55 protein-coding genes (1 of these 55 only partly in view) are annotated in these 55,869 nt (G+C 66.9%); 23 read left to right on the top strand and 32 right to left on the bottom strand.

Annotated features, from left to right (window positions below; all coding sequences use genetic code 11):
- The 3 genes from BMX57_RS11190 to BMX57_RS11180 all read right to left on the bottom strand — a co-directional run.
- On the bottom strand, positions 1-518 hold the 5' end (the start) of the coding sequence (locus tag BMX57_RS11190; protein ID WP_229724236.1) for an MATE family efflux transporter. The gene continues 889 nt to the left of window position 1, outside the view; 518 of the gene's 1,407 nt are visible here — the first part of the coding sequence; it begins with the start codon at positions 516-518; its stop codon lies beyond the left edge, outside the window.
- Between the two features lie 6 nt (positions 519-524).
- Positions 525-1,757 carry an MFS transporter gene (locus BMX57_RS11185; RefSeq protein WP_092367198.1) on the bottom strand — a complete coding sequence of 411 codons (1,233 nt, stop codon included), beginning with the start codon at positions 1,755-1,757 and terminating at the stop codon, positions 525-527.
- Between the two features lie 83 nt (positions 1,758-1,840).
- A complete protein-coding gene (locus BMX57_RS11180; protein WP_092366665.1) occupies positions 1,841-4,036 on the bottom strand; it encodes a primosomal protein N' in 2,196 nt (731 codons plus the stop codon).
- 127 nt (positions 4,037-4,163) lie between these two features.
- Between BMX57_RS11180 and fsa the strand changes: the two genes are divergently transcribed.
- From fsa to BMX57_RS11160, 4 genes are all read left to right on the top strand, one after another.
- Positions 4,164-4,817, top strand: a complete 654-nt coding sequence (fsa, locus tag BMX57_RS11175) for a fructose-6-phosphate aldolase (RefSeq protein WP_092366662.1) — start codon at positions 4,164-4,166, stop codon at positions 4,815-4,817.
- A 401-nt stretch (positions 4,818-5,218) separates the two neighbouring features.
- A complete protein-coding gene (locus BMX57_RS11170; protein ID WP_092366659.1) occupies positions 5,219-5,926 on the top strand; it encodes a DUF484 family protein in 708 nt (235 codons plus the stop codon).
- Entirely contained in the window at positions 5,923-6,843 is a 921-nt protein-coding gene (locus BMX57_RS11165; RefSeq protein WP_092366656.1) for a tyrosine recombinase XerC, read from the top strand. Before BMX57_RS11170 ends, BMX57_RS11165 begins: the two co-directional genes overlap by 4 nt.
- Before the next feature lie 56 nt (positions 6,844-6,899).
- Positions 6,900-7,601 (top strand): CDP-alcohol phosphatidyltransferase family protein, encoded by a 702-nt coding sequence (locus tag BMX57_RS11160; RefSeq protein WP_092367195.1) that lies wholly within the window; start codon positions 6,900-6,902, stop codon positions 7,599-7,601.
- A gap of 11 nt (positions 7,602-7,612) precedes the next feature.
- Here BMX57_RS11160 and BMX57_RS11155 read toward each other — a convergent pair whose 3' ends face one another.
- The 3 genes from BMX57_RS11155 to BMX57_RS11145 are packed head-to-tail and all read right to left on the bottom strand — an operon-like array spanning position 7,613 to position 9,154.
- Positions 7,613-8,491, bottom strand: a complete 879-nt coding sequence (locus tag BMX57_RS11155) for a PhzF family phenazine biosynthesis protein (RefSeq protein WP_092366653.1) — start codon at positions 8,489-8,491, stop codon at positions 7,613-7,615.
- 21 nt (positions 8,492-8,512) lie between these two features.
- On the bottom strand, positions 8,513-8,737 hold the full coding sequence (locus BMX57_RS11150; protein WP_092366650.1) for a DUF1150 family protein: 225 nt from the start codon (positions 8,735-8,737) through the stop codon (positions 8,513-8,515).
- A gap of 3 nt (positions 8,738-8,740) precedes the next feature.
- A complete protein-coding gene (locus BMX57_RS11145) occupies positions 8,741-9,154 on the bottom strand; it encodes an Hsp20 family protein (RefSeq protein WP_092367192.1) in 414 nt (137 codons plus the stop codon).
- 160 nt (positions 9,155-9,314) lie between these two features.
- Between BMX57_RS11145 and BMX57_RS11140 the strand changes: the two genes are divergently transcribed.
- The 4 genes from BMX57_RS11140 to BMX57_RS11125 all read left to right on the top strand — a co-directional run bounded on the left by BMX57_RS11140 (position 9,315) and on the right by BMX57_RS11125 (position 12,213).
- Positions 9,315-9,539: a YdcH family protein gene (locus tag BMX57_RS11140; protein ID WP_092366648.1), complete on the top strand. Its 225-nt coding sequence runs from the start codon at positions 9,315-9,317 to the stop codon at positions 9,537-9,539.
- 358 nt (positions 9,540-9,897) lie between these two features.
- On the top strand, positions 9,898-10,383 hold the full coding sequence (gene purE, locus BMX57_RS11135; RefSeq protein WP_092366645.1) for a 5-(carboxyamino)imidazole ribonucleotide mutase: 486 nt from the start codon (positions 9,898-9,900) through the stop codon (positions 10,381-10,383).
- Positions 10,380-11,135 (top strand): NAD(P)-binding domain-containing protein, encoded by a 756-nt coding sequence (locus BMX57_RS11130; protein ID WP_092366642.1) that lies wholly within the window; start codon positions 10,380-10,382, stop codon positions 11,133-11,135. Before purE ends, BMX57_RS11130 begins: the two co-directional genes overlap by 4 nt.
- A 4-nt stretch (positions 11,136-11,139) precedes the next feature.
- The gene (locus tag BMX57_RS11125) at positions 11,140-12,213 is read left to right on the top strand and encodes a 5-(carboxyamino)imidazole ribonucleotide synthase (protein WP_092366639.1); all 1,074 of its coding nucleotides are present in this window, start codon (positions 11,140-11,142) and stop codon (positions 12,211-12,213) included.
- Positions 12,214-12,229: 16 nt separating this feature from the next.
- On the opposite strand, the gene BMX57_RS11120 is transcribed toward BMX57_RS11125, so the two are convergent.
- The 3 genes from BMX57_RS11120 to BMX57_RS11110 are packed head-to-tail and all read right to left on the bottom strand — an operon-like array spanning position 12,230 to position 15,043.
- Complete coding sequence (locus tag BMX57_RS11120; RefSeq protein ID WP_092366636.1) at positions 12,230-13,378, bottom strand: alpha-D-ribose 1-methylphosphonate 5-triphosphate diphosphatase; 1,149 nt, start codon at positions 13,376-13,378, stop codon at positions 12,230-12,232.
- Positions 13,375-14,148 (bottom strand): esterase/lipase family protein, encoded by a 774-nt coding sequence (locus BMX57_RS11115; protein ID WP_092367189.1) that lies wholly within the window; start codon positions 14,146-14,148, stop codon positions 13,375-13,377. Before BMX57_RS11115 ends, BMX57_RS11120 begins: the two co-directional genes overlap by 4 nt.
- Positions 14,149-14,200: 52 nt before the next feature.
- Positions 14,201-15,043: a DMT family transporter gene (locus BMX57_RS11110; RefSeq protein WP_092366633.1), complete on the bottom strand. Its 843-nt coding sequence runs from the start codon at positions 15,041-15,043 to the stop codon at positions 14,201-14,203.
- A gap of 102 nt (positions 15,044-15,145) precedes the next feature.
- On the opposite strand from BMX57_RS11110, the gene BMX57_RS11105 reads away from it, so the two are divergent.
- The 4 genes from BMX57_RS11105 (at position 15,146) to rsgA (ending at position 18,934) form a co-directional block, all read left to right on the top strand.
- Entirely contained in the window at positions 15,146-16,078 is a 933-nt protein-coding gene (locus tag BMX57_RS11105; protein WP_092367186.1) for a bifunctional riboflavin kinase/FAD synthetase, read from the top strand.
- On the top strand, positions 16,075-16,545 hold the full coding sequence (locus BMX57_RS11100) for a YcgN family cysteine cluster protein (protein ID WP_092366630.1): 471 nt from the start codon (positions 16,075-16,077) through the stop codon (positions 16,543-16,545). The genes BMX57_RS11105 and BMX57_RS11100 overlap by 4 nt, the downstream gene beginning before the upstream one ends.
- The gene (locus BMX57_RS11095; protein WP_092366627.1) at positions 16,545-17,585 is read left to right on the top strand and encodes a threonine aldolase family protein; all 1,041 of its coding nucleotides are present in this window, start codon (positions 16,545-16,547) and stop codon (positions 17,583-17,585) included. Before BMX57_RS11100 ends, BMX57_RS11095 begins: the two co-directional genes overlap by 1 nt.
- Positions 17,586-17,875: 290 nt before the next feature.
- Entirely contained in the window at positions 17,876-18,934 is a 1,059-nt protein-coding gene (rsgA, locus tag BMX57_RS11090; protein ID WP_092366624.1) for a ribosome small subunit-dependent GTPase A, read from the top strand.
- A gap of 19 nt (positions 18,935-18,953) precedes the next feature.
- Here the strand turns inward: rsgA and BMX57_RS11085 are convergent, their stop codons facing one another.
- The gene (locus tag BMX57_RS11085) at positions 18,954-19,766 is read right to left on the bottom strand and encodes an alpha/beta fold hydrolase (RefSeq protein WP_229724235.1); all 813 of its coding nucleotides are present in this window, start codon (positions 19,764-19,766) and stop codon (positions 18,954-18,956) included.
- Positions 19,763-20,365, bottom strand: coding sequence for a 2-hydroxychromene-2-carboxylate isomerase (locus BMX57_RS11080; protein ID WP_092366621.1), 603 nt, complete (start codon positions 20,363-20,365; stop codon positions 19,763-19,765). Before BMX57_RS11080 ends, BMX57_RS11085 begins: the two co-directional genes overlap by 4 nt.
- A gap of 108 nt (positions 20,366-20,473) precedes the next feature.
- Here BMX57_RS11080 and BMX57_RS11075 point away from each other — a divergent pair, with 108 nt between their 5' ends.
- Both BMX57_RS11075 and BMX57_RS11070 read left to right on the top strand, forming a co-directional pair.
- The gene (locus BMX57_RS11075) at positions 20,474-21,493 is read left to right on the top strand and encodes a ribose-phosphate pyrophosphokinase (RefSeq protein ID WP_092366618.1); all 1,020 of its coding nucleotides are present in this window, start codon (positions 20,474-20,476) and stop codon (positions 21,491-21,493) included.
- A 78-nt stretch (positions 21,494-21,571) separates the two neighbouring features.
- A complete protein-coding gene (locus BMX57_RS11070) occupies positions 21,572-22,750 on the top strand; it encodes a WD40/YVTN/BNR-like repeat-containing protein (RefSeq protein WP_092366615.1) in 1,179 nt (392 codons plus the stop codon).
- On the opposite strand, the gene BMX57_RS11065 is transcribed toward BMX57_RS11070, so the two are convergent.
- Positions 22,744-23,094 (bottom strand): H-type lectin domain-containing protein, encoded by a 351-nt coding sequence (locus BMX57_RS11065; protein WP_092366612.1) that lies wholly within the window; start codon positions 23,092-23,094, stop codon positions 22,744-22,746. The genes BMX57_RS11070 and BMX57_RS11065 overlap by 7 nt on opposite strands.
- 244 nt (positions 23,095-23,338) lie before the next feature.
- Between BMX57_RS11065 and BMX57_RS11060 the strand changes: the two genes are divergently transcribed.
- Positions 23,339-23,845 carry an alpha/beta hydrolase family protein gene (locus tag BMX57_RS11060; RefSeq protein ID WP_092366609.1) on the top strand — a complete coding sequence of 169 codons (507 nt, stop codon included), beginning with the start codon at positions 23,339-23,341 and terminating at the stop codon, positions 23,843-23,845.
- 75 nt (positions 23,846-23,920) lie between these two features.
- Here the strand turns inward: BMX57_RS11060 and BMX57_RS11055 are convergent, their stop codons facing one another.
- The 7 genes from BMX57_RS11055 to BMX57_RS11025 all read right to left on the bottom strand — a co-directional run bounded on the left by BMX57_RS11055 (position 23,921) and on the right by BMX57_RS11025 (position 30,370).
- Positions 23,921-24,331 carry a F0F1 ATP synthase subunit epsilon gene (locus BMX57_RS11055; RefSeq protein WP_092366605.1) on the bottom strand — a complete coding sequence of 137 codons (411 nt, stop codon included), beginning with the start codon at positions 24,329-24,331 and terminating at the stop codon, positions 23,921-23,923.
- An 11-nt stretch (positions 24,332-24,342) separates the two neighbouring features.
- Positions 24,343-25,770 carry a F0F1 ATP synthase subunit beta gene (atpD, locus tag BMX57_RS11050; RefSeq protein WP_092366602.1) on the bottom strand — a complete coding sequence of 476 codons (1,428 nt, stop codon included), beginning with the start codon at positions 25,768-25,770 and terminating at the stop codon, positions 24,343-24,345.
- A gap of 16 nt (positions 25,771-25,786) precedes the next feature.
- On the bottom strand, positions 25,787-26,335 hold the full coding sequence (locus BMX57_RS11045) for a DUF2939 domain-containing protein (protein WP_092366599.1): 549 nt from the start codon (positions 26,333-26,335) through the stop codon (positions 25,787-25,789).
- Entirely contained in the window at positions 26,335-27,216 is an 882-nt protein-coding gene (locus BMX57_RS11040) for a F0F1 ATP synthase subunit gamma (RefSeq protein WP_092366596.1), read from the bottom strand. Before BMX57_RS11040 ends, BMX57_RS11045 begins: the two co-directional genes overlap by 1 nt.
- A 15-nt stretch (positions 27,217-27,231) precedes the next feature.
- On the bottom strand, positions 27,232-28,770 hold the full coding sequence (gene atpA / locus BMX57_RS11035) for a F0F1 ATP synthase subunit alpha (RefSeq protein WP_092366592.1): 1,539 nt from the start codon (positions 28,768-28,770) through the stop codon (positions 27,232-27,234).
- Positions 28,771-29,331, bottom strand: a complete 561-nt coding sequence (locus tag BMX57_RS11030) for a F0F1 ATP synthase subunit delta (protein WP_092367180.1) — start codon at positions 29,329-29,331, stop codon at positions 28,771-28,773.
- Positions 29,332-29,635: 304 nt separating this feature from the next.
- Positions 29,636-30,370 (bottom strand): methyltransferase domain-containing protein, encoded by a 735-nt coding sequence (locus BMX57_RS11025; protein ID WP_092366589.1) that lies wholly within the window; start codon positions 30,368-30,370, stop codon positions 29,636-29,638.
- Positions 30,371-30,431: 61 nt separating this feature from the next.
- Between BMX57_RS11025 and gloB the strand changes: the two genes are divergently transcribed.
- From gloB to BMX57_RS11010, 3 genes are all read left to right on the top strand, one after another.
- Entirely contained in the window at positions 30,432-31,199 is a 768-nt protein-coding gene (gene gloB, locus BMX57_RS11020) for a hydroxyacylglutathione hydrolase (protein ID WP_092366586.1), read from the top strand.
- A 175-nt stretch (positions 31,200-31,374) separates the two neighbouring features.
- Complete coding sequence (gene clpA, locus BMX57_RS11015) at positions 31,375-33,699, top strand: ATP-dependent Clp protease ATP-binding subunit ClpA (protein WP_092366584.1); 2,325 nt, start codon at positions 31,375-31,377, stop codon at positions 33,697-33,699.
- Positions 33,699-34,661, top strand: a complete 963-nt coding sequence (locus tag BMX57_RS11010; RefSeq protein WP_092366582.1) for a M23 family metallopeptidase — start codon at positions 33,699-33,701, stop codon at positions 34,659-34,661. Before clpA ends, BMX57_RS11010 begins: the two co-directional genes overlap by 1 nt.
- 12 nt (positions 34,662-34,673) lie before the next feature.
- On the opposite strand, the gene BMX57_RS11005 is transcribed toward BMX57_RS11010, so the two are convergent.
- The 3 genes from BMX57_RS11005 to BMX57_RS10995 all read right to left on the bottom strand — a co-directional run bounded on the left by BMX57_RS11005 (position 34,674) and on the right by BMX57_RS10995 (position 38,452).
- Positions 34,674-36,683 (bottom strand): peptidoglycan -binding protein, encoded by a 2,010-nt coding sequence (locus BMX57_RS11005; RefSeq protein WP_092366580.1) that lies wholly within the window; start codon positions 36,681-36,683, stop codon positions 34,674-34,676.
- Positions 36,684-36,686: 3 nt separating this feature from the next.
- Positions 36,687-37,856 (bottom strand): biopolymer transporter ExbB, encoded by a 1,170-nt coding sequence (locus BMX57_RS11000; protein ID WP_092366576.1) that lies wholly within the window; start codon positions 37,854-37,856, stop codon positions 36,687-36,689.
- A gap of 65 nt (positions 37,857-37,921) precedes the next feature.
- Entirely contained in the window at positions 37,922-38,452 is a 531-nt protein-coding gene (locus BMX57_RS10995; RefSeq protein WP_092366573.1) for a gamma-glutamylcyclotransferase, read from the bottom strand.
- Positions 38,453-38,521: 69 nt separating this feature from the next.
- On the opposite strand from BMX57_RS10995, the gene BMX57_RS10990 reads away from it, so the two are divergent.
- Positions 38,522-39,523, top strand: a complete 1,002-nt coding sequence (locus BMX57_RS10990; RefSeq protein ID WP_092366571.1) for a DUF2125 domain-containing protein — start codon at positions 38,522-38,524, stop codon at positions 39,521-39,523.
- 9 nt (positions 39,524-39,532) lie between these two features.
- On the opposite strand, the gene BMX57_RS10985 is transcribed toward BMX57_RS10990, so the two are convergent.
- From BMX57_RS10985 to BMX57_RS10965, 5 genes are all read right to left on the bottom strand, one after another.
- A complete protein-coding gene (locus BMX57_RS10985) occupies positions 39,533-40,366 on the bottom strand; it encodes an extensin-like domain-containing protein (RefSeq protein ID WP_092366568.1) in 834 nt (277 codons plus the stop codon).
- Positions 40,363-41,283 carry a prephenate/arogenate dehydrogenase family protein gene (locus BMX57_RS10980; protein WP_092366565.1) on the bottom strand — a complete coding sequence of 307 codons (921 nt, stop codon included), beginning with the start codon at positions 41,281-41,283 and terminating at the stop codon, positions 40,363-40,365. The genes BMX57_RS10985 and BMX57_RS10980 overlap by 4 nt, the downstream gene beginning before the upstream one ends.
- The gene (hisC, locus tag BMX57_RS10975) at positions 41,280-42,365 is read right to left on the bottom strand and encodes a histidinol-phosphate transaminase (protein ID WP_092366562.1); all 1,086 of its coding nucleotides are present in this window, start codon (positions 42,363-42,365) and stop codon (positions 41,280-41,282) included. Before hisC ends, BMX57_RS10980 begins: the two co-directional genes overlap by 4 nt.
- An 87-nt stretch (positions 42,366-42,452) precedes the next feature.
- Positions 42,453-44,096, bottom strand: coding sequence for a peptidoglycan-binding domain-containing protein (locus BMX57_RS10970; RefSeq protein ID WP_092366559.1), 1,644 nt, complete (start codon positions 44,094-44,096; stop codon positions 42,453-42,455).
- An 80-nt stretch (positions 44,097-44,176) separates the two neighbouring features.
- Positions 44,177-45,598: an aminotransferase class V-fold PLP-dependent enzyme gene (locus tag BMX57_RS10965; protein ID WP_092366556.1), complete on the bottom strand. Its 1,422-nt coding sequence runs from the start codon at positions 45,596-45,598 to the stop codon at positions 44,177-44,179.
- Positions 45,599-45,705: 107 nt separating this feature from the next.
- On the opposite strand from BMX57_RS10965, the gene BMX57_RS10960 reads away from it, so the two are divergent.
- Entirely contained in the window at positions 45,706-46,164 is a 459-nt protein-coding gene (locus tag BMX57_RS10960) for an Lrp/AsnC family transcriptional regulator (protein WP_092367176.1), read from the top strand.
- A gap of 10 nt (positions 46,165-46,174) precedes the next feature.
- Here the strand turns inward: BMX57_RS10960 and BMX57_RS10955 are convergent, their stop codons facing one another.
- The 5 genes from BMX57_RS10955 to BMX57_RS10935 all read right to left on the bottom strand — a co-directional run bounded on the left by BMX57_RS10955 (position 46,175) and on the right by BMX57_RS10935 (position 50,504).
- Entirely contained in the window at positions 46,175-46,672 is a 498-nt protein-coding gene (locus BMX57_RS10955; RefSeq protein ID WP_092366552.1) for a toxin-activating lysine-acyltransferase, read from the bottom strand.
- On the bottom strand, positions 46,669-47,622 hold the full coding sequence (locus BMX57_RS10950; RefSeq protein ID WP_092366549.1) for a Hint domain-containing protein: 954 nt from the start codon (positions 47,620-47,622) through the stop codon (positions 46,669-46,671). Before BMX57_RS10950 ends, BMX57_RS10955 begins: the two co-directional genes overlap by 4 nt.
- Positions 47,623-47,761: 139 nt before the next feature.
- Positions 47,762-48,382, bottom strand: a complete 621-nt coding sequence (rpsD, locus tag BMX57_RS10945) for a 30S ribosomal protein S4 (RefSeq protein ID WP_092366546.1) — start codon at positions 48,380-48,382, stop codon at positions 47,762-47,764.
- 157 nt (positions 48,383-48,539) lie between these two features.
- The gene (locus tag BMX57_RS10940) at positions 48,540-49,595 is read right to left on the bottom strand and encodes a Hint domain-containing protein (protein WP_092366543.1); all 1,056 of its coding nucleotides are present in this window, start codon (positions 49,593-49,595) and stop codon (positions 48,540-48,542) included.
- A gap of 123 nt (positions 49,596-49,718) precedes the next feature.
- On the bottom strand, positions 49,719-50,504 hold the full coding sequence (locus tag BMX57_RS10935) for a FadR/GntR family transcriptional regulator (protein ID WP_092366540.1): 786 nt from the start codon (positions 50,502-50,504) through the stop codon (positions 49,719-49,721).
- Between the two features lie 339 nt (positions 50,505-50,843).
- Here BMX57_RS10935 and BMX57_RS10930 point away from each other — a divergent pair, with 339 nt between their 5' ends.
- The 3 genes from BMX57_RS10930 to dld all read left to right on the top strand — a co-directional run bounded on the left by BMX57_RS10930 (position 50,844) and on the right by dld (position 55,775).
- Positions 50,844-51,896, top strand: coding sequence for a TRAP transporter substrate-binding protein (locus tag BMX57_RS10930; RefSeq protein WP_092366537.1), 1,053 nt, complete (start codon positions 50,844-50,846; stop codon positions 51,894-51,896).
- Between the two features lie 119 nt (positions 51,897-52,015).
- Positions 52,016-54,082: a TRAP transporter large permease subunit gene (locus BMX57_RS10925; RefSeq protein ID WP_092366534.1), complete on the top strand. Its 2,067-nt coding sequence runs from the start codon at positions 52,016-52,018 to the stop codon at positions 54,080-54,082.
- A 13-nt stretch (positions 54,083-54,095) separates the two neighbouring features.
- On the top strand, positions 54,096-55,775 hold the full coding sequence (gene dld, locus BMX57_RS10920) for a D-lactate dehydrogenase (RefSeq protein ID WP_092366531.1): 1,680 nt from the start codon (positions 54,096-54,098) through the stop codon (positions 55,773-55,775).
- Positions 55,776-55,869: the final 94 nt, after the last annotated feature.

Raw genomic sequence — 55,869 nt, 5'->3', positions numbered from 1 at the left:
ACCTGCATGGACCTGCGCCCGTCGCCCTCGGCCCGCAGTGCGCCATTGGCGATCAGGCCCACGGCCATGATCCCCAGCGATGGCAGCGTGACCGCAAGGTAGCGCGCGGCCAGCGCGGCGGTGTCCCCCGTCGCGCCGGACAGGCGCAGGATCTCGTGGCGAAAGAGGACGATCAGGCCGGCGATGGTGAACTGCGCAGCCGCCGCGATCAGCGCCGCCGCCGTGGCCTGCTGCCGCGCACTCGCCCGGTCGCCCGCGCCGATGCTGCGCGAGATCAGCGCGGTCGAGGCGATCATCAGCCCGACGCCCGAGGAGACCGAGAAGAACTGGATCGCAAAGGCGAAGCCCAGGGCCGCCATCAGCTGCGGGTCCCCCAGAAGTCCGATCCAGAACAGGTTGGCGGCATCGACCACGAAGACGAAGGTGATCCCCATCGCCCCGGTCATCGTCATGCGCACGACATGGCCCATCGTGGACCCGTCGAGGAACCGCCCCCGGATCTGCGCCGCGTCAGCCATGCCGCTTCACTCGGCCGGCGCGGGCATCACGCGCGTCAGGATGGTCTCGTGACCCGGTTCGGGATGGCGCGGGATCAGCAGCGCAAGCGCCAGCGAGATCAGCGCCATGCCGGCGGCCAGTGCAAAGACCGCGGCGGGCGAGATGACCCAGAGCAGACCCAGCAGCACCGGCAGGAAGACCGCCGCGATATGGTTGATGGTAAACGCCACGGCCGCGGTCGGGGCGATGTCGGCGGGGTCGGCGATCTTCTGGAAATAGGTCTTCAACGCCAGGGCCAGCGCGAACAGGATATGGTCGATGACATAAAGTGTCGCCGCCAGCGCCACGCCCCAGCCGAACGTATAGATCCCGCCATAGGCGGCGAACACGACGGCCAGCCCGATATACTCGAAGATCAACGTCCGCCGCTCGCCGAACCGGCCCACGGCCGCGCCCAGCATCGGCGCGACGGTCATGTTGATCACCAGGTTGATGAGGTAGAGGCCGGTAAGCTGGTGCACGTCGAAGCCGAATTTCTCGACCATCATGAAGCCCGCGAAGACGATGAAGATCTGCCGCCGCGCACCGGCCATGAATTGCAGCGCATAGTAGAGCCAGTATCGGCGGCGCAGGATCAGCCGCTTGGTCTGCGGTGTTGGCGCCTCGAATTGCGGATAGGCCAGCAGGCAGAATAGCGCCAGCGCCGCCGCGATGCCGCCCGAGGCCAGGAAGACTGTGTTGTAGCTGAGCTCGAACCGGTCCCAGGTCAGCACGATCAGCCCGTAGACCACCAGCGTCGCGGCCGAGCCGGTGGCCACCAGCCAGCCCAGGATCTGCGGCGCGCGCAGCTTGGGCAGCCATTGCAGCTGCAGCGACTGGTTGACGGTCTCGTAGTAGTGAAAACCCACCGAGCTGAAGAACGTGACCATCAGCAGCCCGCCCAGGCTGGGGAACCAGGCCGTCACGGCGGTGGATACCCCCAGCAGCATGAGCGAGATCATCGCCAGCACCTGCTCGCGCACGATCAGGATCACCGCGATCACGCCGACCGCCAGAAAGCCGGGGATCTCGCGCACGGTGTGCAGCAAGCCGATATCGGCGCCGTCGAAATCCGCCACCTCGATGACGAAGTTGTTGAGAAGCGCGCTCCAGGCATTGAAGGCGATGGGCATGGTCATCGCCATCACGAACAAGAGCGTGATGGGTCTGCGCCAGAACGGCAGGTTCCGCGCCTCACCTATGGGAAACGGTTTCCGCATGGTCATCCCTTACGCCGATTGCCACGCATTGGCGAGGGCCAAGATGCCCGTGCACAGCGGCTCTGCGCCGGTGCAGGGAACGCTCAGAAAAAGCTCTGCGGGTCGATGTCCACGTTCAGGCGCAGGTCACCCTTGAGGCGCAGCGGCGCGATCCACTGGGCCAGCGCCTCCTGCAGGGCCGCCCCCTTGGGCGCCTTGACCAGAAGGCGCACCCGGTGCCGCCCGCGGATCCGCGCGATGGGCGCGGGCGCCGGGCCGAAGACCTGGGCGTTCACGCGGCGCAGGGGCGCGTCGTTGCGCGCCAGCATGTTGCCGAGATCAAAGACCGGACCCGCCTCGGGCCCCGACAGGATGATGCCCGCCATCCGGCCATAGGGCGGCATGCCGGCGGCCTGCCGGCCGGCCGCCTCGGCCTTCCAGAACCCCTCCTCGTCGCCCGACAGGATGGCGCGGATCACCGGGTGTTCGGGCTGAAATGTCTGCAGCAGCGCCTGCCCGGCCTTGGCGGCCCGCCCGGCCCGGCCCGCGACCTGGCGCATCAGCTGGAACGTCCGCTCGGCGGCGCGCAGGTCCGAGCCCTGAAGGCCGAGATCGGCGTCGATCACCCCGACCAGTGTGAGGTTGGGAAAATTGTGCCCCTTGGCGACCAGCTGCGTGCCGATCACGATATCGGCCCCGCCCTCGGCGATCTCGGCGATCCGCTCTTTCAGCGCGCGGGCCGAGCCGAAGAGGTCGGAACTGAGCGCGGCGATGCGCGCGTCGGGAAAGGCCGCCGCCGCTTCTTCGGCCAGCCGCTCGATGCCCGGGCCGACCGGGGCCAGCCGGTCCTCGGCCCCGCAGGAGGGGCAGGTGTCGGGGATCGGCCGTGTCTCGCCGCATTGGTGGCACATCAGCCGTTTCAGGAAGCGGTGCTCGACCATGCGCGCGTCGCAATGCTCGCAGCCGATCTGCTGGCCGCAGGCGCGGCAGAGCGTGACAGGGGCGTATCCCCGGCGGTTGATGAACAAAAGCGCCTGTTCGCCCTTGCCCAGCCGTGCCTGGACCGCGCGGCGCAGGCTGGGCGAGATCCAGCTGCCCGACTGCATCGCCTCGGCCCGCATGTCGATGGTGCGCATCTCGGGCAGCACCGCGTCGCCGAAGCGTGCGACCAGGTCCAGACGCTCGTATTTGCCGGCCTCGGCATTGGCCCAGGTTTCCAGCGACGGCGTGGCGCTGGCCAGCACCACCCGCGCCCCGCAGGTCGCCGCGCGCAGCACCGCCATGTCGCGGGCATTGTAGAGCACGCCATCTTCCTGCTTGTAGGAGGTGTCGTGTTCCTCGTCGACAATGACCAGCCCGAGATCGCGGAACGGCAGGAACAGGGCCGAGCGTGCGCCGACGACCAGCTGCGCCTCGCCCTGCCCGACCATCCGCCAGATGCGGCGGCGCTCGGTCATGGTGGCGCCCGAGTGCCATTCGGCGGGGCGCGCGCCGAACCGCGCCTCGACGCGGGTCAGGAACTCGGCGGTCAGCGCGATCTCGGGCAGCAGCACCAGAGCCTGCCGGCCCAGGCGCAGGGCCTCGACCACCGCCTCCAGGTAGACCTCGGTCTTGCCCGATCCGGTCACGCCCTTGAGCAGTGTGGTGCCATAGCCGCCACCGCGCAGCCCGTCGCGCAGCCGGGCGGCGGCCGCGGCCTGATCCTCGGTCAGCGCCTTGCCGGGGCGGTCGGGGTCAAGCCGCGGGAAGGGAAGATCGCGCGGGCTGTCCTCCTCGCGCACCGCGCCCTGCTTGACCAGCCCCTTGATCACCGACGAAGTGACCCCCGCCATCTCGGCCAGTTCCTTGAGCGTGAAGGCCAGCCCGCCATAGTCGCGCAGCACCCCCAGCACCCGGGTGCGCGCGTCGGTCATCCTGTCGGGCACCCCGTCGCCCAGCCGGTAGATCTTGCGCATCGAGGGCGGATCGCCCAGGCCGGGCGCGCGGGTGGCCAGCCGCAGCATCGCGGGCATCGGCGTCAGCGTGTAGTCGGCGGCGCGGGCCAGGAAGCTGCGCATCTCCTCGCGCATGGGCGCCACGTCCAGGACCCGGATCACCGAGCGGAGCTTGGCCGCGTCGAAATCGCCCTGCCCCGGCGCCCAGACGACACCCAGCACCTTGCGCGGACCCAGCGGCACCTCGACAAAGGCTCCCTCGAAACATCCGCCCTCGGGCGCGCGGTAGTCGAGAAGACGATCCAGCGGCTGCGTCGTCAACACGCCGACCCGGGATCCCTCTTCGAAAAAGCCGCTTTCGCTCACGTTTCGAACCTCGGAATGTGGCTGCTTCTGTTTGCGCTAACGAAATCCCTGCCTCGGGGCTTTATGCGCGGGCCTCTATGGGGTAAACGCAAGCGCAACAGAGGCCAACCCATCAAAGGACGCACCGATGAAATTCTTCGTAGACACCGCCGAGATCGACGCCATCGCCGAGTTGAACGACCTGGGCATGGTGGACGGAGTGACCACGAACCCCTCGCTGATCCTCAAGTCCGGGCGCGACATCCTGGACGTGACCAAGGAGATCTGCGACCTGGTAGAGGGCCCGGTCTCGGCCGAGGTGGTGGCAACCGAGGCCGACGACATGATCGCCGAAGGGCGCAAGCTGGCCGAAATCGCGCCCAATATCGCGGTCAAGGTGCCGCTGACCTGGGCCGGGCTCAAGACCTGCAAGACGCTCACCGACGAGGGGCGGATGGTGAATGTCACCCTGTGCTTCTCCGCGAACCAGGCGCTGCTGGCGGCCAAGGCGGGCGCGACCTTCATATCGCCCTTCATCGGGCGGTTGGACGACATCCATCTCGACGGCATGGACCTGATCGCCGATATCCGCACCATCTATGACAATTTCGGGTTCGAGACGCAGATCCTGGCGGCGTCGATCCGCAGCGTGAACCACGTGAGCGATTGCGCGCGGATCGGGGCAGACGTAATCACCGCGCCGCCGGGCGTCATCAAGAAGCTGGCCGATCACCCGCTGACCGACAAGGGGCTCGAGGCGTTCCTGTCGGATTGGGCCAAGACCGGCCAGAAGATCCTGTAGGATCGGGATCGGGCGTGCCCCCCGGCCACGCCCGATCCACTCCGTCCCCCGGAGTTACGGGGCGGTTGCTTCAGGAGACCCGCCCCGGGTTGCCGTTGGCGCCCGCGTTGGGCGGTCCGGCAATTGCTTCTGTCTGAACGGCCGGCACTCGATTCCCCGGCCCTTGCGATCCACCCGTGTTGAGCGGATGCACATGGCTATCACGCTCGCGCGGCGGCTTCAGTGAACTGCATCACTCAAGCGCGAACCGGACCGGAGCCTTGGCCCGCTCGCGAGACGCCATCGCGCCCAAGTGCCTGATTCCCAACAGCTCCGGGGATTTTTTGACGGGGCCGAGGATTTTCCCGAGGCATCGGCTGGATCACATGATATAAGCGCCTCCAACACAAAAAGAGGCCCTCATGAGCAGCAGCCCGAAACTGGATGACAGCCTGCGCCAGACGATTCTCAAGCGTCCGGACGTGATTCTGGACGACACCGACGTGATGAACGCGCTGGTCGCCGCGAACGAACAGGCGCTGGGCGCCAATGTGATCGACCTGCGCGGCATTGCGATGGAACGGCTCGAGGCGCGGCTGGACCGGCTCGAGGACACGCATCGCTCGGTCATTGCCGCCGCCTACGAGAACCTGGCCGGAACCAACCAGGTGCACCGCGCCATCCTGCGCATGCTGGACCCCACCGAGTTCGAGGGGTTTCTGCGCAACCTCGGCAGCGAAGTGGCCGAGATCCTGCGCGTGGACGCGATCACCCTGCTTCTGGAAACCGTCCAGAACGAAGACGACCCCGCCGTGAAGCGGATGAGCGACGTTCTGACCCTGGCCGAGCCCGGATTCATCTCCGCCCATCTGGGCCAGTCCCCCGAGGCCACGCCCCGGCCGGTTACCCTGCGCCAGCTGCGGCGCGGTGCGCGGCGGATCTATGGCGACCGGGCGGAGTGGATCCGGTCCGAGGCCTGCTTGCGGCTCGATCTCGGGAACGGCCGCCTGCCCGGGATGCTGGCGCTGGGGTCCGAGGATCCGCACCAGTTCTCGCCCCAGCAGGGCACCGACCTTCTGACATTCTTCACCGGCGTCTTCGAACGAGCGATGCGCCACTGGCTCAGATGAGCCTGGTCTCGCCCGCCTGCCGCGATGCGCTTCAGCACTGGCTGCAGGCGCAAAAGGCGCTGGACGGGCATGCCGAGAACACCATCGAGGCCTATCGCGGCGACGTCACCGAGTTCCTGTCCTTCATGACCCTGCATCACGGCCAGAGCCAGGGCCTGAAGGCGCTGGAGCGGATTTCCGTGTCGGAAATGCGCGCCTGGATGGCGCAGTTGCGCGGCGGCGGCGTCGGAGCGCGGTCGCTGGCGCGCAAGCTGTCGGCGGTCAAGAGCTTCTACCGCTGGCTGGCCGAACGCGAAGGGTTCGAGCCGACGGCGGTGCTGTCCACCCGCGCGCCCAAGTTCCAGAAGAAGCTGCCGCGCCCGCTGGCCGAAGATGCCGCCCGCGCGATGATCGACACGGTCGAGATGCAGGCGCGCGAGGGCTGGGTCGCGGCGCGCGACGTGGCCGTGGTCACGCTGCTTTATGGTTGCGGGCTGCGGATTTCCGAGGCGCTGGGGCTGACCGGATCAGACGCGCCGCTGCCCGCCACGTTGCGCATTCTCGGCAAGGGCGGCAAGGAGCGGGTCGTGCCGGTGATCGCGCCGGCCCGCGATGCGGTCGCGACCTATCTGCGCCTGTGCCCCTACCCGTCCGAACCGGCGGCGCCGCTGTTCCGCGGCGTCCGCGGCGGGGCGTTGAACCCGCGGGCGATACAGGGCGTGATGGCCCGAGCCCGGATGCAGCTTGGATTGCCCTCTTCGGCCACACCGCACGCCATGCGCCACAGCTTTGCCACGCATCTGCTGGCCGCCGGTGGCGATCTGCGCGCGATCCAGGAACTTCTCGGCCACGCCTCGCTGTCGACGACCCAGGCCTATACCGCCGTCGACGCCGCGCGCCTGATGGAGGTCTACAACCGCGCCCATCCAAAGGCCTGATGCCCATGCAAGACCAACAGATTGCAGACAGAGACGAATTCGTCCATGACAAGCCGATGACCCCTCATGCCCGCGCCATCGCCGTCCATCTGTTCACCGCCACCGGCGCGGTCTTTGCCATGCTGTCCATGCTGGCCGCGGCCGAGGAAAACTGGAGCCTGATGTTCGTCTGGCTGGTGGTCGCCTTCATCGTCGACGGGTTCGATGGCCCGCTGGCGCGGCGCTACCACGTCAAGACCCAGGCGCCGGAATTCGACGGTGTGCTGCTCGACCTGATCATCGACTACCTGACCTATGTGTTCATTCCCGCCTTCGCACTGTTCCAGTCCGGGCTGATGGACGGCTGGACGGGCTGGTTCGCGATCATCGTCATCACCTTCGGCAGCGCGATGTATTTCGCCGACACGCGGATGAAGTCGAAGGACAACTCCTTTTCCGGTTTTCCGGGGTGCTGGAACATGCTGGTGCTGGTGATCTTCGCGCTGCAGCCGAATTTCTGGGTCAGCCTTGCATTGGTCACGGCGCTGGCCGTGGCGATGTTCCTGCCACTCAAGTTCATCCATCCCGTGCGCACCGAACGCTGGCGGCCGCTGAACCTGACCATGGCGATTGCCTGGACGTTCTTCGCCGGCTGGGCCGCCTGGGTCGATTTCGATCCCGAAAGCTGGGCGCATTGGGGGCTGGTCGTGACCAGCCTCTACCTGGTATTCGCCGGCATCGCCCAGCAGGTCATCCCCGAAAAGAACGGCGGCGCCTGACCTGGGCGCGGTCAGCCCGGCAGGTCGACCTGGCCGCGCATCAGCAGACGGCCCTGCCCCGCGACGCGGATGCCGGTCATGGCCTCGGGCGGGCCGACACGGGTGACCCGTGCCTGGCCGGGTCGCCCCATCCAGTGGCCCTGCTCGGCGGTGAAACGGTCGCCCCTCATCAGCCCCCTGCGCCACAGATACGCGGCCATCGCCCCGGTGGCCGAGCCGGTGAACGGATCTTCGGGCGGGCTGGGCGGGGCCAGCAGCAGGCGCGAGAACGTGTGGCCTTCGCCGGTCGCGCCCCGAAGCGTGACCAGGAAAGGCTCGACCACATCTGTGCCGGAATATCCCTGTTCCGCGGTCAGCCGCCGCAGCGCCTCGACATCCAGCCGCGCGGCCCGCAACGCCGCGTGGTCACGCAGCACGGTGATGCAGAAGGGCAGGCCGGTGGACACACGCTGCGGCGAATGCGCGATCGCGTCGGGCGGCAGGCTGATCGCTGCCGCCACTAGCGCGACCGGCAGTTCGGGTCCGAAGACCGGCGCGACCTGGCGCATCTCGATCCGCTCGCCGTCGATCCGGACCGGCACGATCCCCGCGCCGGTCTCGAGCGTCAGGCTGTCACCCTGCACAAGCCCCCGCGCCCTGAGCGCGGCGACGGTTGCAAGCGTGGGATGTCCGGCAAAGGGGATTTCCCGGCTGGCCAGGAAATAGCGCACGCGGATATCGGCGGTCTCCGAAGGGCCGGTGAACGTGCATTCGACCAACGAGGTCTCCCGCACGAAATCCATGCAGGTCCGATCCGGCAGCGTGGCCCCGCCATGAACCACGGCGCAGCCGTTGCCACCGAAGGCGCGGGCCGAGAAGGCGTCGACCCAGTCGAACTCGAACCACGCCAATCGCCCGAACCCTGATCTTGCCTAGTGAACCGTCACCGGCTCGTAGTCGTGCTGGCGCGCCAGCACGAAGGCCAGCTTGCGGTCCGCCACAAGCGCCAGTTGCTGGCCCGCGGCGTCATGCACGGCATAGAGCTGCTCGACATCGCCCACCTGCTGGCGCACGGCATCCGGCAGGTCCGAGACCTCAACCGCCTTGACATAGACGATCCGGCTGCCCTCATCCTGGAATTCAAACGGCGTATGCATCGCTTACCCCTTCTTGATGTTGATCGTCTGCACCACGGTCTCGGGCCGGGCGCGGGTCAGGTCCACATGCAGCAGACCGTTTTCCATGATCGCCTCGCCGACCTCGACTCCGTCCGCCAATACGAACATGCGTTGGAATTGCCGCGCGGCAATGCCCCGGTGCAAAAAGACGCGCCCCTCGCTGTCGTCGCGCTGGCGCCCGCGGATCACCAGCTGGCGATCCTCGACGGTGATCGACAGATCGTCCTCGGCAAACCCGGCCACGGCCAGCGTGATCCGATAGGAATGATCCGAGGTCTGTTCGATGTTGTAGGGGGGATAGCCCTCGTTACCGGACTTGGCCGAGCGTTCGAGAAGCCGTTCCAGTTGCTCGAATCCCAGCAGATGCGGGTAAGAGCCCAATGTGAGTTTCGACACGTTCATTCGTCCTTTTTTGCCAAAGCGACGGGTCGCACGGCCCCTTTTTCGGCAACCGCACAGGGCGAATATGGGGAGAAAAGGCGCCGGCCACAAGGTCTAGGCGGAATCACCGGAAAGTCGTATCATTGCGCCAAAGCAACAAAAGAAGAGACCCGCCATGAATGCGCCAACCGATCTGTCCATGAAGACCGACGACGTGCTGAAGGTGGAGCTTGAGGTGTTCAAACGTCAACACCGCGACCTGGACGAGGCGATCCAGGCGCTGCAGGAGAAAGGCACGTCCGACCAGTTGACGATCAAGCGCCTGAAACAGCGGAAACTGCGGCTCAAGGACCTGATCGCGCTGATCGAGGACCGGCTGACGCCCGACATCATCGCCTGACACGGCCGGTCAGAAGCTCTGGCCGTCCGAGTTACCGACAGCGAGGGTTTTCGGTTGTAGCGAAGTGATCGCCTGCGCGGGTGCGAGGAGTTCGCGCTCCAAAACAGGCTTCGCGACGTTTCCGACCGTCGCGACCTCGTGTTTCTCGGCAAGGCTTCATCGGCGCCGATCCAGGTGGCGCGAATTTCACGCGATTTCGACGCCCGCTGCCGCAGATGGCTGCCGTTCCGCCTGCGTATTTCGCGATTCCGACGACGAGGGGACGCCTGCTGCAAACAGCGGACCGGACGAGGCCTGAGGTCATTGCCAGCAGGTGCGATTTGGCTATAGTTCGCGCTCTTTCACGGCGAGGGGCAGCATGGCCGAGACACGGGTTGGGATCATCATGGGCAGTCAGTCTGACTGGCCGACCATGCAGGGCGCGGCAGAGAGCCTGGACACGCTGGGTGTGGGATACGAGACGCGCATCGTCTCGGCCCACCGTACACCGGACCGGTTGTGGGACTATGGCATGACGGCGGCGGAGCGCGGGTTGCAGGTGATCATCGCCGGCGCCGGCGGTGCGGCGCATCTGCCCGGCATGATGGCCTCGAAGACGCGCCTGCCGGTGATCGGCGTGCCGGTGCAGACCAAGGCGCTGTCGGGTGTCGATTCGCTTTATTCCATCGTGCAGATGCCCAGGGGCTATCCCGTCGCCACCATGGCGATCGGAGCGGCGGGCGCGGTGAATGCCGGGCTGATGGCGGCCGGGATCCTGGCGCTGGGCGATGCGGCCCTGGCCGAGCGGCTGGAGCGGTGGCGCGCCGCACTGTCCGCCTCGATTCCCGAGACCCCCGAAGCATGAGCCGGATCGGCTTTATCGGAACCGGCCACATCGCGGCCCCCATGGTCCGCCATCTTGCGGGCAAAGGCCACGAGATCGCGGTGACCGAACGCAACCGGGAGGTCTCGGTGGCGCTGGCGGCCGAGCTTGGGGTGCACGTTGGCGAACCGCAGGACGTCCTCGACCATGCCGAGATCGTGTTTCTGTGCCTGCGTCCGGACGTGGCCGCATCCGTGCTGGAACCGCTGGCATTCCGCGCCGATCACCAGGTGGTTTCAGTTATGGCCGGGGTGCCGGCCGTCCGGCTGGATGCGCTCTGCGCCACGGCGACGGACCGGGTTCAGACCATTCCGCTGGGATATCTGGAACAGGGGGGCTGCCCGCTGGCCGCGTTCGGCAATGACCGGCTCCTGTCACGGCTTTTCGCGCCCGAGAACCCGGTCGTGAAGGTCGAGAGCGAGGCCGCGCTCAACGCGCATTTCGCCATCTGCGCGATGGTGCCGGGCCTGCTGGACCTGATGCAGAGCGGCGCCGACTGGCTGGCCGGGCAGACCGGCGACGCCGATGCCGCCGCCTTTTTCACGACCCAGCTCATGGCCGGGTTCCTGGCGGCGATGGACAAGGACGTCGCGGGACGGCTGGCGGAGGAGCGGGACGCTCTGGCCACGCCGGGAACCCTGAGCCTGCAGATGACGACGGCGCTGCGCGAGGGCGGCGCCCATGACAGCTTGAACGCCGCATTGACCGCGATCGGCAAGAGGTTGGAGACCTGACGACATGACCGTACCGCTTTCCCCCGGCGCAACCATCGGCATCCTCGGCGGCGGTCAGCTGGGCCGCATGCTGTCCGTGGCCGCCAGCCGCCTTGGGTTCATGACCCATGTCTTTGAGCCCGGTGCGGCGCCGCCCGCCGGCCAGGTGGCCCATCGCGTGACCACCGCGGGCTATGACGACACCGCGGCGCTGGCGGCGTTCGCCGGATCGGTCGATGTCATCACCTACGAGTTCGAGAACATCCCCACCGCGGCGCTGGACACGCTCGAGGCGCATCGCCCGATCCGCCCGGGTCGCGAGGCGCTGCGCGTGAGCCAGGACCGGCTGACGGAAAAGCGGTTCCTGCGGGATCTGGGGCTTGCGACCGCGCCCTATGCCGCGGTGGATGACGCCGAGGGCCTGCACGCCGCGCTGGACGAAATCGGCACGCCCGCCATCCTCAAGACCCGCCGGTTCGGCTATGATGGCAAGGGGCAGGCGCGGATCACATCCCGCGACGATGCCGCCGCGGCCCTGGACGACATGGCCGGGGCCCCTGCCATCCTGGAGGGGTTCGTCGCGTTCAGCCACGAGGTCTCGGTCATCGCCGCGCGCGGCAGCGACGGGCAGGTCGCCTGTTTCGATCCCGGCGAGAACGTGCACGAGGGCGGCATCCTGCGCACCACCGCCGTTCCGGCGCGGCTGGCCGGCAGCCAGCGCATGGATGCGGTGCTGCTGGCGGGCAGGATCCTCAACGCGCTCGATTATGTCGGGGTGATGGGGGTCGAGCTGTTCGTCACGCCCAAGGGGCTGATCGTCAACGAGATCGCACCCCGGGTGCATAATTCCGGGCATTGGACGCAAAACGGCTGTGCCGTGGACCAGTTCGAACAGCATATCCGCGCGGTTACCGGCTGGCCGCTGGGAGACGGCACGCGCCATTCGGACGTGGTGATGGAAAACCTGATCGGTGCGGATATGGACCGGGTGCCAGAGCTTGCCCGGGAGCCACGGGCGGCGCTGCATCTCTACGGCAAGGCCGAGGTCAAGCCCGGGCGCAAGATGGGCCACGTGAACAGAATCGTGCAGGACGGATGAGCATCGACATCACGGCTCAGCCCAGGAACCGGGCGGCGATTTCACCGCTCATGTAGCTGACGCGCCCACCCGCGAATGTGGCGGCGACCTGCCGTGTTCGGGCGTCCAGGATCACCAGATCCGCGCGCAGCCCCGGTTCCAGCCGGCCGCGATCGGTCAGCCCCAGGATGCGGGCAGGCCCCTCCGAGACCAGCGCCCAGGCCGAGGCCAGGTCCAGTACGCCGGACTGCGCCAGCATCAGCGCCGCGCGGCGCGGGCTCGGATAGTGATAGTCCGAGGCCAGCGCATCGCACAGCCCCATCGCGATCAGGTCCAGGGCGCTGACATTGCCCTTGTGCGAGGCACCGCGCACGGCGTTGGGGGCGCCCAGGATGACCGCATCGCCCCCGGCGCGCGCCGCCTCGGCCGCCTCGACGGTTTCCGGGAACTCGGCGATGCGCACGCCCCGGTTGCGCCAGACCCGGCGCGCGTCGGCGGTGCGGTCGTCATGACTGCCGGTGTGAATGCCGGATGCCGCCAATTCCGCGCACAGCCTTTCGAGAGCGGCGGGCTCTTCGGCCCGGCGCGCATGCAGCCTGTGCAACAGCTCCAGATGCGCCTCGGGACTACGGCCGGCCTTGAGCGCCTGGCCGGTCAGACGCGGTGGTGTGCGCCCTTCCGACAAGCGGTCGCGGGGCAGATGATCGTTGAACACCACATAGGACACGCCCCAATCCGAGATCATCGCGGGCAACCGATCATAGTCATCCAGCAAGGCGACCTCCAGACGGAGCTGCGACCGCAGGTCGGTGGCAACGGTGCCGCGCGTGGCGGCGATGGCCTGGAAGACGCGGGCGGCGAAGTCCGGACCGCGCACGCCGCCCTCCCAACTCCAGAACTGGGCCAGAACCGCGGTCGTGATGCCGTTGGCCGCCAGTTCCGCCTCGGCCGCCATGATACCTTGGTCCATTGCGCTCACGACACCGCGCCGGGGGGCCAGGTGGCGTTCGAAACCGTCGCCATGCAGATCGACGATCCCGGGCAGGATCAAATAGCCGGACAGGTCGATCGCGCGCCCGGCGGGCGCGTCCGTCAAGAGCCCCCCGGCCATCGGCAGATCGCCCGCGACCGGCCCCCGGCCGGGGCGCAGCACCGTGGCGCCGCGCAGGGTCAGATCCAGGCTCATCGCAACGGCTTGCCTTGCGAGCATTCGCCCAGCAGACACAGCTCGTCGATGGTGGCGCGAACCGATTCCGCCCAGGTGAGGTCGGGGGCGAAGCGGCCCTTCTCGATGAAGTGCAGCGCCTCTTCCATCACCAGTGGGTTGTTCATCATGAAAGTATGCGTGACCGGCAACACGATGTGGTCCTGCATGCCCGCCACCCGCGTCGAGGCGACCGAGACCTTGCCGTCGTCCGGCCCCGGAATGATCGCCGAAAAGACCGGGTTGAGCGAGCGGTTGCCGGCGATCACGCCAAGCTCGAAACTCACGGGCGGCAGGCTGAGCGGCACGCTGTTGGACCCCGTACCCAGCGACAGCCCGGCCGGGCCGTTGAGCAGCCCGAACACCTCCCAGTCGCCCAGTTCGTCGACCAGCTCGCTGCCCTGGTTGGGCGGTCCCAGCATCACCACGCGGCCCAGGTTGCGCGGGCGGCTCTGGCGCAGCCAGTAGCGCAGCAGGATGCCGCCCATGCTGTGCGCCACGACATGCGCGGTCTGCTGGCCGCACCGTGCCAGCGCGTCCGGTACCGTGCGCGCGGCCAGTTCCGGGATCGGCAGGTCGGTCGAGGCATAGCCGGGACGCACGACCTTGTAGCCATGCGCCTCGAAGACCTGTTCCATCACCGCAAAGGACGCCTCGGTCCGCGCCAGCCCGTGCAGGAGCACGACGCAGTCGGCCCGCGCGGCCTGGGGCAGCACCAGCAGCAGGACAAGACTGAGACATACGCGGATCATGGCGCGGAGATAGCGGTAAAGCGCGGTCAGGGAAAGCCTCGGCGCGCCGGGTTCAGCGCTGGGGCCGCCGCGTCGCCGCCAGCGCGATCCCGCCCAGAACCAGCGTGGCGCCGGCAAGCAGCCGTGGCGTGGCCGCCTCGCCCAGCACCAAGGCGCCCGCCATCAGGGCGATGACCGGCACGCTGAGCTGCACGGTCGCCGCCACGGCCGGCGCGAGGCGCGGAACGACGCGATACCAGAGCGCATAGCCAAGGCCCGACGTGACCGCGCCCGAGATCACGGCCAGCAGCGCACCGGCCCCGGTCAGAGACATGCCGGCGCCAAAGGCCAGGACCGCCGCCGTCGTCACCGGCACGGCCAGCGCGAAATTCGCGGCCGTCGCCGCCAGCGCGTCGCTCTCCCCACGCCCGGACAGGGTGTAGGCGGCCCAGCCCAGCCCGGCGAGTGCCATCAGCGCAGCCCCCAACGGATCGGTCGGCACCGGCCCTGCCGGCCACAGAACCCAGGTCAGCCCGGCAAAGGCGATCGCGGCACCGAGGACCTGCCGATGCGTCGGATGCGCGCCGCGCAGGGCGCCATAGGCGAACATGGCGATCTGCACCACGCCGAAGAGGATTAGCGCCCCGAGCCCCGCATCCAGCGTCAGGTAGGCCATCGAGAAGCCGACCATGTAGAGGCTGAGCGCACCGGCCCCCAAGGCGCGCCGACCGGGCGCGAGGGGCAGCGTGCCGGCCCGCAGCTGGACGAGAGCGATCAGCGTCACCGCGCCGGCCACGACCCGGACCACCGCGAACCCGCCGGGATCCGCCAGTTCGGCGCCCACGGCCACCCGATTCAGGATCGAGTTGGCGGCAAAAGCCAGCATGGTCAGCGAGGTCGTCAGAACGAGGCGCATCCCCTGCCCTTACCCGCCCTTGCGGCAAAGGCCCAGCCCCGGCGCACGGGACCGCAACTCGCCGCTTGAACCACCCGCGGGCTGGGTTTACCCATGCGCCTCATGCGGATCATCCGGGATTACCAGTTCGTCGAACCCCAGGACCGCGGCGCCAGCGCCGCGATCGGAAATTTCGACGGCGTGCACCTGGGCCACCAGTCGGTCATCGACCTGGCCCGGCAGGCCGAGCCGCGCGCGCCGCTGGGTGTGCTGACCTTCGAGCCGCATCCACGCGAGTATTTTGCGCCGGATGCACCGCCCTTTCGCCTGATGCGCAGCGCCACGCGCACGCACCGGTTGGAGAAGCTGGGCGTCGAGAAGCTCTATGAGCTGCCGTTCAATGCCGCCCTGGCGGGGCTTGCGCCCGAGGATTTCGCCGATGCCGTCCTGTCCCGCGGCCTGGGGTTGTCGCATGTGGTGGTCGGCGGGGATTTCTGCTTTGGCAAGAACCGCAGCGGCGATGCCGGTGATCTTGTCCGGTTCGGGCGTGACATGGGGTTCGGCGTCACGATCGCGCCGCTGATGGAACGCGCCGAGAATGTCGTCTCCTCGACCGCGATCCGCGATGCGCTGAGCGAGGGCCGGCCGCGCGACGCCGCCGCGATGCTGGGCCACTGGCACCGGATCGAGGGCGAGGTGGTCGGCGGCGAACAACGCGGCCGCGACCTGGGGTTTCCCACCGCCAACATGTCCATCGACGGGCTGCACCCGCCGCGATTCGGGGTCTACGCGGTTCTGGTCGAGGTGCTGACCGGCCCGCACAAGGGCAGCCATCTGGGCGCGGCCTCGGTCGGGGTGCGCCCGATGTTCGGCGGCGACCGGCCCAATATCGAGACCTTCCTGTTCGATTTCTCTGGCGATCTCTATGGCGCCACCCTTTCAGTCGGGCTGGTGGAGTTCCTGCGCCCCGAGACGACATTCGACAGCATCGAGGCGCTGGTCGAACAGATGCGCCTGGACTGCGACCGCGCCCGCGGCGCGCTGGCCGCACCATGAGCGATCCGATCGACCGCAACGGGCTGGCCCCGCGTTTCTGGGAGACCAAGCGTCTCAGCCAGTTGTCCGACAAGGAGTGGGAGGCGCTGTGCGACGGCTGCGGCAAATGCTGCCTGAACAAGCTCGAGGATGACGAGACCGGCGAGGTGGCGCTGACCCGCGTGGCCTGCCGTCTGTTCGACGACGCGACCTGCCGCTGCACGCAATATGACATCCGCCACCAGTTCGTGCCGGAATGTATCGTTCTGACCATGTCGACCCTGCCGCTGCATGCCTACTGGCTGCCGCAAACCTGCGCCTACAAGCTGTTGTGGGAGGGCAAGCCGCTGCCGGACTGGCACCCGCTGATCTCCGGGTCGCCGGACAGCGTGCACCAGGCGGGCATTTCCATCCGCGACGGAACGGTGTCGGAATTCGAGACCCCCGAAGACGAATGGGAGGACCACATCATCGAGGAGCCCACCTGATGTTCTTTGCCTCGGACAATTCCGGCCCCGCCCCGCAACAGATCCTCGACGCGCTGGCCGCGGCCAATACCGGCTATGCCGCAGCCTATGGCAGCGACCCGCTGACTGCCGAGGTGCAGGCGCGGATCCGCGAGATCTTCGAGGCGCCGCAGGCGGCGGTGCACCTGGTCGCCACCGGCACCGCCGCCAATGCGCTGGCGCTCGCCACGCTTGCCGAGCCGTGGCAGACGGTGTTCTGCACCCGCGTGGCGCATATCCACGAGGACGAGTGCAACGCGCCCGAATTCTACTCGGGCGCCAAGCTGACACTGGTGGGGGACGGGGACCGCATGAGCTCCGATGCGTTGCGCGCGGCGATCGAGGCCGAAGGCACGCGCGGCGTGCACGGGCCGCAGCGTGGCCCGGTCTCGATCACCCAGGCGACCGAACGCGGCACGGTCTATTCCCTGGACGAGTTGCGCGCACTTTGCGACGCGGCGCGGGCGCATGGGCTGCCCGTCCACATGGACGGCGCACGTTTTGCCAACGCGTTGGTCGCCCTGGGCTGCAGCGCGGCCGAGATGACCTGGAAGGCCGGCGTCGACGCGGTCAGTTTCGGCGCGACCAAGAACGGATGCCTTGGTGTCGAGGCGGTCGTTCTGTTCGACCCCGCGAAGGCATGGGAGCTGGAGTTGCGGCGCAAGCGCGGCGCGCATCTGTTCTCCAAGCACCGCTATCTTGCGGCGCAGATGGCCGCCTATCTGCGGGACGATCTGTGGCTGGACCTGGCGGGCCGGGCCAATGTCAATTGCGCGCGACTGGCGGCCGGGCTGCGCGGCGCCGGGGCAACGCTTCTGCATGAGCCGCAGGCCAACATGATCTTTGCCGCCTTCCCGCGCGCCCTGCATCGCCGCCTGCACGCGGCGGGCGCGGTGTATCACCTCTGGGGCAGCGGCACGCTGGAGGGCGAGGACGCGGATGAAATGCTGCCGTGCCGGCTGGTCTGCGACTGGTCGCTGCCCGAGGCCGAGATCGACCGCTTCCTGGCGCTGCTGCGCTGAAGGGCCAGCACGTTGCCAGACTTCCTGCTTGCCGGCCCTGCGCGCGGCCCATATCCTTGCCATGTCCGCAGCAGAGAAGGGACCGTTCATGATTGTCGCCATCATCACCCGGGCCAGTCGGTTCGTTTGACCCGATAGCGCGCAGGTTCGGTTGCCCGGCAGATCCGCCGCGCCGACACCGCCGTTTCCGATCGTCATCGGCCGTTGGCCTGTTCCAACCGTGATGCTCCCGCGGGCTCACGGAATGCGCATATCTTTGCGCAAGGCTTTCTCAAGGACGATGACACAGGATGACACGCACTCAACCGGATCTGGCCGAGCTTGGCTGGAAACCCTTTTTTTCTTCCCAACTTGATATCGACGACCTCACCCGGCTGGACCCTGCGCGGGTGATGGCCGTTCATCGCGGGCGGCTCACGGTCACCGGGCCGGAGGGTCCGCGCGATCTCCCCTCGCACCTGCCCGACGCCGAGGACGACGAGGACCGCCCGGCGGTCGGCGACTGGATCATGCTGGATCGCGACTCGGGCCTGCCCCTGCGCATCCTCGACCGGTTCAGCCTGTTCAAGCGCCGCGCGCCCGGCACAGGGCGGCGCGTGCAGCTGATCGCGGCCAATGTCGACACGCTCTTCATCGTCTCGTCCTGCAATCGCGATTTCAACCTCGCCCGGCTAGAGCGCTACCTGGTGCTGGCGCGCGATGCCGGGGTCACGCCGGTCGTGGTGCTGACCAAGGCCGACCTGGCCGATGCGCCCGGCGATTTCGCCCGGGAGGCGCGCGGCCTGCAGGCCGGGTTGCTCGTCGAGGCGGTCAACGCGCTGGACCGTGACAGCCTTGCCTGCCTGTCGCCCTGGTGCGGCGCGGGGCAGACGGTGGCGATGCTGGGATCGTCCGGCGTGGGCAAGTCGACGCTGGTGAACACGCTGTCGGCCGGGCCGGATGTCGCCACGGCCGGAATCCGCGAGGATGACGCCAAGGGACGGCACACCACGACCGGGCGGGCCATGCACCGGCTGGCCGGCGGCGGCTGGCTGATCGACACGCCGGGCATGCGAGAGTTGCAATTGACCGACGCCGCCGCGGGGCTCGAGGACGTGTTCGCTGACGTTTCGGTCCTGGCGCAGGCCTGCCGGTTCGCGGATTGCGCGCATGAGACCGAGCCGGGCTGCGCCGTCCGACAGGCCATCGATGAGGGTCGCCTCGATCCCGTCCGGCTGGCCCGGTTCCGGAAGCTGACCGCCGAGGACGCGCGCAACAGCGAAACGCTGGCGCAGCGGCGGGCGCGGGGCAAGGCGTTCGGCAAGATGATCAAGTCGGTGCAGAAGGACAAGCGCGGACGCAGGGAGTGAGCCCCGGCAGGCACCGCCGTCAGACCGGTGCCCACGTGTCCCAGAATGCCCGGATCGTTGCCGCCACCTCCTTCGGCAGGGTGATCGGCAGCATGTGGTCGCCGCCTTGTACCGCAGTGGCGCGGGCGTCGGGCAGGCGGCGGGCCAGCCCTTCGCAGATGGTGCGCATGACCTCGGGCGAGCGGGCACCGTGCAGGATCAGAACCGGCATGGTCGCCCCGTCCAGAACCCCCGGGGCCAGCAGCCCGGCCCGGTCCTCATAGATGGCGGCGCGGGCGGGTTCCATGATGCGCACCGCGCGGGTCATCGATGCGCGTGTCGCCTCGGGCAGATCCGGCCAGCGCGGGCCGTCCTGCGCGCCCCAGAGCCGGTTGAAGAGCCGCGCCGCCAGCGCGTCGTCATTGGCCTTCAGCGCATCGAAGACCGGCTGCATCTGCGTGGCATCGGCCTGCGCCAACTCTGGCGCGTCGGCCGCTGCGACCGAGAACATCACCGGCTCGATCAGCGTCAGGCTGCGCACGCGGCCGGGATATGCGACCGCAAGCCGCAAGGCGATCTTGCCGCCGAAGGAATGGCCGATCAGATCGACCGGCCCCTCCGGCAGCGCGGCCGCGGAGGCCGCTACGATCCTGTCCTCGACCTCGCCCTGCCCGTCCCAGTCCGGGCTGGACCCGTGGTTCAGCATATCCGGCGCATCGATCGTGGCCAGATCCGACAGCGCCGCGGCCACACCGCGCCAGGCACCGGAATGGGCCATCGTGCAATGAAAGGCCATCACCTGGCGCGGCCCGCCCTCGTAGCGGCGGACGTTGAGCGGTTGCGGAACGCTCACGCGCCGCCGCGACCCAGATGCGCGTCGAGATCGGACAGACGGTCCTGCCCCCAGAACCGCTGATCGTCGGGCGTAATGTAGAACGGCGCGCCGAACACGCCGCGCTCGACCGCCTCTTCGAGGTTGGCGGCATAGGTCTCGGCGCCGACCAGCAAACCGCTGTCGGCAAGCGAGGGTTCGAACCCGGCACCCGAGAGGCAGTCGCGGATCACGGCGTCATCGGCGATGTCCTTCTCCTCGGCCCAGCAGGCGCGCAGGATGGAATGGCACAGCTTGCCGACATCCCCGCCCCCCGCACCGATGGCCGCGATGATCGCGTAGGAGGACGGGGCGGCATTGGTCGGCCAATGCGCCGGCTGCAGGTTGAACGGCAGGTCCACGGCGTGTGCCCGACGCACCAGGTCCTGCGCGCGATAGGCCTGGCGCGACGGGTGCCGGTCCTTGGGTGGCGTGCCCCCGGTGCGGCCGAACAGCGCGACAATGTCGATCGGCTTGTAGGCGATGTCGGCCCCGTGCCGGTCCGCGATCGCCTCCAACTCGAGCCCCGCGAGGTAGCTGTAGGGCGAGAGTGTCGAAAAATAGTATGCGATGCCGGCCATGTTCACTTTCTCCGCTGCCTTGCCTTTGCGCGACGGTAAGCCCGTGTTAAGCGGTGTCAACATCACGAATCTGTCACAAATGATGCCGCTGCCCGGGGATCTCAGCACATGCCGACCTTGACCGAACCCAAGCTCATCTCTGGGAACGCGAACCTGCCGCTTGGACAATCCATCGCCCGCCGGATGAGCCTCTATCGCGGTGTCGACCAGAGCCTCGTTGACGCCCGGGTCGAGCGGTTCAACGACGGCGAGATCTTTGTCGAGGTATTCGAGAACGTCCGGGGCGAGGACATGTTCATCATCCAGCCCACCTCGAACCCGGCCAATGACAACCTGATGGAGCTGCTGATCATCGCCGACGCGCTGCGCCGCTCCTCGGCGGCGCGGATCACCGCCGTGATCCCCTATTTCGGCTATGCCCGGCAGGATCGGCGGACCAAGGCGCGCACGCCGATCTCGGCCAAGCTGGTGGCCAACATGCTGACCGGCACGGGGATCGAGCGGGTGCTGACCATGGACCTGCACGCGGCGCAGATCCAGGGGTTCTTCGACATCCCGGTCGACAACCTCTATGCCAGCCCGGTCTTTGCGCTGGACGTGAAGCACCAGTTCAAGGAGCAGATGGACGAATTGATGGTGGTCTCGCCCGATGTGGGCGGCGTGGCCCGCGCCCGCGAGCTGGCCAAGCGGATCAACGCGCCGCTTTCGATCGTCGACAAGCGCCGCGAGAAACCCGGCGAGATCGCCGAGATGACCGTGATCGGCGACGTGAGGGACAAGATCTGCCTGATCGTCGACGACATCTGCGACACTGCCGGCACGCTGTGCAAGGCTGCGCAGGTGCTGATGGACCAGGGCGCCAAGGAGGTCCATTCCTACATCTCCCACGGCGTGATGAGCGGCCCGGCGGTCGAGCGGGTGACCAAATCGGTGATGAAATCGCTGGTCATCACCGACTCGATCCAGCCGACCCAGGCTATCCTGGACGCACCAAACATCCGCATCGTGCCCACCGCGCCGATCTTTACCCAGGCGATCCTGAACATCTGGAACGGCACCTCGGTCTCGTCCCTGTTCGAGGACAAGACCCTGCGCCCGATCTACGAGTCGCTCTACCAGATGGACTGATCCTGCCGCCGCGGCGGCGGATAGGGAATTTCCGGCGTCTGTGATAGCCTCGGGCCCGTCAATGCGGGAGGATGGCCAATGGCGGACGGGATTCATCTGCTGATCGGGACGACAAAGGGGGCCTTCATCCTGCGCGGTGACGCCCGGCGCACAACCTGGGACCTGACCGGACCGCATTGCGACGGCTGGCCCATAAACCACGTGATCGGTGAGGTGAATGACGGCACGCTCTGGGCGGCCGGCGGAAACGGGTGGAGCGGCGCCGGTGTGTGGCGGTCGCGGGATGGCGGGAGCAGCTGGGAGCTGATCAAGCTGGCCAATGGCGAGAGCGACACCTGGCTTGCCGAGAACCCCGAGATCGCGGCGCAGATAGGAGCCACCCCCTCCGGCCCCGCGCCCTTCACCGGCGAGATGGAGGCGATCTGGTCGCTTTCCCGGGCCAACGGGACGCTCTATGCCGGGGCGAAACCCGCGCATCTCTATGCCAGCGAGGATGACGGCGACAGCTGGGCACGGGTCGAGGGGCTGGCCAGCCACCCCTCGCGCAACGGTTGGATGCCGGGCGGTGCCGGGCTGACCCTGCACAGCATCGTGACCGATCCGGATTCGCCCGGCCGGCTCTGGATCGGCATATCGGCCGCGGGCGTCTTTGCCACCGAGGACGGCGGCGCAACCTGGGAGCGGCGCAACCGGCGCTCGAACCGGGCGGCCGCGGACGGGCCCGGCCTGCCGGGGCACGATCCCTCCGAGGTCGGGGCCTGCGTGCACAACCTGCAGAGAGCCGCGCAGGCCCCGGGCGACCTGCTTTATCAGCAGAACCACCACGGCACCTTCCGCAGCGCCGATGGCGGCCGCAGCTGGCACGACATCACCGCCGGCCTGCCGTCAAGCTTCGGCTTTCCGGTCGCCGTGCATCCGCATGATCCGCAGACGCTGTGGGTGCTGCCCCTGAACGGCGACAGCATCGGGCGGTACCCGCCGGACGCCGCGGCGGCGGTGTGGCGGTCTCGCGATGGCGGCGAGAACTGGCAGGCCCTGCGCGACGGCCTGCCCAGGCGCAACTGCTTCTTCACCGTGCTGCGGCAGGCCATGGCCACCGACCGGGACAGGACGGTGGGCGTCTATTTCGGCACCAATTCGGGGTCGATCTTTGCCAGCCGGGACGAGGGCGACAGCTGGGAGGAAATCGCCAGCCACCTGCCCACCGTGCTGAGCGTCGAATGTATCGGGCCGTGGGATCCGGGCCGGGTTCAGTAGAGCTCCCAATCGTCGTCATGGGCGATCTCGCCGGTCGCGGTCCAGGTCACGCGGATGCGGGCGATACGGCTGTCGGACCAGGTCCGGAACACGATCTCGAACCCCTCGGCAGTGACCGTCTCGGCGCGCAATTCGCAGCGCAGCGCGCGTGTGGTGTCGACGTCCCACAGGGATATCGCCGGTTGAACTACGGGCGGACTGCGAAAGGGTTGCTCGAAAATGACCGGTCGGCGGCATTCCCGCGCGCCTTCGCCGGCCCACATCTCGCCATCATTCTCGAAATCCGAGAACAACGCCACCTCGCCCTGGGCGATGCCTATGGGATGGGTCGAAAAGCGCTTCATTCAATAACCGTATCAAATCGGGACCCCCCGAACGGTATTTTGCCAAGGGGGCGATTCCAAGACGCAAAAGCGGCCGGAACGGCAACGGCGGATCGCGTGGATTTGCCCTGGGCGGTCCTGGCGCTTATCCTTCCCACGAGCGCCGATGGAGGTTCGAGCCATGCGTTGCCTGTCTGTATTTCTCGTTTTGATCGCCCTCCTACCCGTCACTGTGTCCGCCTCCGGGTTCCAGCGCGCGGAGACCATGACATCACCGCCCATCGAGATCGGCATCTGGTATCCCTCGCACTCCGCGGTCACGGCGGCGGCAAACGTGCCCTTTGGACAGGCCCTTGCCTTGGACGGAGAGAGCGACGGCGACAAGCTGCCGCTCATCGTGCTGTCCCACGGCAACCACAGCCGGTTGGGCGTTCACTCCCATAGGGCGCTGGCGCTGGCCGAAGCCGGGTATGTCGCCGTCGCCCTGACCCATCCCGGCGACAATGACCAGAACAGGCTCACGACCGGCTCCGACTGGCTGGTCTCACGTCCCGCCGACATATCCCGAACCATCGACCACATGCTGTCGGACTGGACCCATGCAAAGCGGATCGACCCCGACCGTATCGGCGTCTACGGCTTCTCCGCCGGTGGCTATACCGCGCTGGCGGCGGCCGGCGCCGTGATCGACACTCACCTGATCGCAAGCTACTGCGCAGAAGTTCCGCAAGAATACTCCTGCCCGGTTCTTTCCGTCGCCTGTCAGCCGTGAACTGAAAACGCCCCCGCGGAGATCCGCGAGGGCGTCTCGTCTTTCCGGCCCCTTGCGGGCGCCTGTCACATGACCTCAGAGGTTCATGTGGGTGCCCAGCGCCTCCATGTCGGCGAGCAGCTTGGCGGCGTCGTCGATCAGGTTGGGGTGATCCTTTTCCTTGGCCTCTTCATGCACCGTGCGGGCCTCGGCGATCATGTCGTCGAGGTGGTCGCGGGTCATTTCCGTGACCGGTATCGCCTTTTCGGCCAGCACCGACATCGCGTCGGAGCTGACCTCGGCAAAACCGCCGGTCACGACGAATTCGTTTGTCCCATCCGGCCCCTCGGCCTTGACCAGGCCGGGACGCAGGGTGGTGATGGTCGGGGCATGGTCCGGCATCGCCGTCATGTCGCCATCCGCCCCCGGGATCTGCACCGCGCGCACCTGGAACGAGGCGAGGCTCCGTTCCGGGCTGACGAGGTCGAACTGCATTGTGTCTGCCATCAGGCGTCTCCTCAGGCCGCGGCTGCGGCGGCCATTTTCTCGGCTTTGGCGATCACGTCGTCGATGCCGCCGACCATCAGGAACGCCGCTTCCGGCAGGTGGTCGAATTCACCGGCTACGACGCGCTTGAAGCTGTCGATGGTCACGTCCAGCGGCACCTGCACGCCGGGCGAGCCGGTGAACACCTCGGCCACGTCGAAGGGCTGGCTGAGGAAGCGCTCGATCTTGCGGGCGCGGGCCACGGTCAGCTTGTCCTCTTCGCTGAGTTCGTCCATGCCGAGGATCGCGATGATGTCCTGCAGCGACTTGTAGCGCTGGAGGATCTGCTGCACGTCGGTGGCGACCTTGTAATGCTCGTCACCCACGATCGCCGGGTCGAGCAGGCGCGAAGTCGAGTCGAGCGGGTCCACGGCCGGATAGATGCCCTTTTCCGAGATCGCACGGTTGAGAACCGTGGTCGCGTCGAGGTGGGCAAAGGACGTCGCCGGCGCGGGGTCGGTCAGGTCGTCCGCAGGCACGTAGATCGCCTGGACGCTCGTGATCGAGCCGGCCTTGGTCGAGGTTATGCGCTCTTGCAGGGCGCCCATGTCGGTGGCCAGCGTCGGCTGGTAGCCCACGGCCGAGGGGATCCGGCCCAGAAGCGCCGAAACCTCGGAGCCCGCCTGGGTGAAGCGGAAGATGTTGTCGACGAAGAACAGAACGTCGGTGCCGGACTGGTCGCGGAATTGCTCGGCCAGGGTCAGGCCGGTCAGCGCGACGCGGGCACGCGCGCCCGGCGGCTCGTTCATCTGGCCATAGACCAGGGCCACCTGGCTCTCGCTCAGATTGTCGGGCTTGATGACGTTGGATTCGATCATCTCGTGATAGAGGTCGTTGCCCTCGCGGGTCCGCTCACCGACACCGGCAAAGACCGAGTAGCCCGAGTGCACCTTGGCGATGTTGTTGATCAGTTCCATGATCAGAACCGTCTTGCCCACGCCGGCGCCGCCAAACAGGCCGATCTTGCCGCCCTTGGCGTAGGGCGCCAGCAGGTCGACCACCTTGATGCCGGTGACCAGCACCTCGGACTCGGTCGACTGGTCCTCGAAGGTGGGTGCAGGCTGGTGGATGCCGCGGGTTTCCTCGGCCTTCACCTCGCCTTTTTCGTCGATGGGCTCACCCACCACGTTGAGGATGCGGCCCAGGGTGGCGTTGCCCACCGGAACCGAGATCGGCGCACCGGTGTCGGTGACCTCCTCGCCGCGCACCAGGCCTTCGGTGGCGTCCATCGCGATGGTGCGGACGGTGCTTTCGCCCAGGTGCTGGGCAACTTCCAGCACCAGGCGCTTGCCGTTGTTCTTGGTTTCCAGCGCGTTCAGGATCTCGGGCAGTTCATCGTCGAACTGCACGTCGACGACGGCGCCGATAACCTGTGTGACCTTGCCTTTTGCATTCGCCATGTTTCGTCTCCGGTTCTTAGCTTTTCACAGACGACAAAGCGTCGTCGGGAAGTTGTATGCGGGCAAGCTTCCAAAGGAGGCCATGCCATTTGAAAATCAGGCGGGCGCTATCGCCGCTTTCCTTTTCGGATTTAATGTCCACAACGAATTCTGTCGGACTGGAAAAGAAAGCCCATTCGATGCTGTCGAGGGGTCTTGACGCGATATCTTGCGGAATCTGCGTCCCTTCGCTGCTGCCTTCATCCCGGCGCGCATCATCAGCCAGTTTCGCAATAGTTGCTGCGTTGACATAACCGTCGACCATTCCGGAGATCAATGACGGCCCTAACACCGCAGCCAAGGCAGCTCCAACCTCCTCGTCGCCCTGCGCAGACGCCGCCTGCGCGACCATCTGCGCACTCAGTTCCTCCTTGATAGAACTGCGAAGACTGTTCCAATCGACCAGCTTTTCGAGCCGTGACCTGTCCGCTTCCTGGAACGCGTTTGCGAGCCGATAAACGCTCCAGTAAGGAAGCGCTGCATAGGCCAGCAGTGCGACAGCTCCAATAGTGACAATCCTCTTCACTACAGTGCCTCCGCGCCGGAAATGATTTCGATCAGCTCGTTGGTGATGACGGCCTGACGCGAGCGGTTGTACTGGATGGTCAGCTTGTCGATCATCTCGCCCGCGTTGCGGGTCGCGTTGTCCATCGCGCTCATCCGGGCGCCCTGTTCGGACGCGCCGTTCTCCAGCAGCGCCGAGAAGATGGCGGTCGCAACCCCCTTGGGCAGCAGGTCGGCCAGGATCGCCTCTTCGCTGGGCTCGTAGTCGTAGAGCGTGGTCGCCCCCTGATCGGCGCCCTCCTCGGCCTCGAAGGCGGCCGGGATGATCTGCTGGGCGGTGGGGATCTGGGTCACGACGTTCTGGAACCGCGAGAAGAAGATCGTCGCCACGTCGAACTCGTCGGCGTCGAACCGGCCGAGGATGTCGCGGGCGATGTCCTGCGCGTCGGAATAGCCCACGCGCTTGACCTCGCTCAGGTCGATATGGCCGACGAAGAGGTCGCCATATTCGCGCTTGAGCGCATCGCGGCCCTTCTTGCCGACGGTCAGGATCTTGACCGCCTTGCCCTTGCCCTGCAGCTCGTCCGCACGGGCTCGGGCCAGCTTGGCGATGTTGGCGTTGAAGCCACCGCACAGGCCGCGCTCGGCGGTCATGACGACCAGCAGGTGCACGTCGTCCTTGCCGGTGCCGCGCAACAGCTTGGGCGCGGTGTCGCTGTCGCCGACCGAGGCCGCCAGCCCCGCCATCACGGCGTTGAACCGCTCGGCATAGGGCCGGCCGGCTTCGGCCGCTTCCTGTGCCCGCCGCAGTTTCGCGGCGGCCACCATCTGCATGGCCTTGGTGATCTTGCGGGTCGACTTGACCGACTCGATCCGAATTTTCAGGTCCTTGAGACTGGGCATGAAAGCGCCTTTCTCTTACGCGAAGGTTTCGGCGTATTCGTCCAGCACGGCCTTGAGCTTGTCCGCGGCATCACCCTTGATCTTGGGATCGTCCTTGGTGATCCAGTCCAGGATGTCGGAATGCTTGCCGCGCAGGTGCTTGAGCAGCCCCTCCTCGAAACGGCCGACATCCTTGACGGCGATCTTGTCGAGATAGCCGTTGGTGCCGGCAAAGATCACGCAGACGATCTCGGCATTGGTCAGCGGCGAATACTGCGGCTGCTTCATCAGCTCGGTCAGGCGCGCGCCACGGTTCAGCAGCTGCTGGGTGGCGGCGTCGAGGTCCGAGCCGAACTGGGCAAAGGCCGCCATCTCGCGATACTGCGCCAGTTCCAGCTTGACCGGGCCGGCGACCGATTTCATCGCGTCGGTCTGCGCCGACGAGCCAACGCGGCTCACCGACAGGCCGGTGTTCACGGCGGGGCGGATGCCCTGGTAGAACAGCTCGGTCTCCAGGAAGATCTGGCCGTCGGTGATCGAGATCACGTTGGTCGGAATGAACGCCGACACGTCGCCGCCCTGGGTTTCGATGATCGGCAGCGCGGTCAGCGAGCCGGCGCCGAAATCCTCGTTCAGCTTGGCCGAACGCTCCAGCAGGCGCGAGTGCAGGTAGAACACGTCGCCCGGATAGGCCTCGCGCCCCGGCGGACGGCGCAGCAGCAGCGACATCTGGCGATAGGCCACGGCCTGTTTCGACAGGTCGTCATAGATGATCAGCGCGTGGCGGCCGTTGTCGCGGAAGTATTCAGCCATCGCGGTCGCGGCATAGGGTGCCAGGAACTGCATCGGCGCCGGGTCCGAGGCGGTGGCGGCCACGACGATCGAATAGTCGATGGCGCCGGATTCCTCCAGGCGCTTCACCAGCTGCGCCACGGTCGAACGCTTCTGGCCGATGGCGACATAGACGCAGTAGAGCTTCTTGCTCTCGTCGTCGCCGGCACCGTCGTTGTAGGATTTCTGGTTCAGGATGGTGTCGAGCGCCACGGCCGTCTTGCCGGTCTGACGGTCGCCGATGATCAGCTCGCGCTGGCCGCGGCCGATCGGGATCATCGCGTCGACCGATTTCAGGCCGGTGGCCATCGGCTCGTGTACCGATTTACGCGGGATGATGCCGGGCGCCTTGACGTCGGCGACGCCGCGCTCCTTGGTCTTGATCGGGCCCTTGCCGTCCAGCGGGTTGCCCAGGCCGTCCACGACCCGGCCCAGCAGCTCGTCACCGATCGGAACGTCCACGATCGAGTTGGTGCGCTTGACGGTATCGCCTTCCTTGATGTCCCGGTCCGAGCCGAAGATCACGACGCCCACGTTGTCGGATTCGAGGTTCAGCGCCATGCCCATGATGCCGCCGGGGAACTCGACCATTTCGCCGGCCTGCACGTTGTCGAGGCCGTAGACACGGGCGATCCCGTCACCGACGCTCAGCACGCGACCGATCTCGGCCACTTCGGCTTCCTGGCCGAAATTCTTGATCTGGTCCTTCAGGATTGCAGAAATCTCTGCAGCTTGGATACCCATTTATCCGACCTCTTTCATTGCATTCTGGAGGGAGTTGAGGCGCGAGCGGATCGAGCTGTCGATCATCTTCGAGCCCACCTTGACGACGAGTCCACCGATGAGGTCCTCATCGACGGTAGCATTGATCGTGACCTTCTTGCCCACGCGCTCGGACAGCGTCTTGGTCAGTTTCTCGAGCTGGGTCTTGGTCAGGTCCTTGGCCGAGGCGACCTCGGCGGTGACTTCGCCACGCTCTTCGGCCAGCGCCTCGCGCAGGGCCCGCACCAGCTGCGGCACCACGAAGAGCCGCCGCTTCTGCGCCATCAGCGCCAGCGAATTGCGCAGCACCGTATCCAGCTTGAGCGCCTCGGCCACGGCGGTGACCGCCCCCTCCTGCTCGGCCCGCGAGATCAGCGGCGAGCTGATGACGTTGCGCAGGTCGGCGCTGGCATCCAACGCGCCGGACAGGGCGTCCACGCCGGTTTCGAGGCCGTCGAGATTCTTGTTCTCTTTCGCGATGTCGAAAATCGCCGTGGCATAGCGGTCTGCGATGCCTGCGGAAATCGATGCTGGTTCGGACACGTCCACCCTTCCGATGACTGGCCCCGGTTCCGCCATGGGCTTTCCGGGGGCGTGATGAAACCCCGCCCAAAAAGGCGGGGCATCGAAATTCAGGGGGGATGTAGCAGAGCGTTCCCCGTGCCGCAATACGTTTGGCCCAAGGGCCGATTATTCACAAACCGAACGATTCCAGTCGGTTACGCCAAGTGCGACCGTTTGCGCCGAACCGGCGGGGTGAAAAATGTTACTTTGATGAAGCAAATCTCGATTCCTGACGGGTCCGAACGGGCCCGGATGGGGTGTTCCGGGGTAGTACCGGCGCTGCTCAGACCGGCTTGAGCAGCCCGTCCAGCGCCTCGGCCTTGTCCGCCTTCTGCTTCCGGACCGAGCGCCCGGTGGGCGGCAGGACGCGCTTCGTCGCCTCGACCATCACGACGCCGCCCGCCATCACCCGGGGCAGCCGGACCCCGGCCCGTTCGATCAGCGGACCCGAGCGCAGCCAGAAACGACGGTTCGAGGGCGGCTGGTAGAGCGCCGAGCAATGCGCGTCCGGTACGAAATGGTGCAGCTTGAGTTGCGCCTCGAGCTGACCCAGCGTGTAGGGTCGCCCAAAGCCGAACGGCGTGCGGTCGGACCGCGACCAGAACCCGCCCCGGTTGGGCACGATGAACAGCGCCTTGCCCCCCGGCCCCAATACCCGCCAGCATTCGTCGAGCAGGGCGCCGGGCCGTTCCGAGGTCTCCAGCCCGTGCAGCAACACCAGCTTGTCCACGTGCCCGGTCTCGATGGGCCAGAGCGTTTCCTCGGTCAGGACGCTGACATTCGGCATACCCGCAGGCCAGGGCATCACGCCCTGCGGACCCGGCATCAGCCCGATGACCCGCCGCGCCTCGGCCAGGTAGGGGCGCAGCAACGGAACCGCAAAGCCGAATCCGGCCACGGTCTGACCCTTGGCCTCGGGCCAGATGGACTGGAGCCGCCCGCGAATGGCGGCCTGCGCCGCGCGCCCGAGCGTGCTGCGGTAGTAGAAGTTCCTCAGGTCCTGCACGTCCAGGTGCATTGCGGGCGCTCGCATGATCTGTTTGGCTGGGCGCAGTCTAGCAAGCAAAGGGCAAAAGACCATGCCTCTCGAAATCGTCACGATCCCCTGCCTCAGCGACAATTACGCCTTCCTCGCCCATGACGCGGCAAGCGGCGAAACCGCGCTGGTCGACGCCCCCGAGGCCGGCCCGATCCTCGCGGCCCTGTCGGACCGCGGCTGGCGGTTGAGCCATGTCCTGCTCACGCATCACCATTGGGACCATGTGGATGGCCTGGCCAAGATCCTCGCCGCACATCCGGCGCAGGTTGTGGGGGCCGCGGCCGACGCGCATCGCCTGCCGCCACTCGACGTCGCGGTGGCCGAGGGCGACGGCATCACGATCGGCGGCGAGCCGGTCGAGGTGATCGATGTGTCCGGCCATACTGTCGGGCACGTAGCCTATCACATGCCGGAGTCGAAGGCCGTCTTCACCGCCGACAGCCTGATGGCGCTGGGCTGCGGGCGGCTGTTCGAGGGCAGCCCGGAACAGATGTGGGCGTCGCTGAGCAAGCTGGCGGCGCTGCCCAAGGACACGCTGGTCTGCTCGGGCCACGAATACACCCAGACCAACGGCCGTTTCGCGGAAACAATCGAGCCGGATAACCCGGCATTGCAAACCCGCATTGCCGAGATCGCGGAAGCTCGCGCCACGGGGCGGCCAACGGTTCCCTCGCGGCTGGACGTGGAATTGGCCACCAACCCCTTCCTTCGCGCCGCCGAGCCGGGAATCCAGACGCGGCTGGGACTTGAAGGCGCCGATGCCGTGACTACATTCACCGAAATCCGCGCGCGCAAAGACAAATTCTGATCGCGCAAGTCCGGCGTCTCGTTACATCAGTCACGACAAATGTGACCGTGCTTTGCAAGAAAAGCCTTGAAGCCGGACCTGTATCAACCAAACTCTAATAGTATGAGGACATGGTTGGACCGGGGCCTCGACGCTGCGGCGCATCCCTCCCGACCCAAGACAGAGGAGCACCGGCGTGCCTTCATTTTCGAGCACTCTTGAACAGGCCATCCACGCGGCGCTTGCGGCCGCGAACGAACGGCGTCACGAATTCGCAACGCTGGAGCATCTATTGCTGGCGCTGCTGGACGAACCCGACGCGGTCCGCGTCATGAAGGCCTGCAGCGTCGATCTGGATGAATTGCGCGGCACGCTGGTCGAATTCATCGACGAGGATCTTGCCAATCTGGTGACCGATATCGACGGGTCCGAGGCCGTGCCGACCGCCGCCTTCCAGCGCGTGATCCAGCGCGCGGCCATCCATGTTCAAAGCTCGGGCCGCACCGAGGTCACCGGCGCCAACGTACTCGTCGCCATCTTTGCCGAGCGCGAGAGCAACGCCGCCTATTTCCTGCAGGAACAGGACATGACCCGCTATGACGCGGTGAACTTCATCGCCCACGGCGTCGCCAAGGACCCCGCCTATGGCGAAAGCCGCCCGGTGACCGGCGCCGAGGAGCATGAGCAGGAAACGCAAACCGCCGCACCCGATGGCGACCAGAAGGAAAGCGCGCTGGCCAAGTATTGCGTGGACCTGAACGCCAAGGCACGCGACGGCGATGTCGATCCGCTGATCGGCCGCGATCCGGAGGTCGAGCGCTGCATCCAGGTGCTGTGCCGCCGGCGCAAGAACAACCCGCTGCTGGTCGGCGACCCGGGCGTCGGCAAGACCGCCATCGCCGAGGGGCTGGCGCGCAAGATCATCTCGGGCGAGACGCCCGAGGTCCTGTCGAACACCACCATCTATTCGCTCGACATGGGCGCGCTGCTGGCCGGTACGCGCTATCGCGGCGATTTCGAGGAGCGGCTCAAGGCCGTGGTGTCGGAACTGGAAGAGCATCCCGACGCGGTTCTGTTCATCGACGAGATCCACACCGTGATCGGCGCAGGCGCCACATCGGGCGGGGCGATGGACGCCTCGAACCTGCTCAAGCCCGCCCTGCAGGGCGGCAAGCTGCGCACGATGGGCTCGACCACCTACAAGGAGTTCCGCCAGCATTTCGAGAAGGACCGCGCGCTCAGCCGCCGGTTCCAGAAGATTGACGTGAACGAGCCGACGGTCGAGGACAGCGTGAAGATCCTCAAGGGCCTCAAGCCCTATTTCGAACAACACCACGATATCAAGTATACCGCGGATGCCATCAAGTCGGCGGTGGAGTTGAGCGCGCGCTACATCAACGACCGCAAGCTGCCCGACAAGGCCATCGACGTGATCGACGAGGCCGGCGCGGCGCAGCATCTGGTGGCCGAAAGCAAGCGCCGCAAGACCATCGGCGTCAAGGAGATAGAGGCGGTTGTCGCCAAGATTGCCCGCATCCCGCCCAAGAACGTCACCAAGGACGATGCCGAGGTGCTCAAGGATCTCGAGGCCTCGCTCAAGCGCGTGGTGTTCGGGCAGAACGCGGCCATCGACGCGCTGTCCAGCGCCATCAAGCTGGCCCGCGCCGGGCTGCGCGAGCCGGAAAAACCCATCGGCAACTACCTCTTCGCCGGGCCGACCGGCGTCGGCAAGACCGAGGTGGCCAAGCAACTGGCCGATACGCTGGGTGTGGAACTGTTGCGGTTCGACATGTCGGAATACATGGAGAAACACGCCGTTTCGCGCCTGATCGGCGCGCCTCCGGGCTATGTCGGCTTCGACCAGGGCGGCCTGCTGACCGACGGGGTCGACCAGCATCCGCATTGCGTGCTGCTGCTGGACGAGATCGAGAAGGCGCATCCGGATGTCTACAACATCCTGCTGCAGGTGATGGATCACGGGCAGCTGACCGACCATAACGGGCGGACGGTGAATTTCCGCAACGTGGTGCTGATCATGACCTCGAACGCAGGCGCCGCAGAGCAGGCGCAATCAGCGATTGGCTTTGGCCGGGACCGCCGCGAGGGCGAGGACACCGCGGCGATCGAGCGGACGTTCACGCCCGAGTTCCGCAACCGGCTGGATGCGGTGATCTCGTTCGCGCCGCTCTCCAAGGAGATCATCCTTCAGGTGGTCGAGAAATTCGTGCTGCAGCTGGAGGCGCAGCTGATGGATCGCAACGTGACCATCGAACTGACCAAGCCGGCCGCCGAATGGCTGGCCGACAGGGGCTATGACGACAAGATGGGCGCCCGCCCGCTGGGCCGGGTGATCCAGGAACACATCAAGAAGCCGCTGGCCGAGGAGCTGCTGTTCGGCAAGCTGGCCAAGGGCGGCATCGTCAAGGTCTCGGTCAAGAACGGCCAGCTCGACCTGCAGATCCAGGGCCCGCGCCAGCAACGCATTTCGGGCGATCGGCCGCCTCTGCTGACCGCGGAGTGATGTACCGGGCGCTGGCAGCAGTGCTGACGCTTGCCGCCGGGATCCCGGCGGCGGCACAGCCTGTCCTGGACCTGCCAGTTGACTGCGTTCTGGGCGAGACCTGCCATATCCAGCAATTCGTCGACCGTGATCCCGGTCCGGGCGCGCGGGATTTCACCTGCGGCCCGCTCAGCTATGACGGGCACAAGGGCACCGATTTCGCCCTGCCATCGCTGCGGCAGATGCATGAGGGCGTGTCCGTACTTGCCGCCGCGCCCGGCACCGTGCGTGGCGTGCGCGACGGCATGCCGGATCGCTACTACGGCCCCGAGACCGCCGCCGACGTGGCCGACCGTGAATGCGGCAACGGCGTTGCGATCCGCCACCAGGACGGTTGGGAGACCCAGTATTGCCACATGAAACGCGGATCGATCCGTGTTCGGCAAGGCGACCAGGTCGAACGCGGCCAGGTTCTGGGCGAGGTCGGGTTGAGCGGCAAGACCCAGTTTCCGCACCTGCAGCTGAGCGTGCGCCACCAGGGGCAGGTCGTCGACCCGTTCGATACCGCCGACACCACGCTTTGCGGCGCCGGGTCCGATACGCTCTGGAACAGCGCGCCGCCCTACGTGCCGGGCGCATTGCTCTCGGCCGGTTTCGCGGCCGGTGTTCCCGACTATGACGACATCCGTGCCGGAACCGCTGCATCCGCCGACCTGCCGCCCGACGCCGAGGGCCTGGTGCTCTTCGGCTATGCGTTCGGCGGTCTGCGCGGGGATGTGATGCGGCTGGTCATCGACGGGCCGGATGGGCGCGTGATCGAGCAGGACGCCACCTTGGACAAGAACCAGGCGCAGTTCTTCCGCGCCTCGGGCCGCCGATTGCGCGCCGACCGCTGGCCGGCCGGCACCTATGAGGGAATTGTCACGCTGGTGCGCGACGGCAGCGAGATCAGCCGCCTCACAACCACGACGACCATTCCCTGACCGGCCGGTGTCTTAACGCTCGGTCAGTTTCAGTTCGATCCGGCGGTTCTGCGCCCGGGCCTGCGGCGTGTCCGCGCGGTTTACCGGCTGGAACTCGCCAAACCCGTTGGCGGCCAGCCGATCGGGCGGGATGCCCAGCGCATCGACCATGTAGCGCACGACCGACAGCGCGCGCGCCTGGCTGAGTTCCCAGTTGTCGGCATAGCGCGCGCCCGGAAGCAGCGGCGTGTCGTCGGTATGGCCATCGACCCGGATGATCCAGTTCAGTCCGGGCGGTATGTCCTCGGACACGTTGCGCAGGATCCGCGCAACCTTGGCGATCTCGCGCCGGCCATCGGCGGACAGGTCCGCTGACCCCAGGGCGAACAGCACCTCCGAGGAGAACACGAACCGGTCACCCTCGATCCGCACGCCCGGCTGGTTGCCCAGCACGTCGCGCAGGCGCCCGAAGAACTCCGAGCGGTAGCGTTCCAGATCCTCGGCCCGCGTCTGCGCTTCCTCGGCCTTCTCGGCCAGGGCCTCCGCCTCGGCGGCCAGGCGCTTGCGCTCCTTCTCCTCCAACAGCCGGCGCTTGCGCTCTTCCGAGGCGGCGCGGGCCAGGGCGGTGTTGAGGTCCTGACCGAGGCTCTGCAACTGCACCTGCGCGGCCTCGTCCCGGTCCTTGTAGTCGTCCAGAAGCGCCTGCAGGCTGCCCAGCTGCGAGCGCAGCGCGGCGATCTGGCGGTTCAGCAGGGCAGTGCGCTGCTGCGCCTCCAGCGTCGCCTCGCGCTCCTCGCTCAGCGTCAGCTGCGCCTGTGCCAGCAGCGCCGCGCGCTCGTCGGCCAGGTTTCGCTGTTCGCGCAGCTCGGCCTCGGCGTCCTCCTTGTCGGCCAGCGCGGCGAGAAGGCGATTCTGCAACACATCCAGATCCGACGCCACCACATCCGACCGCTCCAGGCGTTCCAGCGCCGCCATCAGCCGGGCCTCGACCTCTTGGCGCTCGGCTTCGGTGTCGCGGGCGTCGGCACGCGCCGCGGCGGCCTCGGCCTCGAGCGCGGAAATCCGCTCGGCGCTTTCGGCCTCAACAGTTTCCAACTGCGACAGAACCCGGGCCAGGCGTTCGGCCAGCGCGTCGCGGTCGCTGGCCCGGGCCTGGGCGGCGTCGATCCTGTCCAGCGCCTGTTCCAGCTCGGCCTGCAATTTGTCACGGGCGCGGTCGGCCGCGGCGAGCAGCGTCAGGGTCTCCTCGGCCTCCTTGCGCTGCGCCTCCAGCGCCAGGGTCATTGCAGTCAGCTCGGCATCGGCATCCTGCAGCTTGGCGCGCAGCGCCTCGGCGGCAGCGGCCTCGGCCAGCCGCGCCGCCTCTTCCTCGGAAAGCTGTTCTTCCAGCGCCTGCACCTCGGCGGATTGCGCCTCGCCCTCCTTGCGCAGGTCGGCGACCATCGCTTCCAGCGCCTCGCGGCGGGCCGCGGCCAGGCGGGCGGCCTCGGTCTGGGCGTCGATCTCCTCGCGCGAGCGGGCCAAGGCGAGGTTCAGCGCCTCCTGCTCGGACAACAGCTCGTCGCGGCGCGCTTCCAGCGCGGCGCGGTCCTGTTCCAGCGCGGCGATATCGGACAGGGCGCGGTCGCGGTCGGCCAGCAAGGTGGCCACCTGTGCCTCGAAGGCCGAGATCCGCCCGGTGGCCTCGGCCAAGGCTTCGTCCTGCGCCTCGCGCTCGGCGGTCAGCGAGGCGATCATCGCCTGCGCCTGGGTCAGATCCTCGCGGGTGTCGCCCAGCGTGGCGTTCAACTCGCCCACCCGCGCCTGCAGCCGGTCGTTCTGCGCCTCGCGCAGGCCCAGGGCCTGGGACAGGGCGGTGACCTCGGCCGACAGGGCGTCCAGCTCGGTTTCCTGGCCGGATATCTCCTCGCGCAGGACGAACTGCACCACCATGAAGATGGTCAAGACGAAAGTCAGCACCAGCAGCAGCCCGGTCATCGCATCGACGAACCCGGGCCAGACCGAGCTCTGGAATCTGTGCCCGCTGCGGCGCGACAGGGCCATGGCCTACTCCCCTGCCCTCTGACGCCCGCGCGACACCATCAGCGCCTTTGTCAGGATCTCGACATCCTTGCGCAGCTCGGCCAGGCTTTCCTGCCGGCCGGCGGAGATCTCCTCGAGGATGCGCAGCATCTGCACGTCGATCGAGCGCAGGCGCATTCGGCTTTCGGCATCCAGCCCCTCGCCCGGCCCCTGCTCGCGCATGTGGTCCAGAAGCGCCTCCTGCGCCGCCGCGATGCGATCCAGCGAGGCGGAGGTGGTCTCGGTCTCGGCCTGGCGCTGGTTCATCTCGGAAATGGTTTCGACAAGGGTGCCCAGCCGTTCGGCCACTTCGCCGTTCCTGCTGTCCGAGGCGGCGAACATCTCCTGCAGGGCGTCCATCTGCTCGCCCATCGCGTCCAGCATCGGCGCCATCGCCCCGGCCTCGCCGCCGCTCTCCTCGCCGGAAGCAAAGCCCAGCCGCGTGATCGTCGTGAGCCACTCCTCCAGCTCGCGGTAAAATCGGTTCTGGCCGTGCCCGGCGAACAGTTCCAGAAGGCCGACGATCAGCGAGCCCGCCAGGCCCAGAAGCGACGAACCGAAGGCCACGCCCATGCCGCCCAGCTGCGCCTCGAGCCCGGTCATCAGGCGGTTGAACACGGTCGCGCTGTTCTCGCCCTCGGCCAGGTTCAGGCTGCGGATCGTGTCCACCACGGCGGGCACGGTGGTCGCCAGACCGAAGAACGTGCCCAGAAGGCCCAGGTAGATCAGCACATTGGTGATGTAGCGGGTGATCTCGCGCTCTTCCTCGATCCGCACCGCCACTGAGTCGAGGATCGACCGCGCCGAGGTCGAGTTGATCTGCATCCGTGCGCCGCGGGTGCGTAGCAGCGAGGCCAGCGGCGCCAGAAGCGAGGGCGGGCGGGTGCCTTCGTGCTCGGCGCCTCCGGCAAAGGCCTCGATCCAGCGCACCGATCCGATCAGCTGGATCACCTGCCAGAAACAGGCCAGCACGCCCACGCAGAAGACCAGCAGGATGAACCCGTTGAGATAGGGGTTGGCCTCGAACACCGGCAGCACCCGCGGCAGGGCCACGAAGGTGCCGAACCCGGACAGGCCGATGACGATCAACATCAGCAGGATCTGCCGGATCGGCTGCGAGAATTGTGGCCGTGCCTGACGGGGTGCCTGCGCCATGCGCTATGTCCTGAACCTCTGCTCTGGCGCGAGCCTAACGAAAAGGCCGAGGCCGCGCCAAGGGTTTATGCCGAAAGCTGCCGCACCCTTTGGGCCAGCCAGTCGAGATCGGGATCGCTCAGCCCGATCTCGGCCAGGTGTTCGGCGGTGTTGAACAGGTATTCGGTGTTCGGGCCGCGGCCGCCCACGGCGCGGGCGATGATCCGGGCCTGCTCCTCCAGCGGCATGCCGCCGCAATACTGCACGTGGTCGGGGTCGATCACGTAGGTTACGGCGTTGACGATGCCGCCTGCGTCCAGATGCACGTCCAGCATGCGTTCCACATAGGCCGACGAGATCAACTCGCGCGCGCGCAGCTCGTCCAGCGTGTGCGCCTCGTGCCCTGGCTCGACCGCCAGAGCCAGGCCGCTGCAATGCGCGCCTTCGGCGGCATCCAGCGCCAGAACCAGGCCGGGCGCCTCCTCGGTGCCGCGGTGGTGGATGGAGCTCATGCAGAAGGACCGGGCATAGCCGCGCAACGTCGCGCGTTCGCGCCGGGCCACCGGAAAATCCGGGTTCCACAGCAGCGAGCCATAGCCGAACACCCACATCGTCATCGCACTGGTCCTTGCCTGTTTGCGCCTATAAACATCAAATCCGATGCAGGAAAAAGGGGCCTTCCGCCGATGCGCCGGGTTTTGAACATCGTCATTCTGGTCGGGCTGGTCTGGTCGGGCTACTGGTATGCCGCCGGCTGGGGGCTGCGGTCCTCGGTCTCGGGCTGGTTCGCGGCCCAGCAGGCGCGCGGCTGGCAGGCGGATTACGCCGATATTTCGACATCGGGCTATCCCGCCCGCCATGTCACGCTGATCGAAAGCCCGGCGCTGGCCGATCCCGCGACCGGCGCGGCCTGGCAGGCCGACTGGCTGATGCTGGACAGCCCGGCGATCTGGCCCGGCCACCAGACGGTCCGGTTTCCCGCGACCCCGCAACGCCTGTCGCATTTCGACCGGACCCTCGTTGTCGCGACCGAAGACATGCGCGCGGATCTGCGCCTGGCGCCGGGGATCGAGCTGGTCCTGGAACAGCTGTCGCTGGCATCGGGGCCGTGGTCGGTCGCCGAGGACGGTGCGGCGGTGATGGTCGCCTCGGATCTCGGGCTGTCGATGATCCAGGCGGACAGCCCGGAAACCTATGACATCGAGATCACGGCCGACGATTTCTCGCCCGGTGCCCGGCTGCGCCGCCTGCTCGCCTCGTCGGCAGACCTGCCGCAGAGTTTCGAGACGCTGGAACTCAAGGCGCAGGTGCAATTCGACACAAGGTGGGACCGCGCCGCGTTGGAGCGCAGGCGACCGCAGCCGGTATCCATTGCGCTGGACCTTGCCGAGATGCGCTGGGGCGCGCTGCACGTCTATGCCACCGGCGCCCTGAGCGTGGATGCCGAGGGCGTGCCGACCGGCGCAATCGCCCTGAAGGCCGAGAACTGGCGCGAGATGCTGGCCATGGCCGAGGCCGCCGGGGCGCTGCCGCCGCAGGCGATCGCCCCGGCCGAGCGCATGCTGGGCATGCTGGCAGGGCTTGGCGGCAATTCCCGTGCCCTGGATGTGCAGCTCAACTTTCGCGACGGCTATGTCGCGCTGGGGCCGGTTCCCCTGGGCCCCGCGCCGCGTCTGATCCTGCGCTGACGCGCCGGATCAGCGGCAGTAGTTTCCGCCCCGGTGGCGCGCGGTGTCCACGTGGAAATGGTCACGGTGATAGCCGTCAGATCCCGGCCCAAGCACCGTGCCGAACGGTCCGCAGGCCGATTGCCACGCCCGCTTGAGCGCCTTGCGCGCCTCGCCCTGGTTCCAGCCCTTCAGGACGGTGATCGTGCGGCCGGTGTCCAGGATGAAGGCCGAGATGTCTATCGCCTTGCCCTTCCCGTGTTCCGAGATCCTGGCGCCGGGACGGTTGTTGCGCGTGCGACAGGAATAATGCGCCGCGACCTTCAGCCCGGCGACCCGTCCCATCGGCTTGAAGGCCGGTCTGACACCGCGCGTGACCCAGTGGTTCAGGGCCTCGGCGGTGTCGCAGGTCATGACAGACGGCTGCGTCAGGAACACGCCCGAGACGGAACTGACCTTGACCGCGTTCTTCACGCCGCATCCGCGGATCCGGCCCGGCACGCGGCCGACCTTTTCGCCCTGGATGTCGATGTTGCCGCAGACCGAGCCCCGGCGCTGCTTGCGCTTGAACAGAAACGCTTTCTGCGCGATCTCGGGCGGTCGCAGGAACGGCCGCAGCGAGTTGCCGGGGCCGGTCGCGGGCGGGGCCGCGACCTGGTTCAACTGCTCGATCTGCGCCGATTGCGGGCGCGGCACCGGGCGCATCCGCGCCAACGGCGGCACCGTGGCAGCGCGAGTGACCGGGACTTCGGCCAGGTCGGGACGCGCCGCCGGACGCGGGGACGTGTCGGGTGCGGCAGCACCGGCTGTGCCAATACAGATCGCCGAGGCGGCAACGGTCAGTGCGGCCAGTATCCTGTTCATGTCTTGGCCCTCCCGCGGCCGAAATCCGGTGCGTCGGTATCCTGGCCCGCCTCGATGACACCGCGCCGGATCGCGCGGGTGCGGGTGAAATAGTCGTGCAGGTGGCCGCCATCGCCGGTGCGGATCGCACGCTGCAGCGCAAACAGCTCTTCGGTGAAGCGTCCCAGGATCTCCAGAGTGGCGTCCTTGTTGGTCAGGAACACGTCGCGCCACATGGTCGGATCGCTGGCGGCGATCCGGGTGAAGTCGCGGAAACCGGCGGCGGAATACTTGATGACCTCGGTATCGGTGACGCGGCGCAGGTCGTCGGCCACGCCCACCATCGTGTAGGCGATGAGGTGCGGCGCGTGGCTGGTCACGGCCAGCACCAGGTCATGGTGGTCGGCGTCCATCTCGTCGACCAGCGCGCCCATCCCCTCCCAGAGCGCCCGCAGGCGGTCGATCGCGGCCGGATCGGTGCCCTCGGGCGGGACCAGCAGAGTCCAGCGGTTGTCGAACAATTCGGCGAACCCGGATTCGGGGCCGGAATGCTCGGTCCCCGCCAGCGGATGGCCGGGGACGAAGTGAACGCCGTCAGGCACATGCGGGCCGACCGCTTCGATCACGTGGCGCTTGACCGACCCGACATCGGTGACGGTTGCGCCCGGCTTGAGCATCGGCGCGATCTCGGCGGCGACATCGCCCATCGCGCCGACCGGCACCGCCAGCACCACCAGGTCGGCCCCCTCGACCGCCTCGGCGGCGGTGTCGCAGATCCGGTCGCACAGCCCGATCCGGGTGGCGGTGTCGCGGGTCTCCTGCGACCGGGAATACCCGGTCACCTCGGTGGCCAGCCCGGTGCGTCGCATCGCCCAGAACATCGACGACGCGATCAGGCCCAGCCCGATCAGGGCGACCCGTCCATAGACCTGGCTCATGCCCGCCCCTCCTTGAACGCGCGCACGGCCTCGGCCACACGGGCACAGGCCCCCTCGTCACCGACGGTGATCCGCAGCGCGTCCGGCAGGCCATAGCCCGCCACCCGCCGCACGATCAGGCCGCGCGCCTGCAGGGCGGTGTCACAGGCCTCGGCCTCTTGCCGCGAGCCGAACCGCGCCAGAATGAAGTTCGTGCAGGACGGGTCGGACGGCACACCGGCATCGGCGAGCGCCTCGGCGAGCCAGGCGCGCAGCCGGGCATTCTCGCGCCGGCAGAACGCGACATAGTCCCGGTCGCGCACCGCCGCCTCGGCCGCCGCCAGCGCTGTTCCCGACAGGTTGAAGGGTTGGCGCACGCGGTTCAGCACGTCGATGATCGACCTTGGCGCATAGCCCCAGCCGACCCGCATTCCGCCCAGCCCGTAGATCTTGGAGAAGGTCCGGGTCATGATCACATGCTCGCGCGCCGCCACGATACCCGCGCCGCCGTCGAACCCCTCGACAAACTCGGTATAGGCGCCGTCGATCACCAGCAAGACGCCGGGCGGCAGGCCATCGGCCAGCCGCGCGACCTCGGCCTCGGGGATCATGGTCGCGGTGGGGTTGCCCGGATTGGTCAGGAACACGATGCGTGTGCGTTCGGTGCAGGCGGCCAGGATCGCGTCGACATCCACGCGCCGGTCCTGCTCGGGCACCTTGACCGGGGCGGCCCCGACCATGCGGGCCAGGATCGGATACATCGAGAAGCCGTGCTCGGTATGGATCACCTCGTCACCGGCACCGGCATAGGCATGGACGACGAATTGCAGAACCTCGTCCGACCCCACGCCACAGATGATCTGCGCGGGGTCCAGCCCGTGCACCGCGCCGATGGCCTCGCGCAGGTCGGCATGATCGGTCGAGGGATAGCGGTGCAGGCGCGCGGCGCTGTCGCGCACCGCCTGGGTCGCCCGGGGGCTGGGTCCGTGCGGATTCTCGTTCGAGCTGAGCTTGATCACGTCGCTCAGGCCCGCCACATGCGACGCCCCGCCCTGGTAGAGGGCGATGTCCATGATGCCGGGCTGCGGGGTGATGTGGTTCATGTGGGGCTCCCTGAATGGACCCCTAATACCCGCGTCACCCGCCAGAGAAAAGCCGCAACATCCGCCCTGCCGCGAACCGGCGGTGGATTACGCCGCTTCCAGCTTCTTCATCTTGCGCTTGGCCTTGGCCATGATCATCTTGTGGATTTTCTTGCGCAGTTCCAGATCCTTGCGCATCTGTTCGTTGGCCAATTTCTGCAGCGCCGCGGCCGACTGGGTGCCGTCCGCGCCGTTCACAACACCATCGGCGTATTTTCCGACGCTCTTGCCGGCCAGCTGTCCCGCGATGTCGCCATAGATCTCGGCCCCGTGCATGGTGATGAACTTTTCGGCCAGGTCCGCACCGTATTTCGACGTCAGATCAGACTTGACGGTGCCCTTCATCACCCCGGGCACCAAGCTGTCCTTGAGATACTTGCTCAGACCCGAAGCGCAGTTCGTCGAGAAGGATTCCAGCGACTTGAACGCGGCATGCGACACGATCCCGGCGGTCATGACCTTGGCGACGGCCGACTTGATCTCCTTGGAATTGGGCGGGCGGCCCTTTTCGATCATCGGCTTGGCCAGCCCGATCACTTCCTTCAGGGCCTCGGTCACCATCGCCTGCCCGGCCTTGGACTTGAGGAACTTCTCGAAGAACGCCTTGGCCGCCTTTTTCGAGATCTGCTTGGACAGTTTCGGCATCGCCGCCTTGAGCAGATCGTCCGCCAGCCCGGCGGCCAGCTTGTCGGTCAGCTTGCCCCCGGCGGCGCCGGCCAGACCGGCGATGAAGCTGTCGATAAAAACCTTCTTGGCGGCGCCGTCCAGGGTGACGTTGTTGCCCGCCAGGTATTCGCCGAACTGCCCGGCGCCGGATTTCAGCGCCTCGGTGCTGGCCGCGGCGACGCCGTGGGCCTTGGCCGGCGACATGCCCTTGGTCGCGACCAGCCTGGCCGTCATATAGGCCTCGACCACCGCAAACGAGGTGTCGCGCACGACCTCCAGCTTGCCGATCATCGAACCGGCCGTGTCGATCCGCGCCTTGATGAATCCCTTGAACGCCTTGACGCCCTTGTTATAGGCCTTGGTCGCCTTCTGGTCCTGGGCATAGACCTTCTTCCAGTCCGGCGCGCTGCGGTCGGTATAGCTCTTGAGCAGCGAGGCCTGCGAACTTGCGTCCAGGATCGCGCTCCAGGGCGGGTCGGTCTTGTCGTTGACGGTGCTGACGGCAAACTCGACCAGAGCGTTCATCAGCCCGTCCTGCGCCTGCCTTGTGCGTTCGACCTCGTTGCAGAAATCCTCCCAGCTTTCGGCTTCGGACATCATCATCTTGGCCTTGGACAGGATCTCGCGCTTCAGCGCCTTCACCCCGGCCTCGTATTCGGACTTGCTTACGTATTTGGTCTTGCCGTTCTCCTGGACCTCGTAGACCTCGACCTTGGCATCGGCCGAGACCATCGCGGACAGGCGGGTCAGGCCCGCACTCCAGGTCTGCATCCCGGGATCGACGATACCGTCGGGCTTCTTGAAACCGAGCTTCTTGCGCTGGAAATCGCGGATCATCTTGATCAGCGCGGCATCGCATTTGCCGTTCACCTCGACCGTATAGCCGTTGGCCTTGAGCATCAGCCGCACCAGTTCGACATCGGCGGGCTTGTTCTGCACCGGTTTGAACTTCTGGTTGGGTTTCCTCGGATCGGGCTTGGTGATCCGGTTCTTGTCTCCGACAGGTGCGGACAGTTTCAGTGCCATAATGAACTCCAAAAATACCTTCTGCCCGGGAAGGTATCACGGAGCCGACGGGCCTGACTGTAAACTGCGTCACAAACCGTTCAGGCCGCCCGCCCGGTGAACCGCGCGGTGGCCGGATCGGCGCGGTAGTGCCGGGAGTATTCACCGGTCCGGCGCGACAGGTCGTTCACGCTGTCGATGATGAACCGCACGGTGGCCTCGTCCATCAGGTAGGACAGGTTGAGCCTGACCCAGCCCGGCTTGCGCAGCTCGCGCCCGGCGGCCAGATCGGCATGCAGCGCGTCCGACGCCGCGCGGTCGATGCCCAGCAGGCGGTGCGCATAGGGCCCGGCACAGGCACAGCCGCCGCGCGCCTGGATGCCGTGGATGTCGCTCAGCATGCGGGTGAACAGCTGCTGGTGCACGGGCTGCCCCTCGGCGTCCCGGACCAGGAACGAGAAGATCGGCAGCCGGTGCCCGGCCTCGGCCCCCAGCAGCGTCAGATGCGGGTTGTCGCGCCAGCCGTCCAGCGCCATGCGGTTGTAGCGCGCCTCGCGCTCGGCGATGAACTCGGCGCCGACCGCATCCTTGACCAGAAAGGCCAGCGCGGCGCGGATGTCGCCGATCACGTTGGGCGTTCCGGCCTCTTCCCGCGCGGCCAGGTCGTCGACATAGTCATGCCGCCAGGGCGAGACGAAGGACACGGTGCCGCCGCCGGGCCAGCTGGGCCGCGCCGTCTGCACCGCGGCGGCGTTGACCACCAGGATACCTGAGGCACCGGGACCGCCGGGAAACTTGTGGGGCGAGACGACGATGGCGTCCTTGCGAACATCACCGGACCCCATGTCGATCGGCAGGTAGGGTCCCGCCCCGGCATAGTCCCAGATCGCCAGCGCCCCGTGACGCTTGAGCATCCGCGTCACCGGATCGGGATCGGTGATGATGCCGGTCACGTTCGAGGCCGCCGAGAAGCTGCCGATCACCAGATCCGCGCCCGACACCTCATCGAGGGTCCGCTCCAGCGCCGCCAGATCGGGGCCACCTTCGGGCGCCTCGGGGATCTCGATCACCCGCGCCCCGCTTTCGCGCCAGGGCAGGATGTTGGAATGATGCTCGTAGGGGCCGATCAGGACCACCGCGTCCTCGGCCCGCGCCAATCCCAGCAGGTTGACCAGGCGATTCAGCCCCGCCGTGGCCCCGGAGCCGGCAAAGATCACCGCGTCGTCGGGATGCGCGCCCACGATCCGCGCGATCTCGGCCCGCGCGGCACGGCGCATGCGGGTGATGTAGGAGCCGCAGAACGACGCCTCGGTATGGCTGTTGGCGTAATAGGGCAGCACGTCTTCGCTCACGAAGCGCTCGACCTGGCGCAGGGCCCGGCCCGAGGCCACGTAATCGGCATAGACCAGCGGCACGTCGCCAAACAGGCCGGGGATCGGCATCCCCTCGCCGATCAGGCCCGACCGCAGCCTGTCGGTCCTGGCGTCCTGTGCGATGCTGTCTCGGAACGTGTCGAAGATCATGGTCGGGGCACTCCTGTTCTCTTGCCTCAATATGATCTGGTGTGATCGGTATTTTGACCCAAATTACTTAATGGTGTCGAGATTATTTGTGTCATATGATCGACGATATGGCCCAATACGATGAACTTGATCTGAAACTCCTGCGGCAGCTGCAACTGGACAGCACCCTGTCCCAACGGGAGCTGGCCGACCGGGTGGGGCTGTCGCAGAACGCCTGCTGGCGGCGCCTGCGGGCGCTGACCGAGGCCGGGATCCTCAAGGGGGCGTCCGCGCGCGTCGACCGCGAAAAGCTCGGGCTGCGGCTGGTGGTCTTCGTGATGCTGCGCACCCGGCACCATTCCGCCGAATGGCTGCAGGTCTTCCGCCGGCACGTCCTGACCATTTCCGAAGTGGTCGACTTCCACCGCATCGGCGGCGATTACGACTATCAGCTCAAGGTCGTGACCGAGGACATGGCCAGTTTCGACAAGGTCTATCAGCGGCTGATCGAGAAGGTCGAACTGGACAGCGTTACCTCGTATTTCGCGATGGAGGCGATTGCCGAGGGCCGGCCGCTGCCGCTGTGACCGCGCTGGGTCAGCCCAGGAAATCCGACTCGGGCCGGATGCGCGCCTTGTCCTGCGGGCGCGAGAAGTCGATATGCACGATCCGCCGGGTCCGGTTGCCGGCGACGACACGCCGGAACAGGAAGTCGCGGTCGGTCAGGTTGCCGGGCTTCATGATCCACCGCACCATCGCCGCCGTCATGCCCGGATAGGGCGCGATCAGATCGACGATCCACATCCGCGTCCCCGATTTCCAGTCCTCGGGGCGCAGGGTCTGGCCGGACACCAGCCGCGCCTCGGCCTCGGGGCCAAGAAACCCCCAGGTGAACATGCCGCGCGGCACGTCATCGAACCGGAAGATCCGGAACTGCCCAAGGTCGATCGGCGGTTCGAGCGCGCTGCGCAGGTTGGCAATGGTCATCTGCTGGTGATGCGCGCTGCGCCAGGCCAGGAACAGAGTGTCGCCATAGACGCGCAGCTTGGCACCGGACGGAAACTCCGGGCCGTCGCCGGATGCCGCCTCGCTCATGTGGCGCCGTCCCGGCCGGTGGCCAGGAACCTGGCCTCGGCGATCCGCGCGACATAGCGCGCGGTCGGACCGTAACCGCCCGGGCGCGCAGCCAACGACGGGAACAGCGCCAGCAATTCCGCCCGCGCCGCAGGGTCGATGGCGCGCAGCGTGTAGTCGGCGGGGTGAAAGCTCTCGGTTTCGGCGCCGTTGGTGCGGATGACCTGATGGCGGTCAAACAGGACGTGGTAGTAGTCGACGGCCCGGATTTCCGTGTCCACGCGGATGCGGTCGTCATCCACCAGCGCCTTGGCGGGCACCAGAACCTCGTCCTGGCCATAAAACAGCTGCGCGCGCCAGTCGCTCAGCAGCACCCGGTGCTGTGGCGAGACCAGCAGGTCGCGCTCGGGCCGCCCCGCGCCCAGCGCCCCGGCCGACAGGCGGACGGGGCGCAGTTCCGGCCGGTGCCGCAGTTCTTCGGCCCCCAGGCGTCGGCATCCGACCCATCGCACCGGCTGAAGCCCGCAATCGCGGGTCACCACCAGGTCGTCCTCGGCCAGATCCTCGACAGCGACCGGGCCGGTCGCGGTTTCGATAAGCGTGCCACCGGCCACGCAGACCAGAAGCGTGACGGTCACCAGGTCGTCGTCGGAATTGGCCCCGCTGGTCCCGGTGATGGTAAAGGAGACGGTCTGGTCGACGCCGCTCTGGAACACTGCCTGGCGGTCGATGTCGAACGAGAACTCGCCATCGCCGTTGAGGGTGAAATTGTTGGTATAGGTGCCGAAATTGGCGCTGAACCCGCTTGCCGCGTAGCTGTCGGCCTCGCCGACGCTGTTGCCGCTGATCAGGCTGATGACATCGAAGTCGCCGGTCACGATCGTCGCCGACGGATCGGTCAGATCAACGGTCAGCGTCCAGTCGGACGGGCCGCCGGCATAGCCGGAAACTTCGCCGATATTGTATCCCATGAGCCACTCCTCCGAGCCACGCTAGGACGGAGCACGGAAATCGGCAATCCGGGTCCGTGACGCTTTTCCTCCAGGGTGGCGCAAATGCAAAAAGGGCCGCGCAATCGGCGGCCCCTTGCAGATCCTCGTGATCGGGCGATCAGTTCTTGGCGTAGAATTCGACGACCAGGTTCGGCTCCATCATCACCGGGAACGGCACATCGCCCAGGTTCGGGGTGCGCACGAAGGACGCCTTCATCTTCGAGTGGTCCACGTCGAGGTAGTCCGGCACGTCGCGCTCGGGCAGGCCGGCGGCTTCGAGCACCATCGCCATCTGCTTGGACTTCTCGCGGACCTCGATCACGTCGCCCTCTTTCACGCGGTAGGAGGGGATGTTCACGCGCTTGCCGTTCACCAGCACATGGCCGTGGTTGACGAACTGGCGGGCGGCAAAGACGGTCGGCACGAACTTGGCGCGATAGACCACCGCGTCCAGGCGGCGCTCCAGCAGGCCGATCAGGTTCTCACCGGTGTCGCCCTTGACCCGCTCGGCCTCGGAATAGATGCGGCGGAACTGCTTTTCGGTCAGGTCGCCATAATAGCCCTTGAGCTTCTGCTTGGCGCGCAGCTGGATGCCGAAATCGCTCAACTTGCCCTTGCGGCGCTGGCCGTGCTGGCCGGGGCCGTATTCGCGGCGATTGACGGGCGACTTGGCGCGGCCCCAGATGTTCTCGCCCATGCGGCGATCGAGTTTGTACTTGGCAGACGTGCGTTTGGTCACGGCTGATCTCCTTCGGTTTTCGTTTCGAAGGGCGTTGTCCTCTCTCCGGGGGTTGCCGAAGTGACAGGCATCCCCTTGCGGGGGCCACCAACACCAATGAAGCGGCGCTTATAACCGCAGTTGGCCCGGTGTCAACGCCGAATCCGGCGGATCCGGCTCAGGCCGCCTCGGACCGCAGGCGCGCGGCCTCACCGCGCGTCAGGTTGCGGCGGGCGTAGCGGCCGTATCCACGCGGATCGGCGGCAAGCTCGGGCCGATGATCCAAGAGGCGACGGCGGTCGTCATCACCCAGCGTGGCCAGATCGGCGCTGGCCGGGTGAAAGCTCTCGGTCTCGACACCGTTGGCCCACAGGATCTGGTGATCAGGCAGCAGAAGGTGGATATAGGTGACCTCGCGCAGGGACTCATCAACCGTCACCGTCCCGCCATTCACCAGGTCGCGCGCCGAGACCAGCACTTCGGGCGTGTCGAACAATGCGCGGGCCGCGGCGCCGCGCACCAGCATCCGGTGACCGGGCGAGACCAGCAGGGCACGGTCGGGCCGGTCGATGCCCAGCGCCCCGGCGCCGATGCGTACCGGCCGCAGATCGGGGATGGCAAACAGTCGCGCCCCGCTCATCCGGCGCGCGCCGACCCAGCAGATCTCCTGCGCGCCGCTGTCGCGGGTCTGCACCCGGTCGCCCTCGCGCAGATCCTCGATGCGCCTGGCGCCGTCGGGCGTCGAGATCCATGTGCCGGGCGTGAAGCAGATGACCCCGCCGGATGGATCCGCCATGGGCGCGGGCGCGGGCGCGTCCAGGTTGTGATCCACCACCCAGAGATCGATATCCCGAGGCGGCAGGGTGTCGAGAAACATCAGCAACGGCGCCGAACCCGGCCCCGTATCGATGATCGTCACGGTATGCGACTGGGCACCGTTGGTGACCACGAAACACCTGTCGGGCATTCCGATGTCGGCTCTTTCGCCGGGCGCCTGCCCGACAGCCCTGCCCACCAGTTGCCGCACCTGGAGCGCCATCTGGCGGCGCGCCGCGTCCTCTGCGCCCATCCGTTCCGGCCGCACCACGCCCGCGGTGCCATCCACCCGGACGGCCTCGCCACGCCAGGACCAGACCGCACCGACGTCCAGCGCATCCATCGGCGCCGACTCGAGGCCGTCGAGATCCGTTTGCGACCATGAAATGACGAACGCGCCTTCTAGGGCCGTTTCCATCCGCTCGCCTGCCTGCTCTTTTGTTTTCGTTAACGAAAAATTAGCAAATTTGGGATTCCGCGAAAAGACCCCGATTCGCAGTTTTCCCGAGCGTGACCTGCAAGCCGCAGAACACGCCCCGCCCTAGTCCTTGCCGCCCATCAAAATCTTGCGTTTCCTGGCCACTTTTTCACGTGCTTCGCGTTGGCTCCCCTCGCGGAACGACAGCTCGACGAAATCGATATGCGCACGCGCCGCCGCGTCCGCGCCGGCCGAGTCCCCGTCGAAAATCGCCTGCGCGATCGCGCTGTGCTGCTCGAAAAGCCGGGTTCCCGCACCATCGATCGTGCGCAGGAACTTGCGGTTGTAGAACACGCCCCGCCGCGTCAGGTCGTAGATCGAGGCCATCATGTGGATCAGGGTCGAATTGTTGCTGGCATCCACGATGGCCGCGTGGAAGTTGATATCCGCGACTTGCGCCGCCTCGAAATCCGCGCTGCGCATCGTCCGGTCCATCTCGTCCAGGATCGCGGCCAGGATGTCCTTGTCCGCCTGCGTGGCCCGCTGTGCCGCCAGGCGCGCGGCAAACGCCTCCTGCTCGCGGCGATACTCCAGATAGTCGAAGAAGGCCGCCGGATGGCGCGCATAGAGATCCAGGAAAGCCGGGGTCAGTGCGGTTCCGGTCAGCGGCGCGATGAACGATCCCTCGCCGTGGCGGACCTTGAGCAGACCCTGATCCTCGAGATTCTTGAGCGCCTCGCGCAGCTTGGGCCGCGACACTTTCAGAAGTTCCGACATCTCGCGCTCGGACGGCAGGCGCGTGCCTTCCTTGAGGATACCGCTGACGATCATGGCCTCGATCTGGTGGACCACGGCCTCGGCGACGGAATCATGGTCAATCGGGTCGAATATCCGATCCGCAGCATCCATTTCGCGTCTCCCAAGCCTCATCAGTGTTTGCCAATGGTATATTAATTTGCCCAAGTCGTATTGCAAGGAATATGCGACTGCGGGCGACAGGAAATTCACCATTTCTCAAAAAGGTCGCGCATTTTCAGTCCGTTGTGACTGGTGTCTCGGCTGGAATCACACAGCCCACGCCGGATCAGGCCACCATGATCCGCGCCAAACCGGCACCGCTCATTCGCCTCCGTGGTAAATAAACTTGTTGACTGATGCATGTGGTAACTTTTATTTACCTCGCATCATCAAGCGCAATGGCACCGCATCCGGACGCCGAAGCGCGCACCCCGGAGGAGACAAGATACAATGAAGACCACCCTGACATCCCTGGCCGTCGCGGCCTCGATCCTGACCGCGCCGGCGGCCATGGCGGCCGAAAAGATGCTGCTGAAGACGCCCATCGCCTTCTCGACCGCCCTGCCCGGCCTCGGCTCGCCGATCCCGCGGATCGCCGAGCAGCTCGACCTGATGTCGGGCGGCACGCTGCGCATGAAGGTCTATGAGCCCGGCAAGCTGGTGCCGCCCTTCGAGATCCTCGACGCGGTGTCCTCGGGCAAGATCAACTCGGGCTACACCACCGCCGGCTACTGGGCTGGCAAGATCCCCGCCGCGCCACTGTTCTCGGCCGTGCCGTTCGGCCCCGAGGCCGGCGAATACATGGCGTGGCTTTACTATGGCAACGGCATGAGCCTGTACCAGGAAATGTATGACCAGGCCGGCTTCAACGTGCATGTCATTCCCTGCGCCATCCTGGCGCCGGAAACTTCGGGCTGGTTCTCGACCGAGATCGAAAGCCCCGAGGACCTGAACGGGCTGAAGATGCGGTTCTTCGGCCTCGGCGGCAAGGTGATGCAGAAACTGGGCGTCGCCACGTCGCTGTTGCCGGGCGGCGAGATCTTTCCGGCGCTGGAGAAGGGTGCGATCGACGCCACCGAGTTCTCTATGCCCGCCATCGACGCGCGGCTCGGCTTCCACAAGCTGGTGAAGTTCAACTATTTCCCCGGCTGGCACCAGCAGGCCACCGTGTTCGAACTGCTGATCAACAAAGACGCCTGGAACGAGGCCAGCGAACAGCACAAGGCGATCATCGAGACCGCCTGCAAGGCGTCGATGGCCGACAGCTTCGCCGAGGGCGAGGCGATCCAGCATGATGCGCTGATCGACAACGTGGAAAACAACGGCGTCACCATCAAGACCTGGAACGACGAGATGCTGAACACCTTCCGCGCAACCTGGGAGGAGGTCGCCGAGGAGGAAGCCGCGAACGACGCGTTCTTCGCCAAGGTGCTCAACGACATGAACGCGTTCCGCGAAGGCTATGCCATCTGGAAGGAAAACGCCTTCCTGCCGCGCAAGTAGGCGCAACCCGCACCCGGGCGGAGGCGGCCGCACCGCCGCCTCCGCCCCGTTTCTGCCCCCACAGACAAGACCGCATGGCGCGCTGCGCCTGCGCCGCGCCGTGACCTGAGGAGGATCCAATGGCCGAGACGTTCCGCAAAGACGACGACCCGATCGAGGTCTACGAACAAATTCTCGAACACGAGGATCGCGACCGCCAGCCGGTGGCACTGGCCATCGACTCGACGGTCAAGGGCATTGGCAACGTCGTGATGTGGGCCAATATACTGCTGATAGGGGCCATCGTGGCGCAGGTTTCGCTGCGCTACCTGCTCAACCAGAACTATCCCAAGCTGGACGAGATCCAGTGGCATTTCTACGGGCTGGTCACCATGATCGGCATCTCCTACGCGATGGTCACCGACAGCCATGTGCGGGTCGACCTGCTGCACATGCAGCTCAGCCGCCGCGCCCAGCGCATCATCGAGGTGATCGGCATCCTGGCCCTGCTGGTGCCGTTCATCTACCTGATGATCGACCAGGGATCGGACTATTTCTACGAAAGCTGGCGGGTCAATGAACGCTCGGACAGCCCGACGGGTCTGCCGGGCCGCTGGGCGCTCAAGGCGGTCATCCCGGTCAGCTTCGTCCTGCTGGCGCTGGCGGCGCTGGCCCGGCTGATCCATGACGGCCATGCCCTGTTGGCGGGCCATGCCGAAGAGCGCGCGGGCAAGGACCTGCGCCTGATCCTATGGGCCCTGCTGGGGTTTGCCGTGGTCGCGGTGGCGCTGACCTTCCTGGTCGAGACGACCGAGGAGAAGCTGGTCATCGCGATGTTCCTGACCTTCATCGCGCTGCTCTTCACCGGCTTTCCGGTGGCCTGGACGCTGGCCGGCGTGGGCGTGGCCTATTGCGGGCTGGCCTATCTGTTCGACAACGGCATGATGAACTGGACCGGGCTGGAGGAGACCCTGACCGGGCTGGACTATCTGACGCTGGGCGCGGTTGTGAACCGAGTCTATGCGACGATGTCGAACGCGGTCCTGGTGGCGCTGCCGATGTTCATCTTCATGGGGCTGATGCTGGACGAATCCGGCGTGGCCGAGCGGCTGATGACCTCGATGCAGCGCCTGTTCGGCACGGTGCGCGGCGGGCTGGCGATCACGGTGACGATGATCGGCATCATCCTGGCCGCCTCGACCGGCATCATCGGCGCCTCGGTGGTGCTGCTTGGCGTGCTGTCGCTGCCCTCGATGATGGAACAGAAATACTCGCCCGCGCTGGCCGCCGGCGTGGTTTCGGCCAGCGGCACGCTGGGCATCCTGATCCCGCCCTCGATCATGCTGGTGATCATGGCTGACCAGATGGCCCTGTCGGTGGGCGACCTGTTCATGGCCGCGGTGTTCCCCGGCGTCATCATCGGCGCGCTCTACCTCACCTATATCTTCATCATCGCGCTGATCAGGCGCGACGTGGCCCCGGTGCCCGAGGGCGCCAAACGGCCCGATTGGGCCGCGGTGCGCGACGTGCTGATTGCGGTGCTGCCGACGCTGGGGCTGATCCTGGCGGTGCTCGGCTCGATCTTCGCCGGCCTGACCACCCCGACCGAGGCCTCGGGCGTGGGGGCCCTGGGCGCGACGCTGCTGGCGCTGGGATACCGCAAGCTGACGCTGCACAAGCTGGTCAACGTGCTCAAGGCCACGTTCAACACCACCGCCTATATCTTCGCGATCTTCCTGGGCGCGACGGTGTTCTCCTATGTCCTGCGCGAGCTTGGCGGCGACGCCCTGATCGAGGACATGATCCGCGGCACCGGCCTGGGTCCCAGTGGCACCGTGTTCATCATCCTCTTCATCGTTTTCCTGCTGGGCTTCGTCCTGGACTGGATCGAGATCACTCTGATCGTCCTGCCGCTGATGCGTCCCATCGTGAACGGGCTGGGCCTGGACATCCCCGGCTTCGACGCCATCGACGAACCGGCGCTGCTGTGGTTCGTGATCCTGGTGGCGGTCACGCTGCAGACCAGCTTCCTGACGCCACCGGTGGGGTTCGCGCTGTTCTACCTCAAGGGCGTCTGCCCGCCCGAGATCCGGCTGACGGACATCTACAAGGGAATCATCCCCTTCGTTATCCTGCAGCTGTGCGGCCTGTTTCTGGTCTTCCTCTGGCCGGCATTGGCGACATGGCTGCCCTCGGTCGCCTACTGAACGGGAGGGGATCATGGACAACCCGACACTGCTCAAGGAACTGCGCGGGATCTGCGGCCGCCGCCATGTCCTGATTGGCGAACGCCGCACCAAGCGGTTCCGCAAGGGCTTCCGCTCGGGCGAGGGCGAGGCGCTGGCGGTGGTGCGGCCCGGCACGCTGCTGGAACAGTGGCGCGTGCTGCAGGCCTGCGTCGCGGCCGACAAGATCGTCATCCTGCAGGCCGCCAATACCGGCCTGACCGAAGGCTCGACGCCCAAGGGCCGCTATGACCGCGACGTGGTGCTGATCAACACCTGCCGCATGGACGGGTTGCAGGTCATCGACCAGGGCCGCCAGGTCATCGGCTTCCCCGGCTCGACCCTGTTCGCGCTGGAGAAGCTGCTGGACCCGCTTGGCCGGCAGCCGCATTCGGTGATCGGATCGTCCTGCATCGGCGCCTCGATCGTGGGCGGCGTGTGCAACAATTCCGGCGGCGCCCTGGTCGAGCGCGGCCCCTCCTATACCGAGCTGTCGCTGCATGCCCGGCTGTCGGCCGACGGCAGGCTGGAGCTGGTCAACCATCTGGGAATCGACCTGGGTGACACGCCCGAAGAGATCCTGACCCGGCTGGAACGCGGCGAGTGGAGCGCGGCGGATGTCGAGGCCACCAACCGCAAGGCGTCCGACACCGACTATGCGAGCCGCGTGCGCGATGTCGAGGCCGAGACCCCGGCCCGGTTCAACGCCGACAAGCGGCGCCTCTACGAGGCCGCCGGCTGTGCCGGGAAACTGGCGGTCTTTGCGGTGCGGCTGGACACCTATCCCAAGAACGCCGCCGAACAGGTGTTCTATGTCGGCACCGACGATCCGGCGGAACTGGCCGAGCTGCGCCGCGCGATCCTGTCGCAGTTCGACAGCCTGCCGGTCAGCGCCGAATACATGCACCGCGAGATGTTCGACATCGCCGCCGAATACGGCAAGGACACGGTGGTGATGATCGACAAGCTGGGCACCGATCGGCTGCCGGCGGTCTTCGCACTCAAGGGCGCTGTTGACGCGCGGCTCAACCTGGTGCCCGGCCTGCGCAACTTCACCGACCGGTTCATGCAGGCCCTGTCACGGCTGTGGCCGAACATCCTGCCGCAGCGGATGCTGGAATACCGGGACAGCTATGAACACCACCTGATCCTCAAGATGCGGGACGAGGGCATCGCCGAGGCGCGCGAATTCCTCTCTGCGTTCTTCGCCGAGCGCAGCGGGGGCTTCTTCGAATGCAGCCCGCGCGAAGGCCATATCGCCGGCCTGCACCGCTTTGCCGCCGCCGGCGCGGCGGTGCGCTACATGGCGGTGCATTCCGACAAGGTCGAGGACATCCTCGCCCTCGACATCGCCCTGCCCCGCAACACCCGCGACTGGCAGGAGGAGTTGCCGCCCGAGATCGCCGACCAACTGGTTCACCGGCTGTATTACGGCCATTTCATGTGCCACGTCCTGCACCAGGATTATGTGGTGAAGAAGGGCGCGGATCCCGCCGCGCTCAAGGCAAGCATGCTGGAGCTGCTGGACCGCCGCGGCGCGGAATACCCGGCCGAACACAATGTCGGCCACCTCTACGCCGCCAAGCCCGACCTGGCGGATTTCTACAAGTCGGTCGACCCCAGCAATTCCTTCAACCCCGGCATCGGCAAGATGTCCCGGTGCAAGCACTACTGAGCTAATGGGATGAACTGCCTTCCCACCAACCCGCTGCTACCGTGGCGGGCATAGGTGGAGAGAGGAGCATCTGATGGACATCAAGGTTCTGGGC

Source organism: Cribrihabitans marinus (assembly GCF_900109035.1).
Classification (GTDB): Bacteria; Pseudomonadota; Alphaproteobacteria; order Rhodobacterales; family Rhodobacteraceae; genus Cribrihabitans; species Cribrihabitans marinus.
Note: the sequence above shows the minus strand (reverse complement) of the source record. Positions and strands in the feature narration are given on the sequence as shown.

Bases quoted from the DNA above. Each gene is read 5' to 3' on its own strand.
- BMX57_RS11185 (WP_092367198.1), bottom strand. From the start codon at position 1,757: ATGCGGAAACCGTTTCCCATAGGTGAGGCGCGGAACCTGCCGTTCTGG.
- fsa (WP_092366662.1), top strand. From the start codon at position 4,164: ATGAAATTCTTCGTAGACACCGCCGAGATCGACGCCATCGCCGAGTTG.
- BMX57_RS11170 (WP_092366659.1), top strand. From the start codon at position 5,219: ATGAGCAGCAGCCCGAAACTGGATGACAGCCTGCGCCAGACGATTCTC.
- BMX57_RS11165 (WP_092366656.1), top strand. From the start codon at position 5,923: ATGAGCCTGGTCTCGCCCGCCTGCCGCGATGCGCTTCAGCACTGGCTG.
- BMX57_RS11160 (WP_092367195.1), top strand. From the start codon at position 6,900: ATGACCCCTCATGCCCGCGCCATCGCCGTCCATCTGTTCACCGCCACC.
- BMX57_RS11150 (WP_092366650.1), bottom strand. From the start codon at position 8,737: ATGCATACGCCGTTTGAATTCCAGGATGAGGGCAGCCGGATCGTCTAT.
- BMX57_RS11140 (WP_092366648.1), top strand. From the start codon at position 9,315: ATGAATGCGCCAACCGATCTGTCCATGAAGACCGACGACGTGCTGAAG.
- purE (WP_092366645.1), top strand. From the start codon at position 9,898: ATGGCCGAGACACGGGTTGGGATCATCATGGGCAGTCAGTCTGACTGG.
- BMX57_RS11130 (WP_092366642.1), top strand. From the start codon at position 10,380: ATGAGCCGGATCGGCTTTATCGGAACCGGCCACATCGCGGCCCCCATG.
- BMX57_RS11125 (WP_092366639.1), top strand. From the start codon at position 11,140: ATGACCGTACCGCTTTCCCCCGGCGCAACCATCGGCATCCTCGGCGGC.
- BMX57_RS11120 (WP_092366636.1), bottom strand. From the start codon at position 13,378: ATGAGCCTGGATCTGACCCTGCGCGGCGCCACGGTGCTGCGCCCCGGC.
- BMX57_RS11115 (WP_092367189.1), bottom strand. From the start codon at position 14,148: ATGATCCGCGTATGTCTCAGTCTTGTCCTGCTGCTGGTGCTGCCCCAG.
- BMX57_RS11110 (WP_092366633.1), bottom strand. From the start codon at position 15,043: ATGCGCCTCGTTCTGACGACCTCGCTGACCATGCTGGCTTTTGCCGCC.
- BMX57_RS11105 (WP_092367186.1), top strand. From the start codon at position 15,146: ATGCGGATCATCCGGGATTACCAGTTCGTCGAACCCCAGGACCGCGGC.
- BMX57_RS11100 (WP_092366630.1), top strand. From the start codon at position 16,075: ATGAGCGATCCGATCGACCGCAACGGGCTGGCCCCGCGTTTCTGGGAG.
- BMX57_RS11095 (WP_092366627.1), top strand. From the start codon at position 16,545: ATGTTCTTTGCCTCGGACAATTCCGGCCCCGCCCCGCAACAGATCCTC.
- rsgA (WP_092366624.1), top strand. From the start codon at position 17,876: ATGACACGCACTCAACCGGATCTGGCCGAGCTTGGCTGGAAACCCTTT.
- BMX57_RS11080 (WP_092366621.1), bottom strand. From the start codon at position 20,365: ATGGCCGGCATCGCATACTATTTTTCGACACTCTCGCCCTACAGCTAC.
- BMX57_RS11075 (WP_092366618.1), top strand. From the start codon at position 20,474: ATGCCGACCTTGACCGAACCCAAGCTCATCTCTGGGAACGCGAACCTG.
- BMX57_RS11070 (WP_092366615.1), top strand. From the start codon at position 21,572: ATGGCGGACGGGATTCATCTGCTGATCGGGACGACAAAGGGGGCCTTC.
- BMX57_RS11065 (WP_092366612.1), bottom strand. From the start codon at position 23,094: ATGAAGCGCTTTTCGACCCATCCCATAGGCATCGCCCAGGGCGAGGTG.
- BMX57_RS11060 (WP_092366609.1), top strand. From the start codon at position 23,339: ATGACATCACCGCCCATCGAGATCGGCATCTGGTATCCCTCGCACTCC.
- BMX57_RS11055 (WP_092366605.1), bottom strand. From the start codon at position 24,331: ATGGCAGACACAATGCAGTTCGACCTCGTCAGCCCGGAACGGAGCCTC.
- atpD (WP_092366602.1), bottom strand. From the start codon at position 25,770: ATGGCGAATGCAAAAGGCAAGGTCACACAGGTTATCGGCGCCGTCGTC.
- BMX57_RS11040 (WP_092366596.1), bottom strand. From the start codon at position 27,216: ATGCCCAGTCTCAAGGACCTGAAAATTCGGATCGAGTCGGTCAAGTCG.
- atpA (WP_092366592.1), bottom strand. From the start codon at position 28,770: ATGGGTATCCAAGCTGCAGAGATTTCTGCAATCCTGAAGGACCAGATC.
- BMX57_RS11025 (WP_092366589.1), bottom strand. From the start codon at position 30,370: ATGCACCTGGACGTGCAGGACCTGAGGAACTTCTACTACCGCAGCACG.
- gloB (WP_092366586.1), top strand. From the start codon at position 30,432: ATGCCTCTCGAAATCGTCACGATCCCCTGCCTCAGCGACAATTACGCC.
- BMX57_RS11010 (WP_092366582.1), top strand. From the start codon at position 33,699: ATGTACCGGGCGCTGGCAGCAGTGCTGACGCTTGCCGCCGGGATCCCG.
- BMX57_RS11005 (WP_092366580.1), bottom strand. From the start codon at position 36,683: ATGGCCCTGTCGCGCCGCAGCGGGCACAGATTCCAGAGCTCGGTCTGG.
- BMX57_RS11000 (WP_092366576.1), bottom strand. From the start codon at position 37,856: ATGGCGCAGGCACCCCGTCAGGCACGGCCACAATTCTCGCAGCCGATC.
- BMX57_RS10995 (WP_092366573.1), bottom strand. From the start codon at position 38,452: ATGACGATGTGGGTGTTCGGCTATGGCTCGCTGCTGTGGAACCCGGAT.
- BMX57_RS10990 (WP_092366571.1), top strand. From the start codon at position 38,522: ATGCGCCGGGTTTTGAACATCGTCATTCTGGTCGGGCTGGTCTGGTCG.
- BMX57_RS10985 (WP_092366568.1), bottom strand. From the start codon at position 40,366: ATGAACAGGATACTGGCCGCACTGACCGTTGCCGCCTCGGCGATCTGT.
- BMX57_RS10980 (WP_092366565.1), bottom strand. From the start codon at position 41,283: ATGAGCCAGGTCTATGGACGGGTCGCCCTGATCGGGCTGGGCCTGATC.
- hisC (WP_092366562.1), bottom strand. From the start codon at position 42,365: ATGAACCACATCACCCCGCAGCCCGGCATCATGGACATCGCCCTCTAC.
- BMX57_RS10970 (WP_092366559.1), bottom strand. From the start codon at position 44,096: ATGGCACTGAAACTGTCCGCACCTGTCGGAGACAAGAACCGGATCACC.
- BMX57_RS10965 (WP_092366556.1), bottom strand. From the start codon at position 45,598: ATGATCTTCGACACGTTCCGAGACAGCATCGCACAGGACGCCAGGACC.
- BMX57_RS10960 (WP_092367176.1), top strand. From the start codon at position 45,706: ATGGCCCAATACGATGAACTTGATCTGAAACTCCTGCGGCAGCTGCAA.
- BMX57_RS10955 (WP_092366552.1), bottom strand. From the start codon at position 46,672: ATGAGCGAGGCGGCATCCGGCGACGGCCCGGAGTTTCCGTCCGGTGCC.
- BMX57_RS10950 (WP_092366549.1), bottom strand. From the start codon at position 47,622: ATGGGATACAATATCGGCGAAGTTTCCGGCTATGCCGGCGGCCCGTCC.
- BMX57_RS10940 (WP_092366543.1), bottom strand. From the start codon at position 49,595: ATGGAAACGGCCCTAGAAGGCGCGTTCGTCATTTCATGGTCGCAAACG.
- BMX57_RS10935 (WP_092366540.1), bottom strand. From the start codon at position 50,504: ATGGATGCTGCGGATCGGATATTCGACCCGATTGACCATGATTCCGTC.
- BMX57_RS10930 (WP_092366537.1), top strand. From the start codon at position 50,844: ATGAAGACCACCCTGACATCCCTGGCCGTCGCGGCCTCGATCCTGACC.
- BMX57_RS10925 (WP_092366534.1), top strand. From the start codon at position 52,016: ATGGCCGAGACGTTCCGCAAAGACGACGACCCGATCGAGGTCTACGAA.
- dld (WP_092366531.1), top strand. From the start codon at position 54,096: ATGGACAACCCGACACTGCTCAAGGAACTGCGCGGGATCTGCGGCCGC.